This is a genomic window from Herbaspirillum sp. FG34, assembly GCF_057809315.1.
Window position 1 is genome coordinate 57,672 of the sequence record NZ_JBMDJS010000015.1, and the last position, 57,002, is coordinate 114,673.

The 57,002-nt window shown below is 62.0% G+C and carries 50 protein-coding genes, 2 pseudogenes and 1 riboswitch (2 of these 53 cut by a window edge); of the genes and pseudogenes, 17 read left to right on the top strand and 35 right to left on the bottom strand.

Features of this window, described 5'->3' with window-relative positions; genetic code table 11:
* From ACODSZ_RS17875 to ACODSZ_RS17910, 8 genes and pseudogenes are all read right to left on the bottom strand, one after another.
* A protein-coding gene (locus tag ACODSZ_RS17875) for a GNAT family N-acetyltransferase (RefSeq protein WP_008334812.1) crosses the window boundary here: on the bottom strand, positions 1-87 show its 5' end (the start). 375 nt of this gene lie to the left of the window's left edge; the window shows 87 of its 462 coding nt (coding positions 1-87); it begins with the start codon at positions 85-87; its stop codon lies beyond the left edge, outside the window.
* A gap of 19 nt (positions 88-106) precedes the next feature.
* Complete coding sequence (gene xylB, locus ACODSZ_RS17880) at positions 107-1,579, bottom strand: xylulokinase (protein WP_008334811.1); 1,473 nt, start codon at positions 1,577-1,579, stop codon at positions 107-109.
* A gap of 70 nt (positions 1,580-1,649) precedes the next feature.
* A complete protein-coding gene (gene dalD / locus ACODSZ_RS17885; protein WP_488928181.1) occupies positions 1,650-3,083 on the bottom strand; it encodes a D-arabinitol 4-dehydrogenase in 1,434 nt (477 codons plus the stop codon).
* A gap of 37 nt (positions 3,084-3,120) precedes the next feature.
* On the bottom strand, positions 3,121-4,239 hold the full coding sequence (locus ACODSZ_RS17890; RefSeq protein WP_488928182.1) for an ABC transporter ATP-binding protein: 1,119 nt from the start codon (positions 4,237-4,239) through the stop codon (positions 3,121-3,123).
* 52 nt (positions 4,240-4,291) lie between these two features.
* Entirely contained in the window at positions 4,292-5,017 is a 726-nt protein-coding gene (locus ACODSZ_RS17895; RefSeq protein WP_241821485.1) for an HAD family hydrolase, read from the bottom strand.
* Positions 5,017-5,796, bottom strand: a pseudogene (locus ACODSZ_RS17900) (carbohydrate ABC transporter permease); the annotation flags it as partial. The pseudogene ACODSZ_RS17900 and the gene ACODSZ_RS17895, both read right to left, overlap by 1 nt.
* A 32-nt stretch (positions 5,797-5,828) precedes the next feature.
* Positions 5,829-6,803, bottom strand: a complete 975-nt coding sequence (locus tag ACODSZ_RS17905) for a carbohydrate ABC transporter permease (protein WP_175342861.1) — start codon at positions 6,801-6,803, stop codon at positions 5,829-5,831.
* 153 nt (positions 6,804-6,956) lie between these two features.
* Positions 6,957-8,312 carry an ABC transporter substrate-binding protein gene (locus ACODSZ_RS17910; protein WP_008334797.1) on the bottom strand — a complete coding sequence of 452 codons (1,356 nt, stop codon included), beginning with the start codon at positions 8,310-8,312 and terminating at the stop codon, positions 6,957-6,959.
* 322 nt (positions 8,313-8,634) lie between these two features.
* Between ACODSZ_RS17910 and ACODSZ_RS17915 the strand changes: the two genes are divergently transcribed.
* From ACODSZ_RS17915 to ACODSZ_RS17930, 4 genes and pseudogenes are all read left to right on the top strand, one after another.
* Positions 8,635-9,597 carry a sugar-binding transcriptional regulator gene (locus ACODSZ_RS17915; protein WP_008334792.1) on the top strand — a complete coding sequence of 321 codons (963 nt, stop codon included), beginning with the start codon at positions 8,635-8,637 and terminating at the stop codon, positions 9,595-9,597.
* 51 nt (positions 9,598-9,648) lie between these two features.
* Positions 9,649-10,554 (top strand): carbohydrate kinase family protein, encoded by a 906-nt coding sequence (locus ACODSZ_RS17920; RefSeq protein ID WP_488928183.1) that lies wholly within the window; start codon positions 9,649-9,651, stop codon positions 10,552-10,554.
* A 65-nt stretch (positions 10,555-10,619) separates the two neighbouring features.
* Positions 10,620-11,729, top strand: coding sequence for a J domain-containing protein (locus tag ACODSZ_RS17925; RefSeq protein ID WP_488928184.1), 1,110 nt, complete (start codon positions 10,620-10,622; stop codon positions 11,727-11,729).
* A 216-nt stretch (positions 11,730-11,945) separates the two neighbouring features.
* Positions 11,946-12,425: pseudogene (locus tag ACODSZ_RS17930) on the top strand (IS3 family transposase); the annotation flags it as partial.
* Positions 12,426-12,493: 68 nt separating this feature from the next.
* Here the strand turns inward: ACODSZ_RS17930 and ACODSZ_RS17935 are convergent.
* The 4 genes from ACODSZ_RS17935 to ACODSZ_RS17950 form a co-directional block, all read right to left on the bottom strand.
* Complete coding sequence (locus ACODSZ_RS17935; RefSeq protein ID WP_488928185.1) at positions 12,494-12,877, bottom strand: hypothetical protein; 384 nt, start codon at positions 12,875-12,877, stop codon at positions 12,494-12,496.
* 11 nt (positions 12,878-12,888) lie between these two features.
* A complete protein-coding gene (locus ACODSZ_RS17940) occupies positions 12,889-20,589 on the bottom strand; it encodes a two-partner secretion domain-containing protein (RefSeq protein WP_488928186.1) in 7,701 nt (2,566 codons plus the stop codon).
* A gap of 99 nt (positions 20,590-20,688) precedes the next feature.
* The gene (locus ACODSZ_RS17945) at positions 20,689-20,829 is read right to left on the bottom strand and encodes a hypothetical protein (protein WP_488928187.1); all 141 of its coding nucleotides are present in this window, start codon (positions 20,827-20,829) and stop codon (positions 20,689-20,691) included.
* Positions 20,830-20,932: 103 nt separating this feature from the next.
* Complete coding sequence (locus ACODSZ_RS17950; RefSeq protein ID WP_488928188.1) at positions 20,933-23,212, bottom strand: UvrD-helicase domain-containing protein; 2,280 nt, start codon at positions 23,210-23,212, stop codon at positions 20,933-20,935.
* 107 nt (positions 23,213-23,319) lie between these two features.
* Here ACODSZ_RS17950 and aroQ point away from each other — a divergent pair, with 107 nt between their 5' ends.
* The 7 genes from aroQ (at position 23,320) to ACODSZ_RS17985 (ending at position 29,506) form a co-directional block, all read left to right on the top strand.
* Positions 23,320-23,889, top strand: coding sequence for a gamma subclass chorismate mutase AroQ (gene aroQ, locus ACODSZ_RS17955; protein WP_175342865.1), 570 nt, complete (start codon positions 23,320-23,322; stop codon positions 23,887-23,889).
* Between the two features lie 192 nt (positions 23,890-24,081).
* A complete protein-coding gene (locus ACODSZ_RS17960) occupies positions 24,082-25,323 on the top strand; it encodes an MFS transporter (protein WP_488928189.1) in 1,242 nt (413 codons plus the stop codon).
* Positions 25,324-25,558: 235 nt separating this feature from the next.
* Positions 25,559-26,053, top strand: a complete 495-nt coding sequence (locus ACODSZ_RS17965) for a Dps family protein (protein ID WP_008334773.1) — start codon at positions 25,559-25,561, stop codon at positions 26,051-26,053.
* Between the two features lie 488 nt (positions 26,054-26,541).
* Positions 26,542-27,663 (top strand): polymorphic toxin type 15 domain-containing protein, encoded by a 1,122-nt coding sequence (locus ACODSZ_RS17970; protein WP_488928190.1) that lies wholly within the window; start codon positions 26,542-26,544, stop codon positions 27,661-27,663.
* Entirely contained in the window at positions 27,660-28,325 is a 666-nt protein-coding gene (locus ACODSZ_RS17975) for a GAD-like domain-containing protein (RefSeq protein ID WP_488928191.1), read from the top strand. The genes ACODSZ_RS17970 and ACODSZ_RS17975 overlap by 4 nt, the downstream gene beginning before the upstream one ends.
* A 25-nt stretch (positions 28,326-28,350) precedes the next feature.
* Positions 28,351-28,821, top strand: coding sequence for a hypothetical protein (locus ACODSZ_RS17980; protein ID WP_488928192.1), 471 nt, complete (start codon positions 28,351-28,353; stop codon positions 28,819-28,821).
* A 223-nt stretch (positions 28,822-29,044) separates the two neighbouring features.
* Positions 29,045-29,506 (top strand): hypothetical protein, encoded by a 462-nt coding sequence (locus ACODSZ_RS17985; protein WP_488928193.1) that lies wholly within the window; start codon positions 29,045-29,047, stop codon positions 29,504-29,506.
* A 442-nt stretch (positions 29,507-29,948) separates the two neighbouring features.
* Here ACODSZ_RS17985 and thiE read toward each other — a convergent pair whose 3' ends face one another.
* The 7 genes from thiE to ACODSZ_RS18020 all read right to left on the bottom strand — a co-directional run bounded on the left by thiE (position 29,949) and on the right by ACODSZ_RS18020 (position 35,434).
* A complete protein-coding gene (gene thiE, locus ACODSZ_RS17990; RefSeq protein ID WP_488928194.1) occupies positions 29,949-30,581 on the bottom strand; it encodes a thiamine phosphate synthase in 633 nt (210 codons plus the stop codon).
* 1 nt (position 30,582) lies between these two features.
* Entirely contained in the window at positions 30,583-31,449 is an 867-nt protein-coding gene (thiD, locus tag ACODSZ_RS17995) for a bifunctional hydroxymethylpyrimidine kinase/phosphomethylpyrimidine kinase (RefSeq protein ID WP_488928195.1), read from the bottom strand.
* 2 nt (positions 31,450-31,451) lie between these two features.
* Entirely contained in the window at positions 31,452-32,261 is an 810-nt protein-coding gene (locus ACODSZ_RS18000) for a thiazole synthase (RefSeq protein ID WP_488928196.1), read from the bottom strand.
* A gap of 80 nt (positions 32,262-32,341) precedes the next feature.
* Positions 32,342-32,542: a sulfur carrier protein ThiS gene (thiS, locus tag ACODSZ_RS18005; RefSeq protein WP_008334753.1), complete on the bottom strand. Its 201-nt coding sequence runs from the start codon at positions 32,540-32,542 to the stop codon at positions 32,342-32,344.
* 5 nt (positions 32,543-32,547) lie between these two features.
* A complete protein-coding gene (gene thiC, locus ACODSZ_RS18010; protein WP_039789264.1) occupies positions 32,548-34,461 on the bottom strand; it encodes a phosphomethylpyrimidine synthase ThiC in 1,914 nt (637 codons plus the stop codon).
* 97 nt (positions 34,462-34,558) lie between these two features.
* A riboswitch (TPP riboswitch) is annotated at positions 34,559-34,669 on the bottom strand.
* A gap of 103 nt (positions 34,670-34,772) precedes the next feature.
* Positions 34,773-35,186 carry a type II toxin-antitoxin system VapC family toxin gene (locus ACODSZ_RS18015; protein WP_175342871.1) on the bottom strand — a complete coding sequence of 138 codons (414 nt, stop codon included), beginning with the start codon at positions 35,184-35,186 and terminating at the stop codon, positions 34,773-34,775.
* Positions 35,183-35,434 carry a type II toxin-antitoxin system Phd/YefM family antitoxin gene (locus ACODSZ_RS18020; RefSeq protein WP_088756279.1) on the bottom strand — a complete coding sequence of 84 codons (252 nt, stop codon included), beginning with the start codon at positions 35,432-35,434 and terminating at the stop codon, positions 35,183-35,185. The genes ACODSZ_RS18015 and ACODSZ_RS18020 overlap by 4 nt, the downstream gene beginning before the upstream one ends.
* 158 nt (positions 35,435-35,592) lie before the next feature.
* Between ACODSZ_RS18020 and ACODSZ_RS18025 the strand changes: the two genes are divergently transcribed.
* A complete protein-coding gene (locus ACODSZ_RS18025; RefSeq protein ID WP_488928197.1) occupies positions 35,593-38,403 on the top strand; it encodes a valine--tRNA ligase in 2,811 nt (936 codons plus the stop codon).
* A gap of 155 nt (positions 38,404-38,558) precedes the next feature.
* On the top strand, positions 38,559-39,023 hold the full coding sequence (locus ACODSZ_RS18030) for a DUF2147 domain-containing protein (RefSeq protein WP_008334746.1): 465 nt from the start codon (positions 38,559-38,561) through the stop codon (positions 39,021-39,023).
* Positions 39,024-39,034: 11 nt separating this feature from the next.
* Here the strand turns inward: ACODSZ_RS18030 and ACODSZ_RS18035 are convergent, their stop codons facing one another.
* The 4 genes from ACODSZ_RS18035 to ruvA all read right to left on the bottom strand — a co-directional run bounded on the left by ACODSZ_RS18035 (position 39,035) and on the right by ruvA (position 42,199).
* Entirely contained in the window at positions 39,035-39,490 is a 456-nt protein-coding gene (locus ACODSZ_RS18035) for a YaiI/YqxD family protein (protein WP_175342873.1), read from the bottom strand.
* A 19-nt stretch (positions 39,491-39,509) separates the two neighbouring features.
* Complete coding sequence (locus ACODSZ_RS18040; protein ID WP_034351620.1) at positions 39,510-40,352, bottom strand: 2-keto-4-pentenoate hydratase; 843 nt, start codon at positions 40,350-40,352, stop codon at positions 39,510-39,512.
* Between the two features lie 180 nt (positions 40,353-40,532).
* The gene (gene ruvB / locus ACODSZ_RS18045) at positions 40,533-41,588 is read right to left on the bottom strand and encodes a Holliday junction branch migration DNA helicase RuvB (protein ID WP_175342874.1); all 1,056 of its coding nucleotides are present in this window, start codon (positions 41,586-41,588) and stop codon (positions 40,533-40,535) included.
* A 32-nt stretch (positions 41,589-41,620) separates the two neighbouring features.
* Positions 41,621-42,199: a Holliday junction branch migration protein RuvA gene (gene ruvA / locus ACODSZ_RS18050; RefSeq protein WP_488928198.1), complete on the bottom strand. Its 579-nt coding sequence runs from the start codon at positions 42,197-42,199 to the stop codon at positions 41,621-41,623.
* A 113-nt stretch (positions 42,200-42,312) separates the two neighbouring features.
* Between ruvA and ACODSZ_RS18055 the strand changes: the two genes are divergently transcribed.
* Complete coding sequence (locus ACODSZ_RS18055) at positions 42,313-43,254, top strand: DUF808 domain-containing protein (protein ID WP_488928199.1); 942 nt, start codon at positions 42,313-42,315, stop codon at positions 43,252-43,254.
* On the opposite strand, the gene ruvC is transcribed toward ACODSZ_RS18055, so the two are convergent.
* From ruvC to ACODSZ_RS18080, 5 genes are read right to left on the bottom strand one after another with little or no spacing between them, the layout of a single operon-like run.
* Positions 43,251-43,793: a crossover junction endodeoxyribonuclease RuvC gene (gene ruvC, locus ACODSZ_RS18060; RefSeq protein WP_008334734.1), complete on the bottom strand. Its 543-nt coding sequence runs from the start codon at positions 43,791-43,793 to the stop codon at positions 43,251-43,253. The two genes, ACODSZ_RS18055 and ruvC, sit on opposite strands and share 4 nt — an antisense overlap.
* Before the next feature lie 36 nt (positions 43,794-43,829).
* A complete protein-coding gene (locus ACODSZ_RS18065; protein ID WP_488928200.1) occupies positions 43,830-45,296 on the bottom strand; it encodes an FAD-binding domain-containing protein in 1,467 nt (488 codons plus the stop codon).
* A gap of 1 nt (position 45,297) precedes the next feature.
* Complete coding sequence (locus ACODSZ_RS18070; RefSeq protein WP_488928201.1) at positions 45,298-45,711, bottom strand: thiol-disulfide oxidoreductase DCC family protein; 414 nt, start codon at positions 45,709-45,711, stop codon at positions 45,298-45,300.
* Complete coding sequence (locus ACODSZ_RS18075; protein ID WP_488928202.1) at positions 45,704-47,020, bottom strand: FAD-binding domain-containing protein; 1,317 nt, start codon at positions 47,018-47,020, stop codon at positions 45,704-45,706. Before ACODSZ_RS18075 ends, ACODSZ_RS18070 begins: the two co-directional genes overlap by 8 nt.
* 11 nt (positions 47,021-47,031) lie before the next feature.
* A complete protein-coding gene (locus ACODSZ_RS18080) occupies positions 47,032-47,208 on the bottom strand; it encodes a DUF2256 domain-containing protein (protein ID WP_175342879.1) in 177 nt (58 codons plus the stop codon).
* Positions 47,209-47,304: 96 nt separating this feature from the next.
* Between ACODSZ_RS18080 and ACODSZ_RS18085 the strand changes: the two genes are divergently transcribed.
* Positions 47,305-48,333: a MerR family transcriptional regulator gene (locus ACODSZ_RS18085; protein ID WP_175342880.1), complete on the top strand. Its 1,029-nt coding sequence runs from the start codon at positions 47,305-47,307 to the stop codon at positions 48,331-48,333.
* Between the two features lie 80 nt (positions 48,334-48,413).
* Here ACODSZ_RS18085 and purH read toward each other — a convergent pair whose 3' ends face one another.
* The 7 genes from purH to tyrS all read right to left on the bottom strand — a co-directional run bounded on the left by purH (position 48,414) and on the right by tyrS (position 54,892).
* Complete coding sequence (purH, locus tag ACODSZ_RS18090; protein WP_175342881.1) at positions 48,414-49,985, bottom strand: bifunctional phosphoribosylaminoimidazolecarboxamide formyltransferase/IMP cyclohydrolase; 1,572 nt, start codon at positions 49,983-49,985, stop codon at positions 48,414-48,416.
* Between the two features lie 108 nt (positions 49,986-50,093).
* Positions 50,094-50,327 (bottom strand): Fis family transcriptional regulator, encoded by a 234-nt coding sequence (locus ACODSZ_RS18095; protein WP_006463627.1) that lies wholly within the window; start codon positions 50,325-50,327, stop codon positions 50,094-50,096.
* A 172-nt stretch (positions 50,328-50,499) separates the two neighbouring features.
* Entirely contained in the window at positions 50,500-51,519 is a 1,020-nt protein-coding gene (gene dusB / locus ACODSZ_RS18100; protein ID WP_008334716.1) for a tRNA dihydrouridine synthase DusB, read from the bottom strand.
* A 218-nt stretch (positions 51,520-51,737) separates the two neighbouring features.
* Positions 51,738-52,382, bottom strand: coding sequence for a histidine phosphatase family protein (locus tag ACODSZ_RS18105; RefSeq protein ID WP_488928203.1), 645 nt, complete (start codon positions 52,380-52,382; stop codon positions 51,738-51,740).
* An 8-nt stretch (positions 52,383-52,390) separates the two neighbouring features.
* Positions 52,391-53,038, bottom strand: coding sequence for a YbhB/YbcL family Raf kinase inhibitor-like protein (locus ACODSZ_RS18110; RefSeq protein ID WP_008334713.1), 648 nt, complete (start codon positions 53,036-53,038; stop codon positions 52,391-52,393).
* Between the two features lie 87 nt (positions 53,039-53,125).
* Entirely contained in the window at positions 53,126-53,608 is a 483-nt protein-coding gene (gene dtd, locus ACODSZ_RS18115; RefSeq protein WP_488928204.1) for a D-aminoacyl-tRNA deacylase, read from the bottom strand.
* A 12-nt stretch (positions 53,609-53,620) separates the two neighbouring features.
* A complete protein-coding gene (tyrS, locus tag ACODSZ_RS18120; protein ID WP_488928205.1) occupies positions 53,621-54,892 on the bottom strand; it encodes a tyrosine--tRNA ligase in 1,272 nt (423 codons plus the stop codon).
* Between the two features lie 242 nt (positions 54,893-55,134).
* Here tyrS and ACODSZ_RS18125 point away from each other — a divergent pair, with 242 nt between their 5' ends.
* Together ACODSZ_RS18125 and ACODSZ_RS18130 are read left to right on the top strand one after the other, a co-directional pair.
* On the top strand, positions 55,135-56,532 hold the full coding sequence (locus tag ACODSZ_RS18125; RefSeq protein ID WP_008334704.1) for a M23 family metallopeptidase: 1,398 nt from the start codon (positions 55,135-55,137) through the stop codon (positions 56,530-56,532).
* Positions 56,533-56,613: 81 nt separating this feature from the next.
* Positions 56,614-57,002: the 5' portion of an anhydro-N-acetylmuramic acid kinase gene (locus ACODSZ_RS18130; protein ID WP_008334696.1), read on the top strand. Its footprint extends 730 nt past the window's final position; the window shows 389 of its 1,119 coding nt (coding positions 1-389); it begins with the start codon at positions 56,614-56,616; its stop codon lies off the right edge, out of view.

Here is a 57,002-nt window from a genome sequence, read left to right on the forward strand (position 1 = left end):
GTCCTGATATTCATAGAAGATTCGGTAGTCGTTGAACAAGCTGGCCAGGATATCGAGCTGGGCTTCACTGCATTCGATGACCTGCATATCTCTCCTCTGATTGAAGTTAAGGGCCCTCCCCGTGCAAGGGTGCAAACGGCGCATAGATGGCCCGATAGCGTTGCAAGCGCACCTGCAGGGCCGCATGCCTTGCCGCATCCGGCTGGTACAGCGCCTGCCGGGCCGGTTTGCGGCAGACCTCGGCTTCGTCCCCCCCATCGGCCAGCCAGGCCAGCCGTGCCGCACCCAGCGCACCACCGGCTTCACTACCCACGTGCGTGACGATGCGGACCTCCAGCGCATCGGCGAGCAATTGTGCCCAATAGACGCTACGCGCTCCACCCCCTACCAGCGACAATTCGGCCACATCCGTGCCCGCTGCACGCAGTGCATCCAACCCATCCACCATGCCGAAGGCCACGCCCTCGAGTACCGCATAACCGAGGGCGGCACGCTGGTGTTCCGGGGTCAGCCCGTGGAAGACGCCGGTCGCATAGGGATCATTGTGGGGCGTGCGCTCGCCCGAGAGATACGGCAGGAACAATGGGGCATTGTTGCGCGCTTCTTCATCGAGTTGCTCGATCTCGGCCAGCAGGCTTTTCTCGTCCACCGAACACAGACGGCAGAACCAGCGCAGGCAACTGGCCGCCGAAAGCATCACGCTCATCTGGTGCCAGCGCTGCGGCAGCGTATGACAGAAGGCGTGAATCGCGCGTCCTGGATTCGGGCGGAAGCGGTCATTGACCACGAACAGCACGCCCGAGGTGCCCAGCGAAAGGAAGCCATCACCCGGCCTGACTGCACCGATCCCGACCGCACTGGCCGCACCATCGCCAGCACCACCAGCAACGATGACGTCCGCATCCAGCCCCCACGCCTGCGCCACTTCCGGCAACAACGTACCGGACACCGCACTGCCATCGACCAGCATGGGCATCTGGTCGCGCCGCATGCCCGAGGCGGCCAGCAATTCATCGGACCAGTTGCGTCCTTCCACATCCAGCCACAGCGTGCCCGCCGCATCCGACGGATCGGAGACCTTGCCACCGGTCATCATCAAACGCAGCCAATCCTTGGGCAGCAGCACGGTAGCGATGCGCGCAAACAGCTGCGGCTCATGCCGCGCCACCCATAGCAGCTTGGGCGCGGTGAAGCCCGGCATGGCCAGGTTACCGGCGATGCCATGCAGGCGCGGCGCGCGGCGTTCCAGCTCGGCGCATTCAGGAGCACTGCGCGAATCGCTCCAGAGGATGGCCGGACGCAGCACGGCATCCTGCGCATCCAGCAACACCGCCCCGTGCATCTGACCCGACAGGCCAATGGCGCGGATGCTGCCGAAACGCTCACTGCCGAGCTGCTCGCGCAGCTTGTCCACGGTGGCACAGGTGGCCTGCCACCAATCGGCAGGGTTCTGCTCGGACCAGCGCGGATGCGGGCGCGAGACGCTCAGCGTACTTCCGGCCAATGCCAGCAGCGCGCCCGCGTCGTCAATCACCACCGCCTTGACCTCGGACGTACCCAGGTCGATCCCAAGATACATGGTGCTCCTCGTTATTCGTTATCCGTCACGGAACGGCAATTCTATGCTGCCTCGCCCACAAAGGGCAGCCTCAGCGCGCCTGCGTCAGCCACTGCTGCACGCGCTCATGGGCCGTACGTACCAGCGCCACCAGCCGCGCATCACCGGCCAGTTCGCCCCACAGCACGGCATCCTGACAGAAAGCCAGCACGACATCCTCGGCCTCCAGCATGCGGCGCACAGCGGCTGCATCGAAGATGCCGTCCTGGTATTCGTAAGGCAGCTGGCCAGCCGCCCAGCGCTGCAGGAAGGCCAGGAACAGGGCTGGCAGCATGGCGGTGGCCTGCGGATGACGGCCCGCATCGAGGCTCTCCTGCAAGGTCGGACGGATGAAGCCGGGGATCTTGGAATAGCCATCGGCGGCCACGCGCTGGTTGGTGTCCTGGATGGCCGGGTTGGAGAAGCGCGCCAGCGTCGTATCGCGGTACGCCGCCAGGTCGATGGGGCTGGGCGTGAGACAGGGGATCACGTCCTGCGTTACGTAGTCATGCGCCATCTGGCCGATATCGTCGCGCAGCGTGCCCTCGTGGATGTATTGCAGCCCAACCAGCGTACCGGCCCAGGCAATGCAGCTATGGCTGGCATTGAGAATGCGGATCTTGGCTTCCTCATAGGGCAGCACTGACTGCACCATCTCCACACCCGCCGCCTCCAGGCGTGGACGACCGGCCTTGAAGTCGTCTTCGATCACCCATTGGATGAAGGACTCGCCCATCAGGGCGCAGGGATCGTCGACACCTGTCTTTTCCTTCACACGGGCCGCAACCGCCGGTGTTGGGCGGGGTGTGATGCGGTCCACCATGGCGTTCGGGCTGCTGGTGTTGGCCTCCATCCAGGCCACCAGTGCGGTCTCGCCGCGCAGCCTCAGGAACTGGCGCAGGCCATCACGAAAACGCTCGCCATTGTGGCGCAGGTTGTCACAGTTCAGGAGCGTCAGGGCCGCTTGCGGATGCGCCTGGCTGCGCGCACGCAGGATCGCGGCAATCGCGCCGTAGATGGTGCGGGGCGTACCGCTGCCATCGAGGGCGCAACGCAGATCATCGGCCAGGTCGGGGTTGCCGGTGTCGAGCTGGTAGTGGTGGTCGAGGTAGTAGCCGCCTTCGGTCACGGTGAAGGAGATGATGCGGGTACGTTCTTCGGCACCAGCAGCGATCAGTTGCTTGAGCTGCGCATCCCACGGCAGGATGCGGCCGATGGCGGCGATGCGCTGGTAGCTGCGCTCACCCTGGGGCGTGACGGTTTCCAGCGTGTACTGGCCCTGCTGGCGCGCCAGCGCCTCCAGCAGCGGGCTCATGTCGGCGCGGATATTGGCCAGCGCCAGTTGCCAGCGACGGTCGGCACCACTCTCGCGCAAGGCATTGAGGTAGACCGCCTGATGGGCGCGATGGAAGGAGCCGGCGCCGATGTGCAGCCAGGTCAGGCTGTCAGCGGCGTCCTGGTCGGGAGAGGTGGCGGTACGGGTCATGCCTGGTCCTTGTCGATGAAGTGAATGTACGGAGAGGTCAATGCTGGCGCTGCGCCGCCCCGCTCGATGCCAGGCGCGGCAAGGCCTGACCGTCGGCACCGAACAGGTGGCAGCGCGCCGGATCAGCGGCCAGGTGCAAGAGGCTGCCATGCGGCGGATCGAGACTGTCGGGAACCCGCAGGATCAACGCATCTTCGCTGCCTTCATAGGCCGCATAGAGGTAAGAGAAATCGCCCAGCAGTTCCAGTGCCGTGCAGCGTGCCTGCACCGCGGCCTGGCCTTCGGCGATGTTGAGATGTTCCGGACGCACGCCCAGCGTGACCTTCTGGCCCGCCTGCAGCGTGCTGCCGTCGACGGCTGCCCATTGCAGGCCGCCACCGGGCAACTGCACCTGTACACCCTCGGCCTGGATGGCGGCCACGCTGCCATCGATGAAGTTCATCTTGGGCGAACCGATGAAACCGGCCACGAAGCGATTGGCCGGATGGTGGTAGAGCTGCTGGGGCGAACCCACCTGTTCGATGCGGCCCTCGGAGAGCACCACGATCTTGTCGGCCAGGGTCATGGCTTCGATCTGGTCGTGGGTGACGTAGATCATGGTGGTCTTGAGTTCATCATGCAGCTTGGCGAATTCCAGGCGCATCTTCACGCGCAGGGCTGCATCCAGGTTCGACAGCGGTTCATCGAACAGGAACACGCTGGGCTGGCGCGTGATGGCACGACCGATGGCCACGCGCTGGCGTTGGCCGCCGGAGAGCGCACGGGGCTTGCGGTCCAGCAGGTGATCGATGTGCAGAATCTTCGCCGCATGCTGGACGGCGGCATCGATCTCGGCCTTGGACTTGCCGGCGATCTTGAGGCCGAAAGCCATATTGTCGTACAGGCTCATGTGCGGATACAGCGCATAGGACTGGAACACCATGGCCACGCCGCGCTTGGAGGCGGGTACGTCGTTCATGCGGCGGGTGCCGATGTCGAGGTCGCCATCGCTGATCTCTTCGAGTCCTGCGATCATGCGCAGCAAGGTCGACTTGCCGCAGCCCGAGGGACCGACGAAGACGACGAATTCGCCATCCTCGATATCCAGATTGATGTCGCGCATGACTTCGTTGTCGTCGTAGCGCTTGGCCAGATTTCTGATGCTCACGGCTGCCATGGGATTCTCCTCGTTCTCTTGTAGGGGGGACTGCGCGCTGCTTGTTGCTTGTTCAGCGCAGCCAGATCAATTCACTCACCAGTTGGGGAAACTGTTTCATGTCCTCGAAGACCTGATGCGCACCGGCCTCCTTCAGTTTGCGCGCCATCGCCTTGCGGTCATGCGCCACGCCGGTGAAGCCCAGTACGTGCATGCCGGCGGCCACCGCCGCTCGCACGCCAGTGACGCTGTCATCGACCGCCACGCAACGCGCCGGTTCGACGCCGAATCCGGCGGCAGCGGCGAGATACACATCCGGCGCAGGCTTGGGATGGGCCACATCGTGACCGCTGTAGATCCGTCCGGCAAACTGCGGATACAAACCGCAGCGACGCAGGCCCGCCTCGATGCGTGGTGCGTCGCTGTTGCTGGCCACCGCGCGCGGCAGGCGGATCGCCTGCAAGGCCTCGACCACGCCCGGCACCGGCTGCGCTTCTTCGCCGCAGGCCAGCGCCACGCTCTGATGGATACGCTCGGTGCGGATCGCATCCAGACCCAGCTCGAATTCCATATCGACTTCGCCCAGCAGGATGTCGGTGTACATGCCCAGACGATGCGCAATGGCGCTATGCAGGGCGGCACTGCGCTGTGCCTCATGCTGCGCGTCGTCAGCCCCGCTGCAGGCCGGCAGCAGCGGCAGCAATTCACGATGCAGCACGCGCAGCGCGATGCTCTCGCTGTCGAGCAATACGCCGTCGCAGTCACAGATCAGATGGGTGATCGCCTGACGGACCATCATCATTTCACCGCGCCGAAGGTCAGGCCGCGTACCAACTGCTTCTGTGCCAGCCAGCCCAGCGCCATGATGGGAGCAATGGCCAGCAGCGACGCCGCCGACAGCTTGGCCCAGAACAATCCTTCCGGATTGGAATAGGAGGCAATGAAGACCGTCAACGGCGCCGCATCGATGCTGGTCAGGTTGAGGCTCCAGAAGGCTTCATTCCACGACAGGATGACCAGCAGCAGGGCCGTGGAGGCCAGCCCCGGCATGGCCGTCGGCAGGAGCAGGTAAATCATTTCCTGCCAGGCGTTGGCACCATCGATGCGGGCTGCCTCGAGAATTTCCTTGGGCACGTCATTGAAGTAGGTGAAGGCCATCCACACCGCGATGGGCAGGTTGATGAGCGTGTAGATGATGGTCAGGCCGGTCACCGTATCGAGCAGGCCGGTATTCTTGGCCAGCAGGTAGATCGGGATCAGCACCCCCACCGCCGGCATCATCTTGGTGGAGAGCATCCACAGCAGCAGCTTCTGCGTGCGACCGGTCGGGAAAAAGGCCATCGAGTAAGCGGCCGGTACCGCCAGCAGCAGCGACAGCAGGGTCGAGCCCAGCGAGACGATCAGCGAATTCTGCACATAGCCCAGGTAGTGGCTGCGACTGAAGACTTCGCGGAAGGTGTCCAGCGTTGGCAGGAAGATCAGCGAGGGTGTATAGGCCTGAGATTCGGTCTTGAAAGCCGTCACCGCCACCCAGAAGATGGGGAAGAACAGCACGATGGCGCAGGTCCAGCCCAGCAGCGTTACCCACAGGGGGCTTTTCTTTGGATCGCTCATTTTTCGTTGACTCCCTTGAGGTTCCTGGCCAGCATGCGCACCAGGAAGAACGAGACGATATTGGCCAGTACCACCGCGAAGATGCCGCCGGCCGAGGCGATACCGATATCGAACTGCTGCAGGCCGATCGAATAGACCAGGAAGGTCAGGTTGGTGGTGGCCGTACCGGGGCCGCCTGCAGTGGTGGTGAAGATTTCAGCGAAGATCGACAGCAGGAAGATGGTCTCGATCATGATCACCACGGTGATGGCGCGCTTCAAGTGCGGCAGCACGATGTAGAAGAAGATGCGCACCGGTCCCGCGCCATCCAGTTGGGCGGCTTCCTTCTGGTCGGTATCGAGCGACTGCAAGGCCGTCAGCAGGATCAGGAAGGCAAACGGAATCCACTGCCAGGCCACGATGATGATGACCGACAGCATGGGAAATTCGGCCAGCCAGTCGATGGGTTCCAGCCCCAGATGGCGCATCACGTAAGCCAGGATGCCGTAGACCGGGTGCATGATCATGTTCTTCCAGATCAGCGCGGCCACCGTGGGCATCACGAAGAAGGGGCCGATGACCAGCAGGCGCGCAATGCCGCGTCCGCGGAAAGGCTGGTCGAACAGCACCGCCAGCAAGGTGCCGCCGATCACGCTGATGGCCAGCACCGAACCGATCAGCAGGGCGGTATTGCCAATGGAGGGCCAGAAGGCCGGGTCCTGCAACAGGAAGGCGTAATTCTCCAGGCCGACGAAACCGGTCTGGTCAGGTGCCAGGAGGTTGTAGCGATTGACCGAGAAATAGATGGTCATCGCCAGGGGCACGATCATCCAGGCCAGCAGGATCAGCACCGAGGGCATCTGCATCAGGCGGATGGGATTGAAGCGCTCCTTGCGCGGCGGACTGGTCTGCTGCCTGCGGGCAGCAGGCTGGGAAGAACTCTGCATCATCGGTGAGGTGGACGACACCTGGGTGGAGTGGATCGTGGACATGACGGCCTCGGCATTTCAATCCGGCTGCCTGCTCGCAAGCAGCGGGCAGCCGGGGAGAACGGCGCGGTGCCGGTCGGCATAGAGGCATGCCGCTCACACCGCGCGCGGGGCATGCAGCACGCTGCATGCCATCGGAAGGACCTGCGCGACGCCTTACTTGAGGTAGCGCCCCTGGCGCATCATCCGCACGGCCTGAGCCTGGGCTGCATCCAGTGCGGCGTCGGCACTGGTCTTGCCGGCCAGCGCACCGGCAATGGCCTGGCCGGTGACGGTTCCGATCGACTGGAACTCGGGGATGGTGGCGAACTGCACACCGGTATAGGGCACCGGCTTCAAGGTCGGCTTGTTGGCATCCGCCGTCTGGATCGCATCGAGCACGAAGTCGGAGAAGGGCGAGACCTTCTTGTACTCGGCCGAGGCATAGGTCGAGTTGCGCGTACCCGGCGGCACCAGGGCCCAACCGGAATCCTTGGCCACCAGGTTGATGTATTCCCTGGAGGTGGCCCAGGCGGCAAACTTCCTGGCCGCGTCCTGCGATTTGGAGGACTTCGGTACGGCCAGCGACCAGATCCACAACCAGTGCGAACCCTTGTCGGTCACCTGCATCGGCGCCGGCGCAAAGGCGGTCTTGTCGGAGACCTTGGAATCCTTGCCGTGATAGAGCATGCCGGCGGCCACCGTGGCATCGACCCACATGCCGCACTTGCCGCTGGAGAACAGCACCAGGTTTTCATTGAAACCATTGGAGCTGGCGCCCGGCGGACCGTACTTGCGCATCAGGTCGACATAGAAATTGACCGACTTCTTCCACTCCGGCGAAGACAGCTGCGGCTGCCACTTCTCATCGAACCAGCGACCACCCCAGGCATTGGCCATGGTGGTGATGATGGCCATGTTCTCACCCCAGCCGGCGCGGCCGCGCAGGCAGATGCCATAGACCCCCTTGGCCGGATCATGCAGTTGCGCGGCCAGCTTGGCGATCTCGTCCCAGGTCGGACGCTGCGGCATGGTCAGCTTCTTTTGCTCGAACAGATCCTTGCGGTAATAGGTCATCGAGCTTTCGGCGTAGAACGGCAGCGCGTAGAGCTTGCCATCGACCGTCAGTCCTTCGCGCACCGGCTTGATCAGGTCGGCTTCATCGTAGTCCGCCGGCAGGCCGGTCATCGGCGCCAGCCAGCCTTTCTTGGCCCAGATCGGCGCTTCATATGCACCGATGGTCATCAGGTCGAACTGACCGCTGTTGGTGGCGATGTCAGTGGTCAAACGCTGGCGCAGCACGCTCTCTTCCATCGTGACCCAGCGCAGCTTGATGTCGGGATGGGCCTTCTCGAAGGCCGGTGCCAGCTTCTGCAGCTCGATCATGTCGGGGTTGTTGATGGACGCGATGTTCAGCGTCACCGGCTCGGCCTGCGCCAGCCCGGCAGCAAACAGAGTCGAGATGGCCGCAGCGGCCAGGGTGAAGCGAACGCGGGTGAAGCCGGACGCACGAGGGCGCACGAGTTTGGACATGCTGGTCTCCGAATGTTATGGGCCCTCCTGCACGTTCTTCCTGGGTGGCAGCGGCCGGTCAGGCCCATGCACGCATGCAGGGAAAGGCGATTTTTGCGAACGAGTTTTGAGCAAATATTATTTTTATGGGCAAATATTCATCGATTCTCGAATTCATGTCAAGCATTTGCTTTTCGATTGAGCATTTGCCCAAGCTTCGCAATAATGGCGTGGTCAACTGGCCGTAAAATGGCGACCCAGCAGGGAATTCACCCCGATCAACATCACAGAGACAGTCCGCGCCCGCCTGCATGGTCATGGCGGGGCGGCTGGCGAGGAGAACATGTCTAGCAGCGCATCCAAACTGGACCTGGCGGCGCGCGCCGCGTGGATGTACTACGTGGCCGGCAACACCCAGAACGAAATTGCCGAGCGGCTCGGTATCTCGCGCCAGATGGCGCAGCGCATGGTGGCCTATGCGGCCGATGCCAACCTGGTGAGGGTGCAGATCACGCATCCGGTCTCCTCCTGCCTGGAGCTGGCGCAGGGCCTGCAAGAGCGCTACGGGCTGGAAGTCTGCCGGGTAGTGCCGGGGGCGGGCGGTGCGGACAATCCCAACGAATCGCAGGAAGTGCAGCAGATGCTGGCCGTGGCCGGGGCCGAGGTGATGGAGCAATATCTCAGTTCGCAGGCGCCGCTGGTGGTCAATGTCGGCTCGGGGCGCACGCTCAAGGCGGCCATCGAGCGCCTGTCGGAACTGGAGCGCCCGCAGCACCAGATCGTCTCGATGATTGGTGCTTTCGCCTCCGACGGTTCGGCCAACCGCTACGACGTGGCCCTGCAGGCCGCAGAAAAACTGGGCGCGCGCTTCTACCTGCTGCCCGCCCCGCGCGTGGCCGAAAGTGAACGCGACCGCCAGCAATGGTGCAACCACCGCGCCTACAAGATCGTGACCGGCCTGGCCGAGCGCGCCGATGTGACTTTCCTGGGCATCGGCACCATCGCCTTGCAGGGCGCGATGCACGAAGACGGTTTCATCGACGATGAAGAAGTGGCCGACCTGCAGCGCCAGGGCGCGGTAGGCGAGATGATCTGCCACGCCTTCGATAGAGACGGCGCCATGCTGAGCTCCTCGCTGGCCGCACGGGTGACCACACCGCCGCTGGCGCAGGCCCCGCAACGGCCCGTGATCGCGCTGTCCGGCGGCAGCAAGAAAGCCGACGCCGTGCGTGCGGCCTTGCGCGGCGGCTGGCTCACGGGTCTCGTCACCGACGAGACCTGCGCGCGCCACGCATTGCAGGATTGAGCCAGCTACGCATTGACTACCTTACACAACGACAAGCCCACGGAGACCAGCATGACCCAGAGCGCCGCATTCGTCGTCTTCGGCGAAGCCCTGACCGATTTCATCCGCCAGCCTGACGGCCAGTGGCGCGCCATTCCTGGCGGTGCCTGCTGGAACGTGGCGCGCGCCGCCGCCCGGCTGGGCGTGGCCACCGGCTATGCCGGCAGTGTCAGCACCGATGTCTTCGGGGCCGAGCTGTATGCCTTGACGCAAGCGGCCGGACTGGACATGCGCTTCACCCAGCAGCACGCCAAGGCCCCCTTGCTGGCCATGGTGACCTCGACCACGCCGCCTGATTACTTCTTCATCGGCGACGACAGCGCCGACCTGCATTTCGACCCGCAGCGCCTGCCGGCCGGATGGCTGGACGAGGCGCGCGTACTGCACTTCGGCTGCATCAGCCTGACCCGCGAACCATTGGCCTCGCGGCTGTTGCAGATCGCCCAGGAAGCGGCACTGCGCAACAAGAAGATCGCCTTCGATCCGAACTGGCGCAAGCTGATGGACAGCCCGTCGTATCGCATCCTGTTCCAGCAATTGCTGTCGCTGTCGCACTACGTGAAGGTTTCCGACGAAGACCTGGAGCGCCTCTTCCCCGGTGATACCAATGCGCTGGCCACCCTGCAATCCCTGGCCCCGCAGGCGGAGATTCTGTACACCCTGGGCGCCAGGGGCATGCAGTGGATCAAGGGCGAGCAGGTCATCGACCAGCCGGCCTATCGTGTCGAGGTAATCGATACCGTGGGCTGCGGTGACGCCTCCATGGGCGGCTGGATTGCCAGCCAGCTGCGCCAGCCGGAGGCCCCCGCCCAGGTCCATCTGCAATGTGCGGCGGCCGGCGCGGCCATTGCGGCCTCGAAGGCGGGCGCGTATGCCGCCACGTGGGACGAAGTACAAGCCATGATCGGCCGCGGCTGACCGATTATTTGCGTTCCCCCTGTACGGTTAGAATCCCTGCTTCTGAATTACTCCCCCTGACTTCCATGAATAAACCCCCTCTGCGCAGCGTCAGCATTGCCGATGCCAGCCAGGAAGCGCCCCTCTCGCAAGCCCAGAAGAAGTTCAATGACCTGATCAAGCAGATTGGCAAGCGGCGCGCTGGTCTGCAGGAATGGGAGAGTGCCACGGCGGACTTCCAGAAAAAGTATCTTGCTCAATTCCTGCCGCTGGACCGGGAGTTGCAGGAGCTCAATGGCAGGCTGGTCCGGCGTCTGCATGAAGCATGGCCGCAGAAGGGCTTGACCAAGGGTGAGCGGGGCATGCTCTCGGAACTGATTGCCGACATGGCGCATCGCCTGCTTGTGAAGAATGATGACCCGGAACTCAAGCTCATCTACAACCAGCACAGTGCGTCCGACTATGACCTGGAGGCCGAAGCGGATCTCAACGAGGTCAGGGAGGTAATCGAAGACATGCTGGACATTGATCTGGGTGACGACCTGGGCAGTGCAACGCCGGAAGAGATCATGCAGCGAATGGAAGCCCTGCTCGAGGAGCGGGAGCGGGAGCAGCTGGCAGCGGAGCAAGCACGCGAGGAGCGTCGCGCCAGCCGGAAGAAGTCGCCCCGCCAGCGCGCGGCGGAAGTCAAACGCGAGACTGAGCGTACCGAACTGAGCCAATCCATCCGCGCTGTCTACCGCAAGCTGGCCAGCGCCCTGCATCCTGACCGCGAACCTGACGCCACCGAGCGTGAACGCAAGACCTTGCTGATGCAGCAGGTCAACCAGGCATATGAAAAGAACGATCTGCTCAGACTGCTTGAGCTCCAGCTGGAACTGGAACATATCGACCAGGCTGCATTGAACGACATCAGTGCGGAACGATTGAAGCATTACAACCAGATTCTCAAGGAACAGCTGGCAGAGCTGGATCAGGAAATTTTCCACGTCGAGCAGCATTTCAGGCAAACCTATGGACTGCCGCCGTTAGCGCGCGTGTCACCCAAGAGCGTCGTGCGCGATCTGAACAAGGAAATGACCTGGATGCGCGAAGACGGCAAGGCGCTGCGGTCGATGTTGGTGGATTTCGAGGATGTCCAGCAGATCAAGGTCTGGCTGAAGCAACAGAGACTAAGGGGGATGGGGGAGTTTTGAGGGGGTGTTGGGGGAGCGGTGGGATTGCTTCTCCGGCCTAATGGCAACTCCGGTAGAGGCAAGCGATCTGGATGGGATTAATGAGCATGCGGCAAATACGCACATCGCGATGTTCTACAACCCGAAACGTCGCCATTCCTATGGCGGCAACGTTTCTCCGGTACTGTTCGAACAGCAGTATTTCAACAGGCTGGAAAGTGTTTAGTGCAGCCGGGGCGATTCAACCAGACCTGGTCGATGGACTTCATGCACGACCAGCTTGCAGATGGGCGAAGCATCCGCCTATTCAATGTGATCGACGACTTTAATCGAGAGGCACTGGGCATCGAAGTGGATCTCTCGCTGCCATCGGAGCGAGTGATTCGTAGCCTCAAGCAAATCATCGAATGGCGCGGTAAGCCCAGCGCCATTCGATGCGACAACGGCCCAGAGTACCTGAGCGCCGCAATTACACAGTGGGCGCAGCAGACGGGCATTGAGCTGCAGTACATCCAGCCGGGCCAGCCGCAGCAGAACGCCTATGTGGAACGGTTCAACAGGACTGTCCGCTATGAATGGCTATCTCAGTATCACTGGGATGATTTGGAACACGTTCAGCAATTCGCGAGCAACTGGATGTGGACCTATAACCATGAACGCCCTAACATGGCCTTGGGCGGATTTACCCCGAAACAGCGGCTGGCCATGGCTGCTTGACTTTTCTACTTCTAGCAAACGTTAGAAATGGGGGGATTACCATGCCAACGATCACTCCCGCCAACAATTCAAAAATCATGTAAAAACTTGAGCCCGCGTTCATTTCGAATCGCAACAACCTTCTCATACTGAAAAGATAAAATATAGTTAGCTGAACAGGATTGACTTAGCAATTTCAAAAACTGGTGCAGCTGCTCACTACAAAGATCGTAAGTGGCAATAACGTAATAAAAAACCATCCGCATCTTTACATCCCAAGTAATTTTTTCTACCCAATTTTCTGCCCTAAGTGCTGGATCAGAGAATTCCTCGGAAAAATAAAAGTACATGTTCGAGTCCGGAAAATTCCCGGTGAAGCCATTTTCCTTTTCGAAAATATTCGTTACTTTTAGCTGGCTAAGGACGCTGAGAATAACTTCTTTTTCGAGACGATAGTCGGCTTCCAGATCCATTGATATGGACATTATTTGACCTCCAAAAAATAAACCTTCCCACTCTTCATTATGAATAAGGACTTCATATTAGCGACCGGATTACGTTGAACGTACTGAGCAACGTCTGAGGCTGTTAGAGGAGAGTCTGCCAGGTTCACCACAATAGTCGGTGCTTGAGTATTCACCTTTTCAACAATCTTATCCCGTATAGACTTGGGATTTCCGGTAGTCGGTGCATAGACGTCTGCCACATCGCCATTGATTTTCAGATCAGGATTTGCTCCTGGGCGTCCTGTGTTAGGCAAGTTTTCGACTTGCAATCCGGATCTTGATAGCGTTTCTGCAGCCTCATTTTGTCTTTGAATCGAGCGTACCTGATCTACAGGCGCATTTTTCGGAGCAACCTCAAATTTACCGGTCAACGAACCCGACGTGCTTGGAAGCAGCTCCCTTTCTGCCAGATTAAACACATTGTCATCCACCAAACTGGCACCGCCACCAGGGCCCTTCATTGGAAGGGAGTTTTGCGGGGCTTCGAGTTTAACATCCGTTACCTTACTCACTTGATTAGTCAAAGCGGCCCCTGCCATGGCCCCGATGTTAATACTGTTATACAGCAGTGCCGCCATATTGGGACTAAGCCCAAAACTTTGCAGAACTTGCTCACCGTACGTCGAGGCAATATCGCCTGTCACCAACTGCTTGAACCCGGCATATCCATAGTCAAACGCAATACCTCCTGCTGTAACGCCTAATGCGCAAGCCGCGACAGTAACGCAACTCGACCCAACGATCAGACCACCACCCAACGTGGATGTAAGCCCCTGGACGGCGCCTACCGAGCGGTTTGAAACTTGGTAGCGTGTCAGCAGGTCCACGAGTCGATCTATCGATCCGTAGGTAAAGAGGCCTTCACTCTTAAGCTGAGACTGCTCCAGCATATAGTTCTGACCTCGATGTTCAGAGGCAGTCAGCGCTCCCTTCATCGGGTCATTGTCAGGAACACCCGCCGAGCAATGAGTCAATGCGCATGCCGCATCAATCAATCTTCTCTGCTCCTCTTGCGTTTTCCCTTTCAAGAGACGGTTAAATGTAGCTGGCTCAGCTTCATGCAACTGTCGATTATTTAGATCCACGTTATAGGCACTCGCCGCACCGGCACCTCCTCCAACAGCCGCACCAATCCCTGCCGCAGCTGCCAGCGACACTGCACTTTCCACTGCTGGTGGCAGTCCTAACTTTTTGACCTGCTCAGCAATATCAGGCATCAGCGCTGAACTCGCCGCGGCACCCAATGCCCCGGAAACACCACCAGCGAGCAATCCAATGGCCGCATGTGCGCCAGCACGATAGGCCCCACCTTCTTTCCACTGATCGGCATCAGCATTCAACTGATCGGCCTGCGTCTGGTCTCCGTTCTGCGCAGCTGTGCTGGCTGCTTGCCTCAACTCCTTCTCTTTCGCATCCGCATAGCTACCCACCATCTTGGCCGCCTGCTGCCCAAACGCCTGCGTAATCTTCGCCTGCGCCTCCACATCCTCACGTAGCTGATTACCATCCCAGTTCTTCGCCAGGCTATTGCTGCTGTCCTTGCCAGTGCGTACCGACGTATCCAACGAGGCCACCGCCTGATCCGGACTCTGACCTGTCTTCGCCTGCTGCGCCTGTGCGTCCTTGATCGTCACGGCACCACCAGAAACACCACTACGCGTCACGCTCGTCTCACTACCCGAGGCATTCCCAATGCCGATGCCGCCACCCGGCTTGCCTTGCGACGTGCCCGCACTCACGCTCTGACTCTGCGCCGAGTATTGACTACGATTCTGGAGATCACTGCTGGTCAGCGTTCCCGTAATCAGGCTGTTCTTGCCCTGCTCCACCGCCTGATCCGTACTGGCAATCTGTGCAGCCTTCAGATCCGTATTGCCCTTGACGTTGATCTGGAATCCACCATTGCCTGCCGTGATCCCGGCCTGTTGACCCACGCTCGCGTAATCCGCATCCACACGACTACGGCTCGCGCTGACACTGGCGCCCGATCCATAACCGATGGTCGCACTGCCACCGATACTCTGATCCCGGCTCTTGAAGCTGCTCGTGTCCTGTACGCTGGCGATGTTCAGGTCACGACCCACATTGGCCACGACCTTCTCACCCGAGACAATTGCTCCAACCAGATTCGCATCACGTCCCGAATCGATATTGACCTGCCCACCCGCACGCACCTGCGTCATCACGTTGGACACATCCTTGCCATCGCTATTGCCGCGACTACCCGCAGCATTGGCCGTAAAGCCCAACTTGCTCTGGCTACCAATCTGCGCAGTGATGCCCACTCCCCAGGACGAGGACGACCGGTTACTATGCTGTTCGTCCGAGTTCTGCGCAGCGATGAGATTGATATCGTTGTCCGCCCTCAATGCCAGATCGCCCTTGGCGTTGATATCGCTGCCCGCAATGGTGATGTTGCTGTTGGTGCCATCGCCTGTAGCACGGATGCTCATGTTGCCACCCGAAGCAAGGGCAGAACCCCGCTGCGTCACCGTATTCTGTTCCGTGCGGTTGCTGTTCTGGCTGCTGCCAATCGTAGCGCTGATGCCGATGTTGGCTGAACCCTCGGTAGCGCCCTTCTGCATCTCTCCCACGGCGCTGTAGACCGACATGCCTGCTGTCGCCGCAGCCAATGCCTTTACGCGACCATCCTTGGTCTTGCTCGCCGCTTCCGCCATCTGATCTACCGTCTGGATAGCCGAGATCACCGGGCTGGTCACCGCCACCGTCAGGCCACTTTGCTTGAACTTGTCTTCCGTGGTGCTCTTGCTGGCTTGCTCTGCCGCACGGATCTCGACCGACTTGGCCGCGATATCCACATCCCCCTTCGGCGCCAGCACATCGCTGCCGACTTGCGCATAGCGATTGCCCGCCACAACGCTGACGTTCCCATCCGTGCTACCCACGGTAGACGCAGAAGCCGTCTGGTCTTGTGTCTTTCCGTCATGGCTTTGCTCTCGGGTGCCTATGGTCACGCCGAAGCCTGATCCCATCACGCCGCTGGTTCTCTCCTGACGGAAATTGCTCTTGGTGCTGCTATCCACTGCGGCAACAATGTTGACGTCATTGCCAGCCACCATGCCGGTCCCCAATGTGGAGACCACATTGCTACCTTTGACGTTGATGTCATTGCCCGCCCGCACCGCCACCGTATTGCCCGAGAAGGTCGTCCCCTGATTGATGGCCTGGCTGCTGCTGTCATCCGTGGTAACCGTGCGCGAGGCCAGCATGCCGCCGCTGTCGCTCTTCTTGTGCTGGTCTCGCGCGCTGGCCGTGCTCACATCGGTGCCGATGTTGATGTTGTTGGCCGCCGTGGCCGACAACGAGCCTTCGGCATTGACGTAGGCTGCCTGCGCATTGATGTCACGGCCAGCCGTGACGCTGATCTCCTTGCCTTCTACCGCGCTGCCGATGGCGCTGTCACGGTTGACTTCGGCGCGGTTGTCCTTGTCCCAGCTGATTTTTTCTTGTGACGTCTCATGTACCGTGGACAGGTTCACGTCCCGCTGCGCAACCAGCGTTGCGTTGTCAGCCGAGGTACTGCTGGCCTTGAGATTGATGTCGCGCCCGGCCACTGCGGTCAGTGCGCCATTGCTCCCGGAGACCGACATCGATGCGTTCTGGCTGATGTTGGTGCCGCTGGTGACCGCATTGGCCGTGGCTACCGTGGTTGCAGCGCTGTTGATGTCACGGCCTGCCGTCGCCACCAGCGTAGTGCGCGCATCAATGGTGCCGCCGATATTGTTGACGTCCTGTGCAGCCGCCACCGTGACAGCACCCCCACTGATGCGCCCACCCAGGTTCTGCACATTGTTCCCCGCCAGTGACACGCTCTGCCGCCCGGCAATCGTGCCGCCGCTGTTGACGATATCCTGCGCCGTCTGGAAGGCCACGTCATTGCCCGCAATCAGCGTGCCCTGGCCAGTCACTTCCACATTGGAAGCGTGGATATACACCTGCGGCATCAGCACTTCCTGCGTGCTGCCATCGGTCAGGGTAACGGTCTGCTTGACCAGCCAGACGATGTCCGTTTTGAGTTCCGCAATCTGCGCATCCGTCAACGCCACGCCCACGGTGTAACGACTGGCCTGCGCCGCCTGCACACCCGCGTTCATCAACGCCTGGTATTGCGCTTCATTGCTGCTGTATCCGGACAGATATCGCTGACCAGTGATCTGCTGCACCTGACGCTGGATCAGTTGCTGTTCATAGAATCCATCGCCCAGTTGCCGCACGCTGTTGGTGATGCCCAGCTGGTTCAGCATGTAGTCCGACGACAACCAGCTGCGCGTACCCACAAACTGCGGATCGGTCTGCACCAGATAGCGCTGCACCGGCCCCGCGTTGATCTGGAAGAGCGCATTGTTGGGTAGCGTCAGGTCAAGGTTGGCGATGCGGATGCTGGCCGAACCTATCGAAGCCGGGTGGTTCGGGCCTGCTCCGTTGGTTGGTGTGATGTCGAGCGGGAAGTAGGTGACGATCTCCTGCGACACATAGGGCGCGTTGTCATAGCGGCGGTCGTCGGCACTGAAGGAGTGGCTCTTGACGTAGGTGTAGCTGGCCGAGCCCGTCGAGACCACGCGCTGCCGACCCAGCGGGCCGGTGTTGTTGATGGTGGTGCCGTTGACGCTGTCGCCGGCCACCGTGCCGCCCGCAATGAACTGGCTGGCGTAATTGTTGACGCTACCGGCCACCAGGTTCATGTTGCCGCCGGCGGTGATCATGCCCGGATCGCTGCGGGTGACGACGGTGCGGGTGATCTGCTCGGTGCCGTCGTAGATGGTCCACTCGCGGTAGGAGCGGCTGTTGACGTTGTTGTTGAAGGCGGTGATCTTGTCATTGAGCACCAGCAGCGCTGCGACGTACGCATCGTACTTGGGCTTCCACACGTCGTAGGCCGACTTCCACGCCTCATGGACGCCGGCCGGAAGCGGTACCTGCACACAGGACTCGTAGCACATCTCGCCAGGACGCGGCTCCGCACCAGGACCCGCGCCCGGATCCTCCGGCGGCGTTACCCCCATCACCGACCAGACGCGGTCGGTCGAGGTGTAATTGATGATGGCCGGATAGTAGACCGCGTCCGCATCTCCCATCGTCCCCTGACTGTAGGCAGGCACATAGGCAATGGCCACCGCATCGTCTCCGCGTGCGCCCCGCGAATAGTCAAACGGCGGGCCGTAGCGTTCTGCAGGATAGGCGGTCGAGGGCAGCAGCAGGCGATAGTTGTCTTCATCCCCCATGGCGCGCCAGTCGGCCGCGTTCAATATCTCGCCGGAACCGCGGTTGTAGAGCCAGGCCGAATTGGAATCCAGCAATTGCGACGATCCATTGAGCCGGAAATTGATGATGCGATTGCCCGGCCGGGTCTGGTCCGTCGTCTCCAGATGCGCATTGGTGTTGTTGAGGGTCCCGGCCGCTATCGTCAGGTTACCCTCCGCGTTGATGGTGGCGCTGCTGTTGTTGAGTTCGCGCGCGCTGCCGCTGGCCTTCTTGTCGGTATCCAGCGTCCCGCCGATGACCATGTCACCCACCGAATAAATCAGCGCGTGCTCGCTGTTGTTGATGACGCCCGCACCGATGTCGAGCCGCTTGCGCGCCGCAATCACCGGGGCGCTGGTCACGCCGTCGACGGTCTCGGCCTGGTTGTTCAATACATCGGCACCGACGGCGACGTTGTCGCCATAGATGCGCCCCGTGCCGAGGTTGTTGACGGTACTGCTCTCGATGACGGTGTTGACGCCATCGATCACGCCACGGTTGATGAAGGTGTGGATGTCCGTGGCCTTGAGCCACACGCTATTGCCCACCAGCGAGCCGCTGGCGCGATTGTCGATGGTGGCTGCCGTCAGCATGAGCGTGCCGCCCGCCCCGACGGCACCGGTATTGGCAAACCGGCCCGTCGTGCGCAGGTCGAGGTCGCCACTGGCCCCTATCTGGCCGGTATGAAGAATCGATCCCACCAGATCGATGCGCAGGTCCTTCTGGCTCAGGAACCTGCCGTCCCCCGTGAAGGAATAGGCCAACACGCTGGTCTGCTGTCCGGCGATGACGGTGCCCTTGTCGTTGTCGATGACCAGCGCACGGCCGCTCGGATTGGCATCGCTCAGGGTCGCGCTGCGGGTGGCGGAAATCAGGCCGCCCTGGTTGTCGATGTGGCTGTCGGCCACCAGCGTGATGGCATCGCCCCGCATGGCACCCTGACGGTTGCTGATCTCGGCGGCGGCGACGCTGACGGTGGCGCCTTCCATGCCCTGGTCTTTGGCCTGGGTGTCATCGTTGCGCAGCACTGCGGCCTGCACGTGGACGGTGGCGTCCGAACGGATCAGGCCGCCGCTGTTGTCGAGACTACCGACCTTGAGATCGACCGACTGCGCCGCCTTCACCTGTCCGCTGTTGCGCATGTCCGCCGACGCCTGCAGCGCCAGGTCGGTACTGCTGCCGATGCTGCTGCGGTTGTCGATGCTGGCCGCGCTCATCTGCACCTTGCCTTCACCACCGATGCTGCCAGTGTTTTGCAGCGCCCCCCTGGCCTGCACATTCAAGGCACCGGCACTGACGATGCTGCCGCGATTGTCCAGCGCGCTGGTGGCCAGGCGGGCCGCGCTCTGGCTGCCCAGCTCGCCGGTATTGCTGATGCCGTCGTTCGTCTGCACGGTCAGCAAACCCTTGGCGGTGAGGCTGCCGCTGTTTTCCAGGCGACCGTCGGCCGTCACCACGGCCTGCCCTACCGATGCGCCGATGGCGCCCGCATTGCGCACACCCACCCCATGTTCGGTGGCGCTCAGGTAGATGTGGCCCGCGTACATGCCGCCCAGTTGCGCCACATCGATGGCCACCGCCGGTGCGGCCTCGGTGGCGGCTACGCCAGGGACCACGCTGGTGTGATCCGCACTCACCGTGTTCAGGCCCGTACTGACCTTGAGTTCCGGGGCCCAGATGCCCGCGTTGACCTGCACTGCGCGCGCGATGATCTCGGCGTAGTCGGTGCGGCTGCCATCCATGCCATTGCCCTCGATGCGGACCGCACCACGCGCCACCCGATAACTCTCCAGCTGGCCGCTGACTATCTGCGGTACGCCCGTAGTGAGGGTGGCGCGGCTGGCATTGAGAAAACCGCAGCCCGCGCAGCTGATGCCGGCCGCATTGGCCACCACCACCTGGGCCCGCGCCCCCGCCACCTCCAGGTAACCGCGCAGGTAGCTGGGGTTGGCCGAGTTGACCTGGTTGACGATCACCCGCGCAGCTCCCGTGGCCAGCCACGGGTTGCCAGCCACATAGCCCCCCAGCTGCGTAGCCGTGGTGCTGCGGGCATTGTTGAGGATGGCGCCACGGGCGCCGACATCGAACTGCCGATAACTGTTGAGCGACACCCCGGCCGTACTGGGCGTCTGGATGTTGACCACCGGCACGCCATTGGGCGTGACCAGCACGGTGGGCTGCTGGTTGCGCGGGGCGTTGCGGTCGCCGAGGATCTGCGCATGGGCCACCGTGTTCATGGTCAGCGCCACCGATACGGCCAGCAGCGAGAAGCGCAGGACCGACGACAACAGGCCCGCCGTGGCCGTACCACCACACGCGCTGCCACCTTGCGGCCGCAGGCCGGAGGCGATTTCTGCAACGGCCATCCACTGGCCACGAGGCCGGTTGAAAACCAGCCGGTAACGCTGACGATTCAAGGAGCACCCCTGGAGCTGTTGTTGTTGTGACCGGTCAGCGCTTTGTTGTTTGTCGTTGCCGGTTGGAAACGCTTTGCTTGCCAGGGGCTGGATGTTAATTTAGGTTAACGAGGAAGGGTGATTTTTCATCACGCGGGAAGTTTTCCTGTCGGCAAAAACCAACACTTGTTTTTCTGGCATCTCAATTCCTTTTGAATCCTTGTCCGGTGCGGCTTTGCGGCGCAGGTCCCGCAGGAGCATGGAAATTCAGAAATGCGCCGAAAATGGAAAACGCCCCGTTGTCCTTTTCAAGACAACGGGGCGTTTTCCCCTTCAACACCACCTCAACAGCGACAGTGGACCTTCAGATTTTCTCCAGCTTGGCCACCGACAGATCCAGCAGCTTCATGCCGAACTTGCCGAAGTTGATCTGCGCCCGTGCCGCGCCACCACCACCCTCGATGTTGACGATGACGCCCTCGCCAAACTTGGCATGCGACACGTTCTGACCGATGCGCCAGCCGGAATCGGTCTGGCGCGAGAAGCTCTGGGCAATCTTGTTGTTGCCCGCCTCCGGCACTTCATCCCAGGCCGACTTGGGATTGGCGAACCAGTGATGCTGGGCGATCTTGGGCGAGAGCCACTTGATCGACTGCTCCGGCATTTCATCAAAGAAGCGTGAGCGCATGTTGTAGCGTGTCTGGCCGTGCAGCATACGGGTCTGCGAGAAGGTCATGAAGAGGCGCTTCCTCGCCCGCGTGATGGCCACGTACATCAGGCGGCGCTCTTCTTCCACGCCGCCCTCTTCCTTGGCACTGTTCTCGTGCGGGAACAATCCTTCTTCCATGCCGGTGATGAAGACCGCATCGAACTCCAGGCCCTTGGCCGAGTGCACCGTCATCAGCTGCAAGGCATCCTGGCCGGCCTGGGCCTGGTTGTCGCCCGCCTCCAGCGAAGCATGCGAGAGGAAGGCCGACAGCGGCGACATGATGGTCACCAGCGGGGCATCGGCATCGAGCACTTCCACACCATCCGCGGTGGTGATGGCCGTACCGGCCGTGGGTTGCGCCTGCGGGCCGAGGAAGGCCGGGGCGTCCAGGCCATAGCCTTCTTCCGAGACGAAGAGCGTAGCAGCACTGACCAATTGCTCCAGGTTCTCGATGCGGTCGGCGCCTTCCTTTTCGTTGCGGTAGTGGGTCATCAGGCCGGACAGGTCCAGCACCACCTTGACCATTTCGGGTAGCGGCAGATGCTGGGTCTCGAAGCGCGCACCTTCGATGAGCTTGATGAAGGCGTTCAACGATGAGCCCGCCTTGCCCGCCACATAAGGCACGGCGGCATAGAGCGAGCAGCCATACTGGCGCGCCGCATCCTGCAAGGACTCCATGGCCTTGGCACCGATGCCGCGCGTGGGAAAGTTGACCACGCGCAGGAAGGCCGAGTCATTGTGCAAGTTGTCCATCAGCTGCAGATAGGCAATCGCGTGCTTGATTTCGGCGCGCTCGAAGAAGCGCTGGCCGCCATAGACGCGATAGGGAATGGCCGAGCTGAAGAGCGCATGTTCCAGCACGCGCGACTGCGCATTGGAACGATAGAGGATGGCGATCCCGCTACGCGCCCAGCCTTCGGCGATCAGATCCTTGACCTGTTCGATGATCCACTGCGCTTCCTGCAGGTCGCTGGTGGCTTCATAGACGCGCACCTGCTCGCCGTGACCGGCATCGGTGCGCAGGTTCTTGCCCAGACGCTTGCTGTTGTTGGCGATGAGCTCGTTGGCGGTGTCGAGGATATGGCCGTGCGAGCGGTAGTTCTGCTCCAGCTTGATCAGGTTCTCCACATGGAATTCCTGTTCGAAGGCCGACATGTTGCCAACGTTCGCCCCACGGAAAGCGTAGATACTCTGATCATCGTCGCCCACCGCGAAGACCGCACCGTGCTGGCCGGCCATGAGTTTCAACCACTTGTATTGCAGGTCGTTGGTGTCCTGGAACTCGTCGACCAGGATGTGACGGAAGCGGCCCTGGTAGTGCTCGCGCAAGGGCTGGTTGCGCGAGAGCAATTCATAGGTGCGCAAGAGCAGCTCGGCAAAATCGACCACACCTTCGCGCTGACATTGCTGGTCGTAGAGCTCGTAGAGTTCGACGAACTTGCGGTTGTAGTCGTCGTAGGCATCCACATCCTTGGCGCGCAGGCCCTGGTCCTTGGCGCTGTTGATAAAGTACATCAGGTTGCGCGGCGGATACTTCTCGTCGTCCACGTTCATCTGCTTCAACAAACGCTTGATGGCCGAGAGCTGATCCTGCGTATCGAGGATCTGGAAGGTCTGCGGCAGTCCGGCATCCTTATGATGCGCGCGCAGCAGACGATTGCAGAGTCCATGGAATGTGCCGATCCACATGCCGCGCGTATTGATGGGCAGCATGCCCGACAGGCGCGCGGTCATTTCCTTGGCGGCCTTGTTGGTGAAGGTCACCGCCAAGATGCCCGAGGGCGAGACCTGCCCGGTCTGGATCAGCCAGGCGATGCGGGTGGTCAGCACCCGGGTCTTGCCGGAACCGGCACCGGCCAGGATCAGCGCCGATTGCGCGGGCAGCGTCACGGCGGCGAGCTGCTCTTCATTGAGGTTGTGGAGAAGATTTTGCATCCCGCGATTATAAAGGGCGCGTGCCATGACCGGGCGGGCAGGCGCAGCGCTATACTGCGGCCAGTTGATTTATCCACAGCCGTTTTCAACTCACCACGCTCCCGCTCATGCGCCGTCTGTCTTCCCGCCCCCTCTACGCCCTCCCCCTCTTGGCCGCCCTGCTGCTCACCGCCTGCGCCACGCCGCCGCCACCGGCCTCGCGCAGCGATGTCGAACAACTGCTGACACTGCAGAAGACCCGCCTGGATGTGGCCACGCCCGTGGCCCGCAGCAAGTGGAACTCGCACGCCCCCATCGACGACCCGGTACGCGAAGCGGTGATTCTCGACGACGTGGCCGCACGGGCGCAGAAACTGGGCCTGGATGCCGCCTGGGCGCGGCGCTTCTTCCAGGACCAGTTCGAGGCCGGCAAGATCGTGCAGCGCGACCTGCATCGCCAGTGGCGCGTGGAGCAACGCCCGCCCTTCACCAATCCGCCTGACCTGGCGCTGCAGGTGCGCCCGGTCCTGGATCGCCTCACGCCTGACCTGCTGGCGGCCCTGGCACGCCTGAACGGCCACTGGTGCGAACCGGCCGTGCAGCGCGATCTGGCCGAGCTGGAACCGGAAATCCTCGGCGCCGACTATGCGCCGGCCGTGCGCGCGCGGGCCACCGAAGCGCTGCGCTGCCAGCATTGACATGCGCCCGGGCGGCAACATGCCGTCGCACAAAAACGACTAAGTTGCTGAATTGACAGGCAAAAATCTTTTGCTGTCCTGCAGCATTTTTAGGGCGGGAGTAGAATTCGGGTTGCTGTTCACGCGCACACCGGCGCGCGCGGCCTTCTCTTCCGGCTTGTTGTTCCGGATTCACGTTCCGATTTTCCCGCCATGTCCGACGATTCCTGTAGTCCCAGTTCCACCGGCACGTCCTTGCCTGCCGCCGCGCCGCGTCCGCTGACGCCGGCCAGGGTCACCCGGCAGATCATTGCCACCGCCTTCTTCACCTTCCTGGTTTATCTGGCCATCGGTATCCCGATGGCGGTGCTGCCGGGTTACATCCACCTCGACCTGGGCTACAGCTCGGTGATCGCGGGCCTGGGCATCAGCGTGCAGTATTTCGCGACCTTCGTCAGCCGCGCCAATGCCGGCCGCATGATCGATACCATGGGCGCCAAGCACACCGTCATGCGCGGCATGCTGCTGTGCTCGGCCAGCGGCGGCTTGCTGCTGCTGTCGGCCCTGGCGCAGCCGCTGCCCTTCCTGTCGCTGGTACTGCTGTTTGCCAGCCGCGCTTTCCTGGGCCTGGGCGAGAGTCTGGTCGGCACCGGCGCCATCATGTGGGGCGTGGGGCGCGTGGGTGCGGAGAACACCGCCAAGATGATCTCCTGGAACGGCATTGCCACCTATGCCGCGCTGGCCATCGGCGCCCCGCTGGGCGTGGTGCTGGATCGCTCGCTGGGCTTTGCCGTGATCGGCCTGACGGGCATGCTGCTCACCGTGCTGGGCTATCTGCTGGCGCGCGGTGGTCCGGTCACGCCGGTGGTCCCGGGTGAACAGCTGTCCTTCAAACTGGTGCTGCGCAAGGTGTTTGCGTATGGCATGGGCCTGGCCTTCGGCACCATCGGCTTCGGTTCGATCGCCACCTTCATCACCCTCTATTACGCCGACCAGCACTGGAGCGGGGCGGCCTTTGCGCTGACCGCCTTCTCCTCCGCCTTCGTCGGTGCGCGCCTGCTGTTTGCCAATGTCATTACGCGCTTTGGCGGATATCGCGTAGCCGTGGTGTGCTTCCTGACCGAGTCCGTCGGACTGTTGCTGCTGTGGAGCGCCACCACGCCGGCACTGGCGCTGCTGGGCGCGGGCCTGGCCGGCTTCGGCTTTGCGCTGGTGTTCCCGTCGCTGGGGGTGGAAGCGGTCAGCCTGGTGTCGCCGGCCAATCGTGGCGCGGCACTGGCGGCATATTCGGTATTCCTCGATCTGGCATTGGGCGTGACCGGCCCGCTGGCCGGGGCCATCGCAGGACAGCTGGGGTATGCGCAGGTGTTCCTGTTTGCCGCCATCGCGGCCATTGGTGGCGTGGCCTTGTCGCTGTCCTTGTATCGCAGTGCGCAGCAGGGCGCGAAGACTTGATCTGATTGCGATTGCAGGCAGTGCACCTCGGGCTGATAGGTTTTGATCTATCGGCCCGATTGATTTATAGGCGTGCATTTATCTCTAAAATCGATTGAAATAGGGAACGTCGGCCCCACTGTCTCATCAATAGTTGCGTGGTCGCAGTTTGTCCGTCTGCGATTTGCAATAGAATCGCGGAGTGCGCAGTGTTATGTACCCGCTTACGAAAAACCGAACAGCTAAGGAGCGAATGATGGCAAAGAAGAATGTGGCAGCCCCCTCGATCAACATCGGCATCAACGACAAGGACCGCAAGAAGATTGCTGACGGCCTGTCCAAGCTGCTGGCAGACACCTACACGCTGTACCTGAAGACCCACAACTTCCACTGGAACGTGACCGGTCCGATGTTCAACACCCTGCACCTGATGTTCGAAGGCCAGTACAACGAACTGGCACTGGCAGTGGACCTGATTGCTGAACGCATCCGCGCGCTGGGTTATCCGGCACCGGGTTCGTACAAGGAATTCGCCAAGCTGTCTTCGATCCCCGAAGCCGAAGGCGTGCCCAATGCGCAAGAGATGATCGCCCAGCTGGTGGCCGGCCAGGAAGCCGTGACCCGCACCGCGCGTTCGATCTTCCCGACCGTCGATGCGGCCGCTGACGAACCGACCGCCGACCTGCTGACCCAGCGCATGCAGCTGCATGAAAAGAATGCGTGGATGCTGCGCAGCCTGCTGGAAGGCTGACGCCAGAGTTGGTTCTTTTGCGAGGCATGTAAAGCGCTCGCACGCTGTATCCTGCAGCCCCGGTCGTTCACTCGGCCGGGGCTGTTTTTTTATCGAGCGATAGCCTCGGCAGGCCCGGTGTCAGTCTGTCGCGTCTTCAGCGCTTCATTGCCGAAGTCATCATCCGGGAGTTGAGAATTTCCGCAAGGAAATATTAGAATGCGGGCCAGTGTTGCATCAGGGAGGGATACTTGATGAGCACAGGATCTTCGCATGCCCAAAGCGCCCCCGGGTCTGGAAAAGCTGCTTCCGGACACTCTCTACGCCCGCATTCTGCGGCGGGTTTCCCCGTTTCACCTCGTCTCCCAACATGAACCGCTAGACAACCGGCTTGACGCCAGCGAGCGCTGTTCACGCGACTTTGCTCTTGCGCGCTCGGCCGATCACACCTGGCTTGGGCTAAGCGAGTTGCGCTGCGCCCCGGTCGACATGACGCGGGATGCGGTGTCATGACGACCAAGGGCGTCATCCTCGAACAGGCTGACAGGTCGTTCACGCACATCGAGCCGCACGGTGGCGGAGCCAACGCAGCCATCAAGGCAGAGACTGCGGCTGAGAAAACGTTTTGGCAGAAGTCCAGTCCCTGGGTGCACGGTGTGCTGGGCGTGGCCAGTTTCGTTCCTGGGTTGTCGGTCATCACGGGTGCGATCGACGCGGCGATCTATACCGCCGAGGGCGATTACGTTGAAGCGGGAATTGCTGCGGCGAGCATGATCCCGGGTGGCAAGGTAGTCACGACGGCAGGCAAGGTTGCCAAGCGAGCGGTCGGCATGGCAAAGGGTGCAGGAACGGCATCCCGGGTCGGCAAGGGCGCGCATGAGGCAGAAGAACTTGCCAAAGCGGCCAAGTCGGCAAAGGAGGCGGAGGAAGCCGCCAGGGTTGCCCGCGAAGCTAAAGTCGCCAGAGAAGCTGCGCCTGGACCCCAAAAGCCCAAAGACCCGAAGAAGGATGTCACCGTCAAGGCCCGGCCGTTTAAAGTGCCTTGCTTCCATCCCTATGACAAGAAACAATTCATGCGGATGAGCAAGGAGGAACAGAAGGCATTTCTGAAAGAAATGGCGGAGCAGCTCAGACGTCAAGAGGAGGCCATCAATAGTCTGACAGCGAGCGAATATGCGATGGCGAGAGATGCGTTTAAGAGGATGAATCGCAATCCGGCGGCCAACGCCGCGCAGGACAGGCATCGGAAACAGGTCCTTGATCAAATTTCGAATAGTATTGGCGACAGCCTGCATAACCAAGGCATGAGTGATGCAAAGGCAGAAAAACAGGCCGCAATTCGTGCAAAAGAACTGATGGGAAAATTAGCTGCACTGCATGAGCCAGACATGGTCGCGGGAGGTTGGATGCAGCACAAGACGTCGCGTATTGGCCGCGCTGACGTGAACAAGTCAATTGGAGCAAGCTGGAACCAGGCTTACACGCCACCCGGAAGCCAGAATTCGGGGCAGAAACCGCTGACCAGGGTGCAGGAGATGGATCGCGAAGCCAAGCATGCCATCGATAACGGTCGAGGAAATCAGAAAATGAATGTCAAACTGGAGCCTTGCCGTGGCAGGGGAATGAGATGAGAGACGAAGGATTCGAATATTTTATTAGCAAATTTGGCGAGGCCACCCAGCGTTCCCCAGTGCCCACCGCAAGCCTTGAGAAATGGCGCGACAAGCTGCCAGATAAGTTACTGAAATACTGGGAGCAAGAAGGATGGTGCGAATATGCGAATGGCCTCTTTTGCACAGTTGACCCTGATGACTATGAAGACCTAGTTGATGAGTGGCTAGCCGACACAGGCCTGGATGAAATTGACGCGTTCCATGTAATTGCAAGATCGGCATTTGGCACTCTCTATGTATGCGGCGAGAAGACCGGGTGCAGCGCCACGATTCATTGCGCGCTCAATTTGGTCACCGCTCTACAAAATGAATTGAAAGCAAAAACTAAGGAACGCCAGGATTCTTCCGTCCGTTCGTTCTTCGCATTCAGCAAGCCAGCCAAGTTTGACATGGAAGACGAGAACGGAGAGCTGCTCTTTGAACGCGCCAGATCCAAGCTAGGCCCGCTTGCACCGCATGAAATATATGGGTTCGAGCCCGCTATCGTATTAGGAGGAAAAATTCTCCTCGAAAATGTAGTCAAGGTGAATGCCAATGTGCACCTGACGATTCTCCGCCAGTTCGCCGAGCCGGAATTGCCACTCTCCGGGATCGATATCGAACAGTTGCTCGACTCTTGAAACGTACCGCCGGGACAGGTCAAGTATGCAAGAACACATCATTACATCGTACGTAGGCGTCGGACCGCTCAAATTTGGAATGACTCGGGACGAGGTTCATCAACTTATAGGCAATCCTTTATCTATCGATAAAAGCGGAGGCTCGGAGGAGTTGACAGAATATTGGAGCAACAACGGTCTGCAACTAACCTATTCGGAAATGGATGAAACATTGTTAGAAATCAGCTTGTACCCCAATCTCCAAAACGTCCAATTGAATGGACTTAACTTGTTCGAGGTTCCGGGCACGCACGCATTCAAGCTTCTGCATGATTGGGACAATGCTCCGCTAACAATATTTGGCGTGAGTATCTTTCTCAAACTGGGATTAGCAGTGAATGGATTTTTGCACGACGATGACGGTGCCAAGTCGGTAACGGCTTTCGCAAAAGGAAGATGGGATGACTGGCCATCAAAGAAAAATGAAGCCTTATCTTCCGAGACCTTTACAAAATAAATGGCTCACCTAAGTGAAAAAGACTATGGAATTCGCGAATACAAAAAAATATTCCAGATGTCGGAGCTGACGACGATTTAGCATTTTCTGCTTTTTCTCGCCGTCATTGGGACGAAAATCTTGAGAGCATGAGAGCGGATCAACGATGATCTTCTCGATAAGTAGCCAGTGCCTTAATACATAAAATATCGTGAAAAGAACACATTTTTAAGGTGGCGAAAAAATGAATGAAAAAGAATTATTTGAACTCGTCCCGTATATTGGAGCGGGGAAAATATGCTTTGGTATGACGCCTCAAGAAATTGAGAAAATTTATGGTCCCGCAGACAGCGTCACTTTCAATCATCTGAAGCAGAGAGTGGAATTCCGCAGCTTCACGAATATAGGCTATTCGCCCGGATCTGCCGAAACCGTATCTCACATCGGCTTTGGGCTGCAGATGGAGAACATCCGATTCAAGGACAACAATATATTTCTCGACGAAGAAAGCGCCGTTCTTGCGAAGCTGCTCGCGGAGGACGGCAACCCGTTCACATACCTTGGATTCATTGTTCTTTTCAAACTTGGAATAACCCTCACAGGATTTCACGATCAAAACGTTTCCCAGAAGGCTCTTACCATGTTCCTGCGCGGCGCTTGGGACAAGTGGATCCCAAAACTCAAACCGTTTACCCAAAAGCATTGAAGAGGAAAGGCACGACCAAAGATTTCTTCCTTCCGTGACACTGGCCGACCTGGTTCCAAGACATCGGGCCCGTTCATGAATTTCAAATTGGAACCTGTCGTGGCAAGGAAATGAGGTGAGAGACGAAAGATTCAACTATTTTGTTAGCAACTTCGGCGAGGCGATCCAGAGTTCGCCGGGACAGGTTAAGTATGCAAGAGCACTTCATCACATCGTACATAGGCGTCGAACCGCTCAAATTCTGAATGACTCGGGACGAGGTTCATCAGATACCGGCGCGCCGCCTTTTGCATTTTTTTGGTCATTCACTTACCGTTCGGACTGAGTAGCCGCCCTGCGGCGTATCGAAGGCGCAGTTGCACTGGAGTGTCTTCAGTGCGTCTTCGATACGACCCTGCGGGTCTACTCAGTCCGAACGGTCAGAGAGTATGAAAGATGCGCCTCAGCGATACAGATCAACCAACTGCCGCGTCATGCGCTCCTCCACCGGCACCAGATAGACGCTACTGATGACCGCCACCATATCAGCTCCCTGTGCCACCAGCGGCGGCGCGTTCTCCAGCGTGATGCCGCCGATCACGACCACCGGCAAGGGGATCTCGCGCTTGGATTGCGCAATGATTTCCGGTGCGGTCCGGAAATCATATTTTTTCACGCGCGACGGATAGAAGCCGCCGAAGGCGACATAACTGGCACCATCGCGATACGCAGCATGGGCCAGCTCCAGCGTACCGTAACACGAGGCCCCGACGATGCGCTCCGGCCCCACGGCCTTGCGCACCTCGGCAATGGAGGCATCGGTACCACCGACGTGGATGCCATCGGCATCGATCTCCAGGCACAGGTCTACATGATCATTGATGATGAGCGGCACATCATATTGCCGGCACAGCGCCAGCAATGCCGACGCTTGCGCGCGGCGCTGCTCCACGCCAGCGGTCTTGTGGCGGTACTGCACCAGCGCGGCGCCGTTCTGCAAGGCCAGTTCGGTAGCGGCCAGCAATTGGGCGGTGTCATCCCAATCGGGTGTGACGATGTAGAGGCCGCGCAGATGCGTTGCGTACTCGGGTTTCATGTCAGGCTCCTGCCGCAACGGCGGCATCAATAACAGGTTCAAAGGCAGGCACGCGATTGGGGATGCGCTGCCCGTCAGCAATCGCATAGGACGTCGACAGCGCCTGCTGCGTGTACTGCTGCGCCAGGTCGATGGCCTCGCGCATGGGCAGGCCACGCGCCAGGCAGGCCGACAGAGCGGCGGCCAGCGTACAGCCGCTGCCGTGGAATTCATCAGGCAGGCGGGTCCAGCGCCAGCGTGCGCTTTCAATGGCCTCTTGCGCAAATTCGGAACGGAACAATTGTCCGTACCAGCGATTGATCACATCCTGCTCCTGCGGGCCATGCCCGCCCTTGAGCAGCACGTGCGCGCAGCCCCGCTCCATCAACAAGGCCGCCTGCCGCGCCGGTTCATCGTCGCCACAGAGACGCCGCGCCTCGTTGAGGTTGGGGGTAATCACGGTGGCCAGTTCGTAAAGCGGCTCGATCACGCGTGCGGCATCGTCGCGAGAGAGCTGGTCGCCCTTGCCGTTGGCCAGTACCGGATCGAGCACCACCGGCAAGTGCGGATCGTGCACACGCAGTTGGCGAATCAGGTCGGCGATTACTTCGGCATTTTCACGGCTGCCGGCGATGCCGAGCTTGACCGCCGCGATGGCGAAGCGATCGATCAACACCTGCGCCTGATGCCGCACCAGCGCCGGATCGAGCGCATGCACGGCAAAAACGCTGACGTTGTCCTGCACCGTCAATGCGGTCGGCACCGACAAGGGATGCGCACCCAGTGCCGTGATGGCCGGGATATCGGCCTGCATGCCGGCCCCGCCGCTGGGGTCGGATCCGGAGAAGACCAGCACGCAGGGCGGCGTGGAGCGATAAGCTGCCTGCATGCTCACGCCACTCGCCCGGCCATCGGCGAGGACGGCGAGGCGGCAAACTTGCGCGGGATGCGACCGGAGAGGAAGGCCTCGCGGCCCGCTTCCACCGCCAGTTTCATCGCACGCGCCATGCGGATGGGATCGCGCGCACCGGCAATGGCGGTGTTCATCAACACGCCGTCACAGCCCAGCTCCATGGCGATGGCCGCATCGGACGCCGTGCCCACGCCGGCATCAACCAGCACCGGCACACGCGCCTGCTCGATGATGAGCGAGAGATTCCAGGGATTCAAAATGCCCATGCCCGAACCGATCAGCGAGGCCAGCGGCATGACGGCGGCCACGCCCAGGTCTTCCAGCATGCGCGCCTGGATCGGATCGTCGCTGCAATAGACCATCACGTCGAAGCCATCCTTGACCAGGGTCTCGGCAGCCTTCAGCGTTTCGGGCATGTTGGGGAAGAGCGTCTTCTCGTCGCCCAGCACTTCCAGCTTGACCAACTTGTGGCCACCCAGCAGTTCGCGCGCCAGTTGCAGGGTGTAGACCGCATCGGTGGCGTTGTAGCAGCCGGCGGTGTTGGGCAGGATGGTGAATTCGGAGGGTGGCACCGCGTCCAGCAGGCTGGGCGCATTCGGATCCTGGCCGATGTTGACGCGGCGGATCGCCACCGTGATGATCTCGGCGCCGCTGGCCACCGTCGCCGCGCGCGTTTCGTCGAGGTCCTTGTACTTGCCGCTGCCGACCAAAAGGCGCGAGCGATAGGTCTTGCCGGCGATGGTCAGGCCCTTGTCCTCGCTGGTGAGGGGGGCGTCATTCATGTTCATGTCGATTCCTTGTCTGTGGGAGCTGCGTTCCACGGGAGGCGGCTGCTGGCGGCACTCGCGCGCCGCAGCAGAACAATCTTTCATCCGCCCCCGATGGCGCGCACTACGTCTACCTTGTCAGCCTCGGCCAGCGCGCGCTCAGGCCATTGCGCGCTGGGCACCACCTGGCGGTTCACCGCCACGGCCACCGCCTTGCCGGCCAGAGAGAGGCCGGCAATGAGCTGGTCCAGCGTGGCGCCGTCAGGCAGCGGGTGCGGCTTGCCGTTCAATTCGATCTGCATGGCGCTTACTGCTTCGAATAGATCTCGGCGCCCATCTTGACGAACTCGACCGATTTCACCTGCATGCCCTGCTTGAGCGCGTCGATCTCGGAGATGCCTTCCTTGGCGGCGTAATCACGCACTTCCTGGGTGATCTTCATGGAGCAGAAGTGCGGGCCGCACATGGAGCAGAAGTGCGCCACCTTGGCCGAATCCTTGGGCAGGGTTTCGTCGTGGAATTCGCGCGCCTTGTCGGGGTCCAGGCCGATGTTGAACTGGTCTTCCCAGCGGAACTCGAAGCGCGCCTTGGACAGCGCGTTGTCACGGATCTGCGCGCCCGGATGGCCCTTGGCCAGGTCGGCGGCGTGGGCGGCGATCTTGTAGGTGATGATGCCGTCCTTGACGTCGGTCTTGTTGGGCAGGCCCAGGTGTTCCTTGGGCGTGACGTAGCACAGCATGGCCGTGCCATACCAGCCGATCTGCGCGGCACCGATGCCGGAGGTGATGTGGTCGTAGCCGGGAGCGATGTCAGTGGTCAAGGGGCCCAGGGTATAGAACGGGGCTTCGTGGCACTGCTCCAGCTGCAGGTCCATGTTCTCCTTGATGAGGTGCATCGGCACGTGGCCGGGGCCTTCGATCATCACCTGCACGTCGTGCTTCCAGGCAATCTGGGTCAGTTCGCCCAGGGTGCGCAGCTCGCCCAGCTGGGCTTCGTCGTTGGCGTCGTAGATCGAGCCGGGACGCAGGCCATCACCCAGGCTGAAGCTGACGTCATAGGCTTTCATGATTTCGCAGATCTCTTCGAAGTGTTCGTAGAGGAAGGATTCGCGGTGATGCGCCAGGCACCACTTGGCCATGATGGAACCGCCGCGCGAGACGATGCCGGTCATGCGCTTGGCCGTCAGCGGCACGTATTGCAGGCGCACGCCGGCGTGGATGGTGAAGTAGTCCACGCCCTGCTCGGCCTGCTCGATCAAGGTGTCGCGGAAGATTTCCCAGGTCAGGTCTTCTGCCTTGCCGTTGACCTTTTCCAGGGCCTGATAGATCGGCACGGTGCCGATGGGTACCGGCGAATTGCGGATGATCCATTCACGGGTCTCGTGGATGTTCTTGCCGGTGGAGAGGTCCATGACGTTGTCGCCACCCCAGCGGATGGCCCAGGTCATCTTTTCCACTTCCTCACCGATGGAAGAAGTGACGGCAGAGTTGCCGATGTTGGCGTTGATCTTGACCAGGAAATTGCGGCCGATGATCATCGGTTCCACTTCCGGGTGGTTGATGTTGGCGGGGATGATGGCGCGGCCGCGTGCGACTTCGTCACGCACGAATTCAGGGGTGATCTCGGCGGGAATCGATGCACCGAAGGATTGGCCCGGATGCTGGCGGCCCATCAGGTCGGCCAGCTTGTTGCCCATGGGGCCGGAGGCTTTGAGCTGTTCCAGATACTCCTTGCGGCGCAGGTTTTCGCGGATGGCGATGAATTCCATCTCGGGCGTGATGATGCCCCGGCGCGCGTAGTGCATCTGGGTGACGTTGGCGCCAGCCTTGGCGCGACGCGGCTTGCGGTGCAGGTTGAAGCGCAGCTCGGCCAGGGCCGGGTCGTTCAGGCGCTGCTGGCCGTATTCGGAAGTCGGGCCGGGCAGTTCCTCGGTGTCGTTGCGTTCCAGGATCCAGGGCAGGCGCGGGGTGGACAGGCCGGCGCGGATGTCGATCTTCACGTCCGGGTCGGTGTAGGGGCCGGAGGTGTCGTAGACATAGATCGGCGGGTTCTTTTCCGAACCGAACATGGCGGGGGTGTCGGCCTGGCTGATCTCGCGCATGGGCACGCGGATGTCCGGGCGCGAGCCGGTCACGTAAATCTTGCGGGAATTCGGGAGAGGCTGGACGGCGGCCTCGTCGACGGTCGCCGTGGCGGACAGGAATTTCGGGTTGGCATTCATTTCGGCTCCTTTGCTTGATGACTCTTGGCTCGGAGCCAGCAAAGGAGGTTGCGGAAGAGGACGGACGGCGTGGAGGTGATACAGGGCCGTGGGTGCGTCATGCTGCCGGTTGCTTCCCTTCGCTGGCATTATCCAGATCAGGTTCAAGGGTATTTCTCACCCGGCTGCCAGAGCATGTGCTCCGGTGCCAGGACCCCTAGCGATGCGACGCGGGCTGCTTGCGCAGTCCTTGTCGTGGGCCGGATTCTACTCCAATTGGCTTGACGAACAAGGTTTCATTTCGGATGGGCTAGGTGTGCAGCGCAGCATTTTCACTCAGCCCAAGGATCGATCACTTGCAGACCCGGGAACTGAAAATCTTTGCGATTGCGGGTCACCATGGTCAGTCCGTGCACGAGTGCAGTGGCAGCCAAGAGGCTGTCAACTGCTGCAACCGGACGCCCCGCTTCTGCCTGAATGCGCCCCCATCGGTCTGCAACGACAACATCAATCGGCAAGATTCTTCCGGCAAAATAGGCGGGCAACTCAGTTTCCAGCCAATCTATCAAGCGCAACTTTGCAGGGCCCGGCGGCTTGTTATCGGCACCTTTTCGTATTTCGCCCATGGTGAGGACGCTCAGGTACAAGGTAGCCGGAGGTCTGCGCGCAAACCATTCCATGACCCGGGGATTGGGCTCGCGGCGACGCAGTTCAGACAGGACATTGGTGTCGAGCAGATAACTCAAAGGTCAACCTCCCTCGTCAGGCTGGTATCACGCTCGAATTCAACATCATCTGCATCGTAAAGCGGCGAACGCCGCATAAATTCGACCAAGGTCAAATCTGCGCCGCTGAGCCGCTCATAGTCGGCTTTCGACATGACTACCGCTACTGAGCGACCGTGCCAGGTGATTTCCTGCGGACCCGAGCGCTCCGTATCCCGCACCAGTTCCGAAAACTGAGCCTTGGCTTCTTGTATTTGCCATGTACGCATGAATACCTCCAATCTGACCAGACAGGTCAGATCATAGCAGCATTCGTTTGCAAACACCGCTGGCACCGGAATTCTTCGCCGGCTCGCGGCGACGTTTTAGGGGCTTTGTACTATCCGTCCCTTATAATGTTGGGTTTCGCAAAAACACACGTCAAATCATGGAATTAGCCAAGTCGTTCGAGCCTGCCGAGATTGAGAAATTCTGGCGCGAGGAGTGGGAAAAGCGCGGTTACTTCGCCGCCACCACCGACGCGGAGAAGCCCTCGTTTTCCATCCAGCTGCCGCCGCCCAATGTGACCGGCACCCTGCACATGGGTCACGCGTTCAACCAGACCATCATGGATGGCCTGACGCGCTACCACCGCATGCGCGGCTACAACACCGCCTGGATCCCCGGCACAGACCACGCCGGCATCGCCACCCAGATCGTGGTGGAACGCCAGCTGGATGCGCAGAAGGTCTCGCGCCACGACCTGGGCCGTGAAAAATTCGTCGAGAAGGTGTGGGAGTGGAAGGAAAAATCCGGCTCCACCATCACCGGCCAGATGCGCCGCATGGGCGCCTCCACCGACTGGGCCCGTGAATACTTCACGATGGACCCGAAGATGTCCAAGGCCGTCACCGAAGTCTTCGTGCGCCTCTACGAGCAAGGCCTGATCTACCGTGGCAAACGCCTGGTGAACTGGGACCCGGTGCTGGGCACCGCCGTCTCCGACCTGGAAGTGGTGTCGGAGGAAGAAGACGGCTCCATGTGGCACATCAAGTACCCGCTGGCCGATGGCAGCGGCCATATCGTGGTGGCCACCACCCGTCCGGAAACCATGCTGGGCGACGTCGCCGTGGCAGTGGACCCGACTGACGAACGCTACGCCGCGCTGGTGGGCAAGATGATCAAGCTGCCGCTGGTGGGCCGCGAGATCCCCATCATCAAGGATGAATACGTCGACAAGGAATTCGGCACCGGCTGCGTGAAGATCACCCCGGCCCACGACTTCAACGACTACCAGGTCGGCGCACGCCACAACTTGGAAATGATCAGCGTCTTCACCCTGAAGGCCACCATCAACGAGAATTCGCCCGAGAAGTACCAGGGCCTGGACCGCTTCGAGGCGCGCAAGCAGATCGTGGCCGACCTGGACGCGCTGGGCCTCCTGGAACTGGTCAAGCCGCACAAGCTGATGGTGCCGCGTGGCGACCGTACCGGCGTAGTGATCGAGCCGATGCTGACCGACCAATGGTTCGTCGCCATGAGCAAGCCGGCACCGGAAGGGACCTTCTTCCCCGGCAAGTCGATTGCCGAGACCGCGCTGGAAAAGGTTTCTTCGGGCGAGATCAAGTTCGTTCCCGAGAACTGGACCAACACCTACAATCAGTGGCTCAACAACATCCAGGACTGGTGCATCTCGCGCCAACTGTGGTGGGGCCACCAGATCCCGGCCTGGTACGACGAGGACGGCGGCATCTACGTTGCCCGCACCGAAGAAGAAGCAAAGAAGCAAGCCGGCGGCAAGGCCGTCAAGCGCGATGAAGACGTACTCGACACCTGGTTCTCCTCGGCGCTGGTGCCCTTCTCCACCCTGGGCTGGCCGGAAGAAACGCCGGACTACAAGCTGTTCCTGCCCTCGTCGGTGCTGGTGACGGGCTTCGACATCATCTTCTTCTGGGTGGCGCGCATGGTCATGATGACCACGCACTTCACCGGCAAGGTGCCTTTCGATACCGTCTATGTCCACGGCCTGGTGCGCGATGCCTCGGGCCAGAAGATGTCCAAGTCCAAGGGCAACACCCTGGACCCGATCGACCTGATCGATGGCATCGGCGTGGACGAGCTGGTGGCCAAGCGTACCGTGGGCCTGATGAATCCCAAGCAGGCGGCCAGCATCGAGAAGGCCACCCGCAAGGAATTTGCCGATGGCATCCCGGCCTTCGGCACCGATGCGCTGCGCTTCACCTTCGCCTCGCTGGCGACCCTGGGCCGCAACATCAACTTCGACCTGAACCGCTGCGAAGGCTATCGCAATTTCTGCAACAAGCTGTGGAACGCCACCCGCTTCGTGCTGATGAATACCGAAGGCCAGGACTGCGGTTTCGACGGCCACGAGAAGGGTGTCTGCGACAAGGAGAAGCTGCAATTCTCCAAGGCTGACCGCTGGATCGTGTCGCTGCTGCAGCGTACCGAGGCTGAAGTGGAAAAGGGCTTTGCCGACTACCGCTTCGACAATATCGCCACCGCGATCTACAAGTTCGTCTGGGACGAGTACTGCGACTGGTACCTGGAAATGGCCAAGGCCCAGATCCAGAGCGGCAACGAAGCGCAGCAGCGCGCCACACGCCGCACGCTCCTGCGCGTGCTGGAAAGCGTGCTGCGCCTGGCCCATCCGGTACTGCCCTTCATCACCGAACAGCTGTGGCAAAGCGTGGCCCCGCTGACCGATCGCAAGCCTGATCCGGCGGGCGACTCCATCATGCGCCAGGCTTATCCGCGCCCGGACCTGGACAAGATCGATGCCGAAGCCGAAGCCTGGGTTGCCCAGTTCAAGGCCTACACCGATGCCTGCCGCAACCTGCGCGGCGAGATGCAACTGGCGCCTTCCCTGCGCGTGCCGCTGATCGTGGAAGCCGCCGATGCGTCGGCAGTGGAATCCTTCCTGCCTTATCTGCAAGGCCTGGTGCGCCTGTCGGAAGCCACGGTAGTGGCGCAACTGCCCGAGTCGCCGGCACCGGTGGCCATCGTCGGCGAAGTCAAGCTGATGCTGAAGGTGGAAATCGACGTGGCCGCCGAGCGCGAACGCCTGGGCAAGGAAGTCACCCGCCTGACCGGCGAGATCGCCAAGGCCAACGGCAAGCTGTCCAACGAAAGCTTCGTGGCCCGTGCGCCAGAGGCGGTGGTGGCGCAGGAGAAGGAACGCGTCGCCAACTTCAGCGCTACGCTGGAAAAGGTGAAGGAACAGCTGGCCAAGCTGAAGTAAGCCGGCCTGTTTCTTGATGAAGCCGTCGTCCCTCACGGGGCGGCGGCTTTTGCTTTTTGTGCTTGCCTTGCGCGGCGGGCTTGTCTAGACTGGATCGAATAAATTAGAACAACCGTGCTTTTTTATGACATTCGACTTGATAACAGGAGACAAGCATGAACCGTATTTCCTCCCCTTCCCGCCTGGCCACGCTATCGCTGCTGGCCGCCACCCTGCTTTCCAGTGCAGCCGCCTGGGCCGATGGCTCGCCGGTGGGCTTGTGGAAAAGCATCGATGACGCCACCGGCAAGCCCAAAGCGCTCATCCGCATCAGCGAAAGCAACGGTGAACTGAGCGGCAAGATCGAAAAGCTCTTCCGTGCACCAGATGAAGACCAGAACCCGGTCTGCCAGAAGTGCGAGGGCGAGCTGAAGGACCAGCCGGTCATTGGCATGACCATCCTGTCGGGTCTGAAGAAGGATGGGGACGAGTACAACGGTGGACAGATCATCGATCCGGCCAATGGCAAGGTCTACAAGAGCAAGTTGTCAGTGGTCGATGACGGGCAAAAGCTCAATGTGCGCGGTTATGTCGGCATGCCGATACTGGGCCGCACCCAGACCTGGCTGCGGGAGCAGTAAGGCCGTTGCACTCAGGCCGGACGTGAAGCTTTGAGCACGTAACGGTCCAGCTCGCGGGCGAAGGCGCGACCGTCGCTGGCGCTGAAGGCGGCCGGGCCGCCGGTCTCGATGCCGCTGCTGCGCAGCTCTTCCATGAAATTGCGGGTGCTGAGGTGATGGCCGATGTTCTGGGCGGTATAAAGCTCGCCGCGAGGATTGAGCGCCAGTGCGCCCTTGGCCACCACATCGGCGGCCAGCGGGATATCGGCGGTGATGACCAGGTCGCCGGGCTCCACCTGGCGGGCGATTTCCTTGTCGGCCACATCGAAACCGGCAGGGACCACCAGGGATTTGATATAGCGCGAAGGAGGCGTACGCAATGGCCGGTTGGCCACCAGCGTCACGATGATCGTGGTGCGGTCGGCCACCCGGAACAGCATGTCCTTGATGACGCCCGGACAGGCGTCGGCATCGACCCAGATGGCCATCAGCGCGGCGTCGCCCGGTTCAGACGAAGGAAACGGTGAGGCCCGGCAGGGTCACGCCCGAGAAGGCCGTGGTCCAGGTCTGGCCCGGCTCGATGGGACAGGCGTCGGTCCAGGTGCCGGTCGTGATGATCTCGCCGGCCTGCAACTGGCGGAAGCGGCTCTGCTTCTGCAACAGCTGGTGCAGGTGCCACAGGGCATGCAGGGGGCTATCCATCTCGTCATTGCAGAAGCCGGCGGCGCGCAGCACGCTGGACGATTCCGTGTTGCAGGACAGGGAGACGCTGGCGCTGGCCAGGATCTGCGGCAGGTGGTGCCTGGTCGCCGAGGACAGCACATGCGGCTCGCCCACGATGAGCGTGCCATGCAGGCCGAAGGCGGCAATCGAATCGGCTACCGTGAATTCCCAGTTGGGGAAGGGACAGACCACAATCTCGAAACCATGCGCCATCCACTCCAGGCAATCGGCCAGCTCGATGAGCGAGGCCCCCGGTGCCGGGGTCTTGCCGAGCTTGAAGACGATCTCCGGTTCGATGCGCGGCTGCACCGCACCGGTCAGCGACTGCGCACCGTGGTTGTCTTCGGCAAAGCGTACCGTGGCGTCATACATCGGCGCCCAGGTCGGAATACGCGCTTCATCGATGATGCCGTAGCGCTCCCAGTTCTTGCGCACCACGAAACCGATTTTGCGGCCTATGGGCTGCTCGCCCTGGGCGACACGGATATTGCGGATGTTGTGGGCGATTTCGTAGGCGTCTTCCACCGACAAGGGTTCGGACTCGGAGATGCGCGGGATGATCCGGGACTGGGCGCGGGCATCCAGCAACTGATGCGCGTATCGAAGGGCTTGGCTCGACATTAGCATGGAGGGCTCACATCGAAAGATAGTGAATAGCTATCCATTGTCGATGACGATTAATTTTTGCACAAGCAAAAACTCGCTTTTATACGAGATCTGACAAAAATTTCATCAGATGGTGCTGCTCTGCGTCATGAAGTTTTTCAACTGCCGCAACAGTCGCGCCCGGCTTGAGAATGGCCGAGCTCAGCCGCCCCAGAGCTCACCATTCGGACCGGTTTGCGGTGCGGTCACGCCGAAGTGCTGGTAAGCCGCGCCGGTAGCGATGCGCCCGCGCGGGGTGCGCTGCAGGTAGCCCTGCTGGATCAGGTAGGGTTCCAGCACGTCTTCGATGGTGTCGCGTTCCTCACCGATGGCGGCCGCCAGGTTGTCCAGCCCGACCGGGCCGCCGCCGAACTTGAACAGCACCGCCTCCAGCAGCTTGCGGTCCATCAGGTCGAACCCGACCGGGTCGACGTCCAGCATGATCAGCGCGGCATCGGCCATCTCGCGGGTGATGCGGCCCTCACCCTTGACCTCGGCATAGTCGCGCACGCGGCGCAGCAGGCGATTGGCGATACGCGGCGTGCCACGGCTGCGGCGGGCGATTTCCAGCGCGCCTTCCTCGACGATGGGGGCGTTGAGCAAGCCGGCGCTGCGGGTCACGATGCGGGCCAGCTCGGGCGGGGTATAGAACTCCAGCCGGGCGACGATGCCGAAGCGGTCGCGCAGCGGATTGGTCAGCATGCCGGCTCGGGTGGTGGCACCCACCAGCGTGAAAGGCTGCAGGTCCAGGCGCACCGAACGGGCGGCCGGGCCTTCGCCGATCATGATGTCGATCTGGTAATCCTCCAGTGCCGGGTAGAGGATTTCCTCCACCACCGGCGACATGCGGTGGATCTCGTCGATGAAGAGCACGTCATTGGCTTCGAGATTGGTGAGCAAGGCCGCCAGGTCACCGGCGCGCTCCAGCACGGGGCCTGAGGTCTGGCGCAGGTTCACGCCCATTTCGCGGGCGATGATGTGGGCCATGGTGGTCTTGCCCAGGCCGGGCGGGCCGAACAGCAGGGTGTGGTCGAGCGGTTCGCCGCGCTTGCGGGCGGCCGAGATGAAGATTTCGAGCTGGGCACGCACCTTTTCCTGGCCGACGTACTCGTCCAGCTGCTTGGGCCGCAGCGCACGCTCGATGGCTTCCTCGTTGGCCGAAGCTGGAGTGGCGGAGATGATGCGCTGTTCGGAGAAATCGTCGGTCTGGATGCTCATGCTCTAATCCTTGTCTGCCTTTTGCCTGTGCATCAGCCCTTGGAGAGCGCCTTCAGGGCCAGCTTGATGCCGTCCGAGACGCTGCTGTCCTGGGGCACCTGCTTCATGGCCAGGGTCGCTTCCTTGTCCGAATAGCCCAGCGCCAGCAGGGCATTGAGGATGTCGGCCGAGGCATCGCTGTGGACCACGCCGGCCGCTGCGCCCAGATCGGCGCCGAGCTTGCCCTTCAGTTCCAGCAGCAGGCGTTCGGCGGTCTTCTTGCCGATGCCGGGCACACGCGTCAGGCGGCCTGCTTCCTGCAGGGTCACGGCCTGGGCCAGGTCGGCCACCGACATGCCCGAGAGAATGGACAGCGCCGTGCGCGCGCCCACGCCGGAAATCTTGATGAGCTCCTTGAACGTATTGCGTTCTTCGGCGGTCCCAAACCCGAACAGGATGTGGGCATCCTCGCGGATGGCCAGGTGGGTCAGCAGCGTGACCTTCTCGCCCAGGCCCGGCAGATTGTAGTAGGTGCTCATCGGCACGGCCACTTCATAACCGACGCCCTGGCAGTCAACCAGCAGGTTCGGGGGGATTTTTTCCAAAAGAATTCCGGAGAGGCGACCAATCATGGCGTCAGGGATGTGCGTGGGAGGCAGCTTCTGTGATAATCCCGCGATGATACAGCACTGTTCGGATAAACAGTATCCAAGCGCCCCCGTTGAGATGAAGACAAAGGAAAAACATGGCCGGCAGCGCCCTTTTTGCATTGATTGACGACATCGCCACCGTTCTTGACGATGTTTCCCTGATGACCAAGGTGGCCGCCAAGAAGACCGCCGGCGTGCTGGGCGACGACCTGGCCCTGAACGCCCAGCAGGTGGCCGGTGTACGGGCCGAGCGGGAACTGCCGGTGGTCTGGGCCGTCGCCAAGGGTTCGTTGAAGAACAAGGCCATCCTGGTGCCGGCGGCACTGGCCATCAGCGCCTTCATCCCCTGGGCGGTGACGCCGCTGCTGATGCTGGGCGGTGCCTTCCTCTGTTTCGAAGGCTTCGAGAAGCTGGCCCACAAGTATCTTCCGCACGAGGAAGAACATCATGAAGTCGCCGCCAGGACCGACGACGACATCGACCCGCTGGTCTACGAGCAGGAAAAGATCAAGGATGCCGTGCGCACCGACTTCATCCTTTCAGCCGAGATCATCGCCATCACCCTGGGCACGGTCGCCGGTGCACCGCTACAGCAGCAGATCACGGTGCTGGTCGGCATCGCACTGATCATGACGGCGGGGGTCTACGGACTGGTGGCCGGCATCGTCAAGCTCGATGACGGTGGCCTCTACCTGGTGCAGCATGCGGGCGCGAGCGCCTGGGGACGCTTCAAGGCCGGTATCGGACGGGCAGTCCTGGCGGCCGCGCCAAAGATGATGCGCAGCCTGTCGGTGATCGGCACGATTGCCATGTTCATGGTCGGTGGCGGCATCCTGACGCATGGCCTGCCCTTCGCGCATCACGCCATCGAGGCGGCGGCGCACGCCGTGGAGGGTATCGCGGTAGTCGGGCCGGTCTTCGGGGCGATCACTCCGGCGGTCTTGAATGCCGTCTTCGGCGTAGTCGCCGGTGCAGTGGTGCTGGTAGTCGTGAAGCTGGTGCAGCGCGTGCTGTCCCTCTTCAACAAGCAAGCCTAACCGACCAGACGCCCGCCGCGCATGCGGATGCCCTTGCGCGCCAGCGCCGGGGCCAGCGCGCCAAGGTCCGACAGGACCCCTCCCCCATGCGCATGGCAGATCGCCACGCCCAGCGCATCGGCGGCATCGGTGCCCGGCAAACCGGGCAGCTTCAGCAGCCGCGCCACCATCTCCTGCACCTGCGCCTTCTGGGCGCGTCCATGGCCGGCTACGGCTTGCTTGACCTGCAGGGCCGTATATTCGGCGACCGCCAGGTCGGCGGCCACCAGCGCGCAAATGGCCGCACCGCGCGCCTGCCCCAGCAGCAGTGTGGATTGCGGATTGACGTTGACGAACACTTTTTCGATGGCGGCGCAGTCCGGCGCATAGGACCTCACCACTTCGCCAACACTGGCCAGGATCACCTTCAGGCGTGAAGGCAGGTCGCCGTCCGGGGTCTTGATGGTGCCGGATGCGATATAGGAGAGCGTGTTGCCCTGCTTGTGGATGACCCCGAAACCGGTGGTGCGCAAGCCAGGGTCGATACCGAGGATTTTCATGCCCGCCAGTCTAACCGATCAGGCGGGCATCTCGCGTCAGAACAAGACGCCCTGCCCCGGATCCGGCATTTTCTGGCGTGGCGGGCGCCGGGCGGTCGACGGCAGGCCGCTCTTGCGCGAACCGTGCCTGTCCTGGATGGCGTCGGCTTCCGCCAGCGCAGTACTGCTGCTGCGCTGGCCGTAGAGGGCATCCTTGGCGTGCTTGAGCGCCGTCTTCTCATCCACGATGGGATCGGGATAAGCCGCCGTGCCGAATTCCGGCACCCAGCGCCGCACGTACTCGCCCAGCGGATCATGATCGCGCGCCTGCTTGGCCGGTGAATAAATGCGCAGCGTGTTGATGCCGGTGGTGCCGGACTGCATCTGCATCTGACTCCAGTGAATGCCCGGTTCAAAATCCAGGAACTGCCGCGCCAGGAACAAGCCCGGCGCGCGCCAATGCAGCCACAGGTGATAGGCGGCAAAGCTGACCAGCATGGCGCGCATGCGGAAGTTGAGCCAGCCGGTGGCGCACAGCTGGCGCATGCAGGCGTCGATCATGGGATAACCGGTTCGGCCTTCGCACCAGGCATCGAAACGCGCCTGCGCCTCCACGCCCCACGGACCGCCATCACCGGGGCGCAAGCCATCCAGCGAACGCGCGACGTTGCGCCATTCGATATCAGGCTGGTCTTCCAGCTTCTGCATGAAGTGGCAATGCCAGCGCAGGCGGCTGGAGAAGCCGCGCAGGCCATAGGCCAGCTCGCGGTCGGCAGTGTGCTCGATGGCCAGCTCGGTGGCCTGATGCACGCTGCGCATGGAAATGGTACCGAAGGCCAGATGCGCGCTGAGTCGGCTGCAGGCGTCGGGTGCGGTCAGCGGACTGGACATGCCGCGCCGGTAATCCCGTGCGCCACCACCGAGAAAGGCGCGCAGGGTGTCCCACGCTGCGGCCTCGCCGGCAGGCGGTTGCAGACGGACTTCGGGCAAACCCAGTTCGGTCAGCGTCGGCAGACGGTCCGGCTGCATGCCCGCAGGCGCGCGCAAGCCGACAGGATTGCCCACCTGCGGCGCCTCCATGCGCCGCACCCAGCGCGCAGCCCAGCCATCGCGGCTGCGCAGGCGCCGCACCACGCCGGTCTGCGGCCACTCCAGCCATTGCACGCCCTGGATGCGGCACCAGCGATTGACCGAGATATCGCGCGCATAGCTCCACGCCGGGCCGGTTTCTTCATGGCTGAACAGATGGGTGACACCCCATGCACGGCGCAAGGACTCCAGCACCTGCACCGCCTCGCCCACCCGCACCAGCAGCGGCAGTCCGCACCGCTGCAATTCCCGCTGCAAGGGCGTCAGCGAACGCAGCAGGAAATCCACATGGCGCGGATCGCATTCAACACTCTGCAACCACGCGGGCTCGATGATGAAGACCGCGAAGGCGCGCTCGCACTGCGCAGCCTCGGCCAGCGCCGCATGATCGCGCAAGCGCAGGTCGCGCTTGAACCAGACCAGGCCGACAGCCACGTCAGCCTCTTTCGCGGCGGCGCTCCAGGCGCACCACCAGCCGCTGCACGGCCGGGCGTACCTGCAGGAAAGCGCGATAGCTGCGTTCCATCAGCCACAACATGCCGGGCAGGCGCGCCAGCCGGGCCAGCCAGCGCCAGCCCGGCAAGCTCGCCCACAACTGGACGAAGGCTTCGGCACCGCTGAAGACCACACCATCGCTTCGACGCACGTGAAAGCGCGCCAGTAACTGCGCGCGCGTGAACCCTGCCGGAAGATCGGCCGGGGACACGTCGGTACGGCTGATATCGCAAAAGCGCAGGGGAGCCTCCTGCGCACCACGCTGGTAGAGGCTGATCTCGCGCCGGCACAGCGGACAGGCGCCATCGTAGAGCACGGTCAGTTCGTCCCGTGACTGGGGATCGGCATCAGCCATCGCGCCGCTCCCTGTGCTCGGTGCGCGCCAGCAGCTCGGCAGCCGTCTGCAGACCTTGGGTACTGCGGCGCCACCATTGCGTGAACAGGTCACTGGGCTTGTCCACCACAGGGAACAGGTCCGGCGGCGCCACACACTGCGCCCACAGCGGCAGCCAGGGCGCAAGATGCGGATCGGCCAGGCAACGCACGCTGCGCGCCGCCTTGAGCGCGCGCCCGACGGTGGCGGCATCGCCATGCCAGCACAGCGGCGTGAGCTCACGCATGCGCGCTCCCACGAAGGCCCAGCGACGCTGGTCCCAGGGCCACAGCAGATGGAAGTCCGAGAGATAAAGACCGACCACTACCGTATCGGGCGACAGATCGGTGGGCAACTCGCCCAGGCTCCATGGATGAACCAGCCAGACATCTCGTCCGGCCACGGCGTCAGGCTCGGGCGCAATGCTGCCCAAATATTCAGGTGGCATTGACAGCAGTGCCGGCTCCTTGCAGCGCTCCCGCATGCGCTGGGCCGGTTCGGCCGCCACCGGGTCGGGATGGAGCGCAATTTCGCCTAAAGCTTCATAGGAGGTATCTACCACCGTACCCGGGCTGTGCCATTCGGACGGTGCGTATTTGGCCACGTTCTCGGCATTGAAAAGATAGGGCTTGTGACTGCCGGTACCGGCCACCCACTGCCAGCTCAGGTGATTGCTGGCCAGGTCGCCATCCAGCAGATGGCCGACCATCCAGTCTGCACCGGCGCGCCAATGGACCTTGCGCAGATGCACCACGTAGCTGGCCAGCCACATGCGCGCGTGATTGTGCAGGCTCCCGGTGGCATACAGGGTGCGCACGGCCTGGTCGATGACGGGCAGGCCGGTGGCGGCTTCGCGGATGTCGGCCGGCAGCTCGCGGGCGTAAGCCGACTCCGGCAGTGGCCCGGCGTGCAGCGAATCGAAGATGCGCGCCCCGCGCCGCGCCCACACGTAGCGATAGAAGGCGCGCCAGCCCAGCTCGTAGACGAACTTGTGCTGCACATCCAGCGCCTGTCGGCTGCATACCCCGGCCAAGACCTCGCGCAGACTGACCAGGCCGTGCGTGAGATAGGGCGACAGCCCGGTCACGGCACCGTCGAGACTGTTGCGGGTGCGTGCGTAAGCCCCCGGTCGCACGGCGGCAATGCGTTCGCGCGCGGCGGCCAGGGTCGGCAGCAAGGGCAGCAAGGCCAGGGGCTGGGCCAGCCGGTCTACGGGGGCGGGGGAAGCAGCGGGACAGTCTTCCGGGGAAGGCATATCCAGGATCAGGTCGAATTGATGTTTGCGGTACATGGCTCGACTCCTCAAAGACCAGGATGGACGCGCTTGCGGCGACAGGCTTGAGAACAGTATCGGACCTCCTCCCAGTTCTTCGCCCAGGCGCGCCGCCAGGTCATGGGCAGGCCGCACACGACGCAGGGCTTGCTGGGCAAGTGCGCCTTGTTGCCGCGATGTCCGCTGATCTGGCTTTTGGGTTTCATGACGCAGAATTGTACCGAATAAATGCGTCACACTTGACTCATGACGCAGATTTAGCATCTATAATCTGTGTCAAATATGATTCATAGGAGGAAGCCATGAGCCTTGCCAATTCGACCACGCCCGCCACGTCCCCTGCCGCGGCCGCGGACAAACCCGCCGGTGAAGCCTTGCGCCGCACGGGCGCGGTGGCCCGCATGCTGCGCATGCCGGTCGCCACACTGCGGGTGTGGGAGCGCCGCTATGCCCTGACCCAGGGCAAGCTCTCCCCCAGCGGTCAGCGACTGTATTCGGAAGCCGACGTACGGCGTCTGGCGCTGATCCGGCAGTTGACTGAACTGGGTCACGCCATCGGCAGTCTGGCGGGGCTGGACATGGATCAGCTCCAGCAGGTCGCCGCCACCCACGCCGAACTGCACGCCGCGCGCCCCACGCCGCCGGAGGCAGCGCAGGGCCAGTGGCGGCTGGCCGTGATCGGCTCTACCCTGGCGCAGCGCCTGGACAAACCGGGTCTGCTGCAACGGCTGGGGCGGCCGCTGCAATTGCTGGGCCCGTTCGAAAACATCGAGCAGGCGGCCATGGCCTTGAAGCGGGAGGAAGTCGATGCCCTGCTGCTGCATGAGCCGCAATTGCACGCCGGCTGGCTGGGCGCGCTGGAGAGTTCGGCGCCGGCCCTGAGCGGGCTGCCGATGGCGGTACTGTACGGTTTTGCCAGCGAGGCCGTGTGCGAGACCCTGGCGGCGGTCGGCATCAGCCTGCTGCGCGCGCCCCAGCCGGACGTGGTGATCCTGCAATGGTTGCGCGGCCTGGCGGCGCTGTCTTCACCGGGGCGTGATGCGTCAGGCGAGGACAAGTCCCTGCCACCGCGCCGCTGGGATGACAACCAACTGATCGCCTTCGCCAACCAGTCCACCACGGTGGCCTGTGAATGCCCGCGCCACGTGGCCGAATTGCTGATGCAGCTGTCGCAGTTCGAGCGCTACAGCGCCCAGTGTGCCAACCGCAACGTGGCCGACGCGCAATTGCATCAATACCTGCAACAGCTGACCTCGGAATCACGCCAGCGTTTTGAAGCAGCCATGACGCGAATTGCCCTGCATGAAGGATTCATCACCGAGGACAGTTGAAACCGGCCTGGCACGGCGCACGCGGCACCAACAAAAACGCCCGGCATGAAGCCGGGCGTCGTTTTTGCAGCAAGCCGCAATCAGTGACGGAAGTGACGGGTGCCGGTCAGCAGCATGACGACATCGCGCTCATTGGCGGCATCGATGACTTCCTGGTCGCGCATGGAGCCACCCGGATGGATGACGCAGGTCGCGCCGGCATCAACCACCACGTCCAGGCCATCGCGGAACGGGAAGAAGGCATCCGAGGCCACGGCCGAACCGGCCAGGGTCAGGCCGGCATTCTGCGCCTTGATGGAAGCGATGCGGGCCGAATCGATGCGGCTCATCTGGCCCGCGCCCACGCCCAGGGTCATGCCATTGCCGCAGAAGACGATGGCGTTGGACTTGACGAACTTGGCCACGCGCCAGGCGAACATCAGGTCCTGCAATTGCTGCTGGGTCGGCTGCTTCTTGCTGACCACCTTCACATCGGCCAGCAGCACGTTCTTGGCATCCGGCGACTGCACCAGCAGGCCGCCACCGACGCGCTTGAAGTCATAGCCGTTCAGGCCCGTGCCCAGCGGGATTTCCAGCAGGCGCACGTTCTGCTTGGCCGCGAAGATCTGCCTGGCCTCGGCGCTGAAGGACGGGGCGATCAGCACTTCCAGGAACTGCTTGGCCACGGCTTCGGCTGCGGCAGCGTCCACTTCGCGGTTGAAGGCGATGATGCCGCCGAAGGCCGAGGTCGGGTCGGTCTGCAGGGCCTTGCTGTAGGCTTCCAGCGGGTTGGCGCCGATGGCTACGCCGCAGGGATTGGCGTGCTTGATGATGACGCAGGCAGCTTCCGTGGCCGGATCGAAGCTCTTGACACATTCCCAGGCGGCATCGGCGTCGGCAATGTTGTTGAAGGACAGTTCCTTGCCTTGCAACTGGGTGTAGTTGGCCAGGGCGCCATCGACCTTCTTGATGTCGCGATAGAAGGCGGCGCTCTGGTGCGGGTTCTCTCCATAGCGCATGTCCTGGACCTTCTCGAAGTGAAGATTCAGGGTGGCTGGGTAGGCGCTGCGCGTGCTGTGCTGCTTGTCTTCACCCAGCGAGGTGAAGTAATTGGTGATGGCGCCATCGTATTGCGCGGTGTGGGCGAAGACCTTCTTGGCCAGCGCGAAACGCTTTTCGTAGGGCAGGTCGCCGCCGGACTTCAGCTCGGCCAGCACGCCTTCATAGTCGGTCGGATCGCAGATGACGATGACGTCCTTGTGGTTCTTGGCCGAAGAACGCAGCATGGCCGGGCCGCCGATGTCGATGTTCTCGATCGCGTCTTCCAGCGAGCACTCGTCCTTGGCCACGGTCTGCTGGAACGGGTACAGGTTCACCACCACCATGTCGATGGTGGGAATGCCGTGCTGTTCCAGAGCGGCGACGTGCTCGGGGAAATCGCGACGGGCCAGGATGCCGCCATGGACCTTGGGATGCAGCGTCTTCACGCGGCCATCCAGCATTTCCGGGAAACCGGTGTAGTCGGCCACTTCGGTGACCGGCACGCCATTGTCGGCCAGCAGCTTGGCGGTGCCGCCGGTGGACAGGATGTTGACGCCCATGGCAGACAGCGCGCGCGCAAAGTCGAGCACGCCTGCCTTGTCGGATACGGAAATGAGTGCTTGTTTGATCATGGTAGGCAAGACTGGTAAGGAAAAGGAAACCTGAAAAACCGTGGAAGGAAGCGGCATCCGCACCCCATCCCGACGCCCCCGATGTGGCGCCGGCATGGTCGGTGACGGCTACAGCAGGCCGTGTTGCTGCAGCTTCTTGCGCAGCGTGTTGCGGTTGATGCCGAGGATCTCGGCGGCCTGGGACTGGTTGCCCTCGGCGCGCGCCATCACGGTCTCGAAGACCGGTTTTTCGACCGTGGCCAGCACCATGTCGTAGACATTGGTCGGTAGCTGTTCACCCAGATCCCGGAAATATTTTTCCAGGCTCTTCTTGACGACATCCTCGATACTTTCTTTGCTCATTGCTTTGTTGCTTCTGTTCTTGTCGGCGCCGCCTCGCAGGCTTGAATGCGCCATTTCCCCTGGGCGCGATCGTGCGTGGCGATGCCGTATTGTTGATCAATTGCGCCCGCCGTTGCCGCTCGCGCCGGCGCATCCGATACCCTGTCCTGTGGTGCTGTCCTGCCGTGCTGCTTCAGGCGGCCAGCGGCACCTCGTCGGCCAGTCCGTATTGCAGGCGATCGCCATGCACGGTCTGGTCGGCAAAGAATTGCCGTACTGCCTGCAACTGCTGGCCGCAGTCTTCGATGCGGTTCATGCTGCGGCGGAAAGTCTCACCGCCCGGCAGGTCGCGCACATACCAGCCGATGTGCTTGCGTGCCGTGCGCACGCCCAGGTAGTCGCCGTAGAAGGCGTAGTGGGCTTGCAGGTGTTCCTCCATCAGGTGCGCCACTTCGGTCACCAGCGGCGCCGGCAGGTGTTCGCCGGTACGCAGGAAGTGATCGATCTCGCGGAAGATCCAGGGGCGTCCCTGGGCGGCGCGACCAACCATGACGGCATCAGCCCCTGTGATGCGCAGGACCTCGCGCGCCTTCTCGGGGGTGGTGATGTCGCCATTGGCCACCACCGGGATCGTCACGGCGGCCTTCACGGCCGCGATGGTGTCGTACTCGGCTTCACCGCTGTAGCCGTCGGCCCGGGTGCGGCCGTGCAGGGTCAGCATGGCGATACCGGCGGCTTCGGCGCGGGCGGCGATCTTGAGGGCGTTCTTGTTGGCGCGGTCCCAGCCGGTGCGGAATTTCAGGGTCACCGGCACATCTACCGCCGACACCACCGCGTCCAGGATGCGCGCCACCAGGTCCTCGTCCTGCAGCAGAGCCGAACCGCACCAGCTGTTGCAGACCTTCTTGACCGGGCAGCCCATGTTGATGTCGATGATCTGCGCACCGCGCTCAACGTTGTACTTGGCGCAATCGGCCAGCATGACCGGATCGGCCCCGGCGATCTGCACCGCCTTGGGTTCCATCTCGCCATCGTGGTTGATGCGACGCGAGGTCTTCTCGCTCTGCCACAGCCGCGGATCGGACGCCGCCATTTCGGACACGGCATACCCTGCCCCCAGCTGCTTGCACAGCTGACGGAACGGACGGTCGGTCACACCCGCCATGGGGGCGACGAACACGTTGTTGCGCAGGGAATAGGGCCCAATGTTCACGACGTGGATCAGGGGGAGGTTCGAGGAAGGGCGCTATTTTAGCGCGATTGCCAGCCTCGCCCAACAAGAATCGGGCGCGGTTACATCTTTGGGGCTGATTATTTATTGGGCAGGAGGGACTGTTGGCGAAATGCCAATGTCACGTATCAGCGGACAGGAAAACCAACAAACCGCCAAGATCAAACGACCGGAAAGATACCTCCCGGCAATAGTGCAGCTCAACGATCCACCTCATCCAGCGTCTCCCGCTGGAGATGCCCGATCTCGCCCCAGGAGCGGATGTAGGCGCGTTCGCCGTCCCAGTGCAGGCGGTTCACGCTGGCATTGAAGATGTCGAAGGTGCGCGGCTGGGCGAAGCAAGTCTGACTGGCCCAGTGATGCACGCACTCCAGCACGCCGCCATGCGTGACGATGGCCACCTTGCGATAGCGGCCCGAGGCCAGCACGCGCTGCACCGCCGCGACAGAACGTTCATAGAATTCGCGCATGGTCTCGGCGATGCGCTCACCGGCGGGATAACGAAAGTCCGGTTCGCGAGCCTTCCACTGGCGATAAGCCTCGGGATAGCGCACCTCGATCTCGGTATGGCGCAGCCCCTCGAAGGCGCCATAGCAGCGTTCGCGCAGACCGGCATCGATCTGCACCGCCAATCCCGCCACCCCCGCCACGGCCTGGGCGGTATCGCGCGCACGCTGCAGGTCGCTGGCGAAGACGGCATCGATGCCCTCCCCCGCCAGCGCCTCGCCCAGCGCCAGCACCTGACGCTGGCCGGCCTCATTCAAGCCGATGTCGATATGCCCTTGCAGGCGCTTGTCCACGTTCCAGTCGGTTTCGCCGTGGCGGATCAGCAGGATCTCGGTCATGCTTCAGTTCAGCTGCGCGGGACCGCGTTGGGGTTGAGGGTGTACAGGCCGGTGATCGAAGCCTGCTCCAGCACGTGATCACGCAATGCGGTCAGGACCACCGATCCTTCCAGGTTGCCGGCTACCGGCAGCTGTTCCACGTCCAGTGCATAGAGGGTGAAAATGTAGCGGTGCACCAGCGCATCGTTCCACGGCGGGCAGGGGCCGTCATAGCCGAAGTAGTCGCCGCGCATGTCGCCGTCCCCGGCGAACCAGCCGGTGTAGTCGTTGATGCCCTGGCGCGCCCCCGGCATGACCTCGCCCAGCACCGCCGGCCCCGGCTTGCCACGGGCGGTCACGCCGTTGCTGAACTGGCCGGCCTTGATCTGGCTGACATTGGCAGGAATGTCGACCAGCGTCCAGTGATAGAAATCAACGCGCGGCAGCTCCAGCGGCACGGTCTTGCCTTCCTGGTTCACGTCGTCGCCGCGCGAAGGCACGTCAGGATCGTGCACCACCAGCGCCAGCGACTTGGTGCCGGCCGGCAGATCACTCCACGCAAAGTGCGGATTGCGATTGGAAGACAACGCCACGTGGGTCTTGGGGTCCATCACCGCAAAGGCGAATTCGCCGGGGATGTTGGCACCGTCCTTGAAAGAATCGCTCCAGAATTTCATATCACCTCCTAAAAGTAAGGCCACATTCAACACGCATTACGGATCCATTTGGGGACGCGCCGCCCGGCTTCAATGCCGGGTCTGGATTTATTGAGCAAGGTTCATATCGGCAGCCGGGGCCTTGGGCTTGATCTGCAGCCAGAAGCTCACCGGACCGTCGTTAATGAGCGATACCTTCATATCGGCTCCGAAGCGCCCTGTTCCGACCCGCTCCTGACCATGCCGCACGCGCGCCTGCGCCACGAAGTGATCGAACAGCTGCCGCCCGAGTTCCGGCGCCGCAGCAGGCGTGAAGGAGGGGCGCGTGCCTGAATTGGTATCGGCCGCCAGCGTGAATTGCGGGATCAGCAGCAAGCCGCCTTGCACATCGGCCACACTGCGATTCATCTTGCCGGCCTCGTCGCTGAAGACGCGATAGGCCAGCAGCTTCTTCAGGAGGGCGTCAGCTTCGGTCGGGGTGTCGTGGCGCTCGGCGCAGACCAGCACCATGAGCCCGGTGCCGATGCTGCCCAGCGTCTGGCCATCCACCACCACCGAGGCCTGGCTGACCCGCTGCAAGAGAGCGATCATGCGCGCTCCAGCTTACGCCAGGGTGACGCGGGCGAACTTGCGCTTGCCCACTTGCACCACGCACTGGCCGGCCTCGACCTTCAAACCCTTGTCGCTGATGACGGTGCCGTCGATACGCACACCGCCCTGCTCCACCATGCGCAGCGCCTCCGAGGTGGAGGCGCACAGGTTGGCCTGCTTCAACAACTGGCCGATGCCCAGCGGCGCGCCCGACAGCGAGACTTCCGGGATGTCGTCCGGGATGCCGCCCTTGGAACGGTTGACAAAGTCGGCCAGCGCATCTTCGGCGGCCTGCTGCGAGTGGAAGCGGGCCACGATTTCCTGGGCCAAGGCCACCTTGATGTCACGCGGATTCTTGCCGGCTTCGACATCAGCCTTGAAGCCGGCGATCTCGGCCATGGAACGGAAAGACAGCAGCTCGTAGTAGCGCCACATCATCACGTCGGAAATGCTCATCACCTTGGCGAACATGGTGTTGGCCGGTTCGGTGATGCCGATGTAGTTGCCCTTGGACTTGGACATCTTTTCCACGCCGTCCAGGCCTTCCAGGAGCGGCATGGTCAGGATGCACTGGGGCTCCTGGCCGAAGTCCCTCTGCAGTTCGCGGCCCACCAGCAGGTTGAATTTCTGGTCGGTGCCGCCCAGTTCCAGGTCGGACTTCAGGGCCACCGAGTCATAACCCTGCATCAACGGGTAGAGGAATTCATGCACCGAAATCGGCGTACCTTCCTTGAAGCGCTTGGTGAAGTCATCACGCTCCATCATGCGCGCCACGGTGTAACGCGAAGCCAGCTGGATCATGCCACGGCTACCCAGGGCGTCGCACCATTCGGAGTTGTAGCGGATCTCGGTCTTGCTCGGATCCAGCACGAGACTGGCCTGGGCGAAATAGGTCTTGGCGTTGACCTCGATCTGCTCGCGCGACAGCGGCGGACGGGTGGCGTTGCGACCGGACGGGTCGCCGATCATGGAGGTGAAGTCACCGATCAGGAAGATCACCTGGTGGCCCAGGTTCTGCAGCTGGCGCATCTTGTTCAACACCACGGTGTGCCCCAGGTGCAGGTCGGGCGCGGTCGGATCCAGACCCAGCTTGATGCGCAGCGGCTGGCCGCTTTGCTCGGCGCGCGCCAGCTTTTGCGCGAATTCGCTTTCGATGAGCAGCTCATCGATGCCGCGCTTGGTAATGGCCAGCGCCTCCTGCACCTTGTCGGTGAGGGGCAGGCGGGAAGGGGCTGCAGACGTGGCAGCAGAAGCAGCAGCGGAGGTGGACTGATCGGCGTTCATCGATATAACTAAAAAATAGGCTTTTGTAGGACAGGACCGCTAAACCGTGTTGCTATAATTCCGACTTTCGTTTTTTCTGCCCAGCGCCAGGACGCGGCCTCAGAAGCTCAGCAGCAGAAAAAGCGTATCGACCCGTAGGCGATGTTTCGCGGGCGCAACACGGTGGGGGACAGGAAACGCCGCATTGCAGCCATACCCGCCATCCGCCACGGAAACGCCAGATTTTAACGTATTCGGTTTGCATGTTCCCACAAGATAAACTCAAGCACCTCTCGTCCCTGTGCTTCTCCGTGTTGCAGTCCTGCCACCACAAAGTCGCCGCCTCCTCGCCCAAGACCCGCATCATTGGCGCCAGCGCCCTGTTCCTGGCCGCCTTCACCATCGGTGCCGCCGGTTTCGCCCCGGCCGAGCCGGACCTGCGCGATGCCCCGGTCAACCCGATCTCCAAGGAACTGGCCCTGCCCAATCTGCAACAGCAGATCAGCGCGCTGGAAGAACGCTCGCAGTATTACGTCAACGAAGAGAAGGTCCGCAGCGGCGACACCCTGGCCACCCTGCTCAACCGTCTGGGCGTGGATGACGACGAGGCCACCGCCTTCATCAAGTCCGATACCCTGGCGCGCACGGTGATGCAGTTGCGTCCCGGCAAGCGCGTGGTGGCACAGACCGATGACAACGGCGAGCTCGTCAAGCTCTCCGCCACCCTGGACGACGGCAGCGATACCCCCAAGAACCTGGTGATCTCGCGCCACGACGGCAAGCTCACCGCCCAAGCCCAGCCCGCCGTGCTGGAGCGCCGCGTGGAAATGCGCGCCGGCATCATCTTCTCTTCGCTCTTCGCCGCCACCGATGCGGCCCAGATCCCGGACGCCATCGCGATGCAGCTGGTGGACATGTTCGCCACCAACATCAACTTCGCCTCCGACCTGCGCCGTGGCGACCGTTTCAACGTGGTCTACGAGACCTACTACCAGAACGGTGACCTGGTGCGCACCGGCCGCGTGCTGGCCGGTGAATTCGACAATGCCGGCAACCGCTACCAGGCCGTCTGGTTCAGCGACCCGGCCAGCAAGACCGGCGGGGGCGGCTACTATGCCTTCGATGGCAAGTCGCTGAAAAAAGCCTTCCTGAAGTCGCCCCTGGCCTTCACGCGTATCTCTTCCGGTTTCTCGATGCGCCTGCATCCCATCCTCGGCAAGTGGAAGCAGCACACCGGCGTGGACTTTGCCGCGCCGACCGGTACCCCCATCCATGCCGCAGCCGACGGTGTGATCGATTTCGTCGGCCAGCAGAATGGCTACGGCAACATCGTCGTCATCAAGCACTGGGGCGGCTACTCCACCGCCTACGGTCACATGAGCCGTTTCGCGCCCAACATCAAGAAGGGCATGAAGGTCAGCCAGAATGACGTGATCGGCTTCGTCGGCATGACCGGCTGGGCCACCGGCCCGCACCTGCATTACGAGTTCCGCGTCAACAACCAGCCGCGCAATCCGCTGTCGGTGGACGTGCCCAACACCCAGGCCCTGACGGGACCGCAAATGCAGCGCTTCCGTGCCGTGGCGGCCGAGATGCAGCATCGCATGGCCATGCTGCGCGTGCCGGGTGCGCCCGATGTGAAGCTGGCGACCATCAAATAAGCCGGGGCTGTCCGATATCCCCTGCCAGGGCGGCGCTGTAGAATCAGCGGCCGCCCTTTTCTTTTTCTGTCCTTGCCCGCCATGAACGATTCTTCCCAGTTGTATATCGGCCTGATGTCCGGCACCAGTCTCGACGGTGTCGATGGCGTGCTGGCCGCCTTCGACGGCCAGGCCGTGTCGGCCACGCTGGCAGCAGCCTACGTACCCTTCCCCGCACATCTGCGCGCCGACCTGATGGCCCTGCAAGCCGCCGGTCCCAACGAGATCGAGCGCGAAGCCCTGGCCGCCAATGCGCTGGCAGTGCATTACGCCGACTGCGTGGCGCAACTGCTGCTGCAGGCCGGCAAGTCGGCAGCCGATGTGCGCATGGTGGGGGTGCATGGACAGACCATCCGCCATCGTCCCGAACTGGGGTTCACGCGCCAGAGCAACAATGCCGCCCTGCTGGCCGAACTGTGCGCCATCGATGT

What these genes read in the sequence shown, in the direction of transcription:
- xylB (WP_008334811.1), bottom strand. Translation starts at nt 1,579, where the DNA reads ATGTATCTTGGGATCGACCTGGGTACGTCCGAGGTCAAGGCGGTGGTG.
- dalD (WP_488928181.1), bottom strand. Translation starts at nt 3,083, where the DNA reads ATGACCCGTACCGCCACCTCTCCCGACCAGGACGCCGCTGACAGCCTG.
- ACODSZ_RS17890 (WP_488928182.1), bottom strand. Translation starts at nt 4,239, where the DNA reads ATGGCAGCCGTGAGCATCAGAAATCTGGCCAAGCGCTACGACGACAAC.
- ACODSZ_RS17895 (WP_241821485.1), bottom strand. Translation starts at nt 5,017, where the DNA reads ATGATGGTCCGTCAGGCGATCACCCATCTGATCTGTGACTGCGACGGC.
- ACODSZ_RS17905 (WP_175342861.1), bottom strand. Translation starts at nt 6,803, where the DNA reads ATGTCCACGATCCACTCCACCCAGGTGTCGTCCACCTCACCGATGATG.
- ACODSZ_RS17910 (WP_008334797.1), bottom strand. Translation starts at nt 8,312, where the DNA reads ATGTCCAAACTCGTGCGCCCTCGTGCGTCCGGCTTCACCCGCGTTCGC.
- ACODSZ_RS17915 (WP_008334792.1), top strand. Translation starts at nt 8,635, where the DNA reads ATGTCTAGCAGCGCATCCAAACTGGACCTGGCGGCGCGCGCCGCGTGG.
- ACODSZ_RS17920 (WP_488928183.1), top strand. Translation starts at nt 9,649, where the DNA reads ATGACCCAGAGCGCCGCATTCGTCGTCTTCGGCGAAGCCCTGACCGAT.
- ACODSZ_RS17925 (WP_488928184.1), top strand. Translation starts at nt 10,620, where the DNA reads ATGAATAAACCCCCTCTGCGCAGCGTCAGCATTGCCGATGCCAGCCAG.
- ACODSZ_RS17935 (WP_488928185.1), bottom strand. Translation starts at nt 12,877, where the DNA reads ATGGATCTGGAAGCCGACTATCGTCTCGAAAAAGAAGTTATTCTCAGC.
- ACODSZ_RS17945 (WP_488928187.1), bottom strand. Translation starts at nt 20,829, where the DNA reads ATGCTCCTGCGGGACCTGCGCCGCAAAGCCGCACCGGACAAGGATTCA.
- ACODSZ_RS17950 (WP_488928188.1), bottom strand. Translation starts at nt 23,212, where the DNA reads ATGCAAAATCTTCTCCACAACCTCAATGAAGAGCAGCTCGCCGCCGTG.
- aroQ (WP_175342865.1), top strand. Translation starts at nt 23,320, where the DNA reads ATGCGCCGTCTGTCTTCCCGCCCCCTCTACGCCCTCCCCCTCTTGGCC.
- ACODSZ_RS17960 (WP_488928189.1), top strand. Translation starts at nt 24,082, where the DNA reads ATGTCCGACGATTCCTGTAGTCCCAGTTCCACCGGCACGTCCTTGCCT.
- ACODSZ_RS17965 (WP_008334773.1), top strand. Translation starts at nt 25,559, where the DNA reads ATGGCAAAGAAGAATGTGGCAGCCCCCTCGATCAACATCGGCATCAAC.
- ACODSZ_RS17970 (WP_488928190.1), top strand. Translation starts at nt 26,542, where the DNA reads ATGACGACCAAGGGCGTCATCCTCGAACAGGCTGACAGGTCGTTCACG.
- ACODSZ_RS17975 (WP_488928191.1), top strand. Translation starts at nt 27,660, where the DNA reads ATGAGAGACGAAGGATTCGAATATTTTATTAGCAAATTTGGCGAGGCC.
- ACODSZ_RS17980 (WP_488928192.1), top strand. Translation starts at nt 28,351, where the DNA reads ATGCAAGAACACATCATTACATCGTACGTAGGCGTCGGACCGCTCAAA.
- ACODSZ_RS17985 (WP_488928193.1), top strand. Translation starts at nt 29,045, where the DNA reads ATGAATGAAAAAGAATTATTTGAACTCGTCCCGTATATTGGAGCGGGG.
- thiE (WP_488928194.1), bottom strand. Translation starts at nt 30,581, where the DNA reads ATGAAACCCGAGTACGCAACGCATCTGCGCGGCCTCTACATCGTCACA.
- thiD (WP_488928195.1), bottom strand. Translation starts at nt 31,449, where the DNA reads ATGCAGGCAGCTTATCGCTCCACGCCGCCCTGCGTGCTGGTCTTCTCC.
- ACODSZ_RS18000 (WP_488928196.1), bottom strand. Translation starts at nt 32,261, where the DNA reads ATGAACATGAATGACGCCCCCCTCACCAGCGAGGACAAGGGCCTGACC.
- thiS (WP_008334753.1), bottom strand. Translation starts at nt 32,542, where the DNA reads ATGCAGATCGAATTGAACGGCAAGCCGCACCCGCTGCCTGACGGCGCC.
- thiC (WP_039789264.1), bottom strand. Translation starts at nt 34,461, where the DNA reads ATGAATGCCAACCCGAAATTCCTGTCCGCCACGGCGACCGTCGACGAG.
- ACODSZ_RS18020 (WP_088756279.1), bottom strand. Translation starts at nt 35,434, where the DNA reads ATGCGTACATGGCAAATACAAGAAGCCAAGGCTCAGTTTTCGGAACTG.
- ACODSZ_RS18025 (WP_488928197.1), top strand. Translation starts at nt 35,593, where the DNA reads ATGGAATTAGCCAAGTCGTTCGAGCCTGCCGAGATTGAGAAATTCTGG.
- ACODSZ_RS18030 (WP_008334746.1), top strand. Translation starts at nt 38,559, where the DNA reads ATGAACCGTATTTCCTCCCCTTCCCGCCTGGCCACGCTATCGCTGCTG.
- ACODSZ_RS18035 (WP_175342873.1), bottom strand. Translation starts at nt 39,490, where the DNA reads ATGGCCATCTGGGTCGATGCCGACGCCTGTCCGGGCGTCATCAAGGAC.
- ACODSZ_RS18040 (WP_034351620.1), bottom strand. Translation starts at nt 40,352, where the DNA reads ATGCTAATGTCGAGCCAAGCCCTTCGATACGCGCATCAGTTGCTGGAT.
- ruvB (WP_175342874.1), bottom strand. Translation starts at nt 41,588, where the DNA reads ATGAGCATCCAGACCGACGATTTCTCCGAACAGCGCATCATCTCCGCC.
- ruvA (WP_488928198.1), bottom strand. Translation starts at nt 42,199, where the DNA reads ATGATTGGTCGCCTCTCCGGAATTCTTTTGGAAAAAATCCCCCCGAAC.
- ACODSZ_RS18055 (WP_488928199.1), top strand. Translation starts at nt 42,313, where the DNA reads ATGGCCGGCAGCGCCCTTTTTGCATTGATTGACGACATCGCCACCGTT.
- ruvC (WP_008334734.1), bottom strand. Translation starts at nt 43,793, where the DNA reads ATGAAAATCCTCGGTATCGACCCTGGCTTGCGCACCACCGGTTTCGGG.
- ACODSZ_RS18070 (WP_488928201.1), bottom strand. Translation starts at nt 45,711, where the DNA reads ATGGCTGATGCCGATCCCCAGTCACGGGACGAACTGACCGTGCTCTAC.
- ACODSZ_RS18075 (WP_488928202.1), bottom strand. Translation starts at nt 47,020, where the DNA reads ATGTACCGCAAACATCAATTCGACCTGATCCTGGATATGCCTTCCCCG.
- ACODSZ_RS18080 (WP_175342879.1), bottom strand. Translation starts at nt 47,208, where the DNA reads ATGAAACCCAAAAGCCAGATCAGCGGACATCGCGGCAACAAGGCGCAC.
- ACODSZ_RS18085 (WP_175342880.1), top strand. Translation starts at nt 47,305, where the DNA reads ATGAGCCTTGCCAATTCGACCACGCCCGCCACGTCCCCTGCCGCGGCC.
- purH (WP_175342881.1), bottom strand. Translation starts at nt 49,985, where the DNA reads ATGATCAAACAAGCACTCATTTCCGTATCCGACAAGGCAGGCGTGCTC.
- ACODSZ_RS18095 (WP_006463627.1), bottom strand. Translation starts at nt 50,327, where the DNA reads ATGAGCAAAGAAAGTATCGAGGATGTCGTCAAGAAGAGCCTGGAAAAA.
- ACODSZ_RS18105 (WP_488928203.1), bottom strand. Translation starts at nt 52,382, where the DNA reads ATGACCGAGATCCTGCTGATCCGCCACGGCGAAACCGACTGGAACGTG.
- ACODSZ_RS18110 (WP_008334713.1), bottom strand. Translation starts at nt 53,038, where the DNA reads ATGAAATTCTGGAGCGATTCTTTCAAGGACGGTGCCAACATCCCCGGC.
- dtd (WP_488928204.1), bottom strand. Translation starts at nt 53,608, where the DNA reads ATGATCGCTCTCTTGCAGCGGGTCAGCCAGGCCTCGGTGGTGGTGGAT.
- tyrS (WP_488928205.1), bottom strand. Translation starts at nt 54,892, where the DNA reads ATGAACGCCGATCAGTCCACCTCCGCTGCTGCTTCTGCTGCCACGTCT.
- ACODSZ_RS18125 (WP_008334704.1), top strand. Translation starts at nt 55,135, where the DNA reads ATGTTCCCACAAGATAAACTCAAGCACCTCTCGTCCCTGTGCTTCTCC.